The organism is Shewanella goraebulensis (genome assembly GCF_030252245.1).
Classification (GTDB): domain Bacteria; phylum Pseudomonadota; class Gammaproteobacteria; order Enterobacterales; family Shewanellaceae; genus Shewanella; species Shewanella goraebulensis.
Genome location: NZ_CP126972.1, coordinates 1 through 57,671 on the forward strand (window position 1 = coordinate 1; position 57,671 = coordinate 57,671).

47 protein-coding genes, 1 tRNA gene and 3 rRNA genes (1 of these 51 running past the window's edge) are annotated in these 57,671 nt (G+C 42.1%); 32 read left to right on the forward strand and 19 right to left on the reverse strand.

Translation table 11 applies throughout. The features are described 5' to 3' along the window. The 5 genes from dnaA (at nt 1) to QPX86_RS00025 (ending at nt 7,327) form a co-directional block, all read left to right on the forward strand. Nucleotides 1-1,389 carry a chromosomal replication initiator protein DnaA gene (gene dnaA, locus QPX86_RS00005; RefSeq protein ID WP_220754386.1) on the forward strand — a complete coding sequence of 463 codons (1,389 nt, stop codon included), beginning with the start codon at nt 1-3 and terminating at the stop codon, nt 1,387-1,389. A 19-nt stretch (nt 1,390-1,408) separates the two neighbouring features. Next, nucleotides 1,409-2,509 (forward strand): DNA polymerase III subunit beta, encoded by a 1,101-nt coding sequence (gene dnaN, locus QPX86_RS00010; protein ID WP_285163783.1) that lies wholly within the window; start codon nt 1,409-1,411, stop codon nt 2,507-2,509. Nucleotides 2,510-2,621: 112 nt separating this feature from the next. Next, nucleotides 2,622-3,704: a DNA replication/repair protein RecF gene (recF, locus tag QPX86_RS00015; protein ID WP_285163784.1), complete on the forward strand. Its 1,083-nt coding sequence runs from the start codon at nt 2,622-2,624 to the stop codon at nt 3,702-3,704. 15 nt (nt 3,705-3,719) lie between these two features. Continuing rightward, complete coding sequence (gene gyrB, locus QPX86_RS00020) at nt 3,720-6,137, forward strand: DNA topoisomerase (ATP-hydrolyzing) subunit B (protein WP_220754383.1); 2,418 nt, start codon at nt 3,720-3,722, stop codon at nt 6,135-6,137. A gap of 107 nt (nt 6,138-6,244) precedes the next feature. After that, the gene (locus QPX86_RS00025; RefSeq protein WP_285163785.1) at nt 6,245-7,327 is read left to right on the forward strand and encodes an HDOD domain-containing protein; all 1,083 of its coding nucleotides are present in this window, start codon (nt 6,245-6,247) and stop codon (nt 7,325-7,327) included. A gap of 96 nt (nt 7,328-7,423) precedes the next feature. On the opposite strand, the gene glyS is transcribed toward QPX86_RS00025, so the two are convergent. Then, nucleotides 7,424-9,493: a glycine--tRNA ligase subunit beta gene (glyS, locus tag QPX86_RS00030; protein ID WP_285163786.1), complete on the reverse strand. Its 2,070-nt coding sequence runs from the start codon at nt 9,491-9,493 to the stop codon at nt 7,424-7,426. Between the two features lie 9 nt (nt 9,494-9,502). Further along, on the reverse strand, nt 9,503-10,408 hold the full coding sequence (gene glyQ, locus QPX86_RS00035; protein WP_153915680.1) for a glycine--tRNA ligase subunit alpha: 906 nt from the start codon (nt 10,406-10,408) through the stop codon (nt 9,503-9,505). Nucleotides 10,409-10,528: 120 nt separating this feature from the next. Here glyQ and QPX86_RS00040 point away from each other — a divergent pair, with 120 nt between their 5' ends. Further along, nucleotides 10,529-11,089, forward strand: coding sequence for a DNA-3-methyladenine glycosylase I (locus QPX86_RS00040; protein ID WP_285163787.1), 561 nt, complete (start codon nt 10,529-10,531; stop codon nt 11,087-11,089). Nucleotides 11,090-11,171: 82 nt separating this feature from the next. Here QPX86_RS00040 and QPX86_RS00045 read toward each other — a convergent pair whose 3' ends face one another. The 5 genes from QPX86_RS00045 to fadB all read right to left on the reverse strand — a co-directional run bounded on the left by QPX86_RS00045 (nt 11,172) and on the right by fadB (nt 19,034). Beyond that, complete coding sequence (locus QPX86_RS00045; RefSeq protein ID WP_285163788.1) at nt 11,172-14,360, reverse strand: amidohydrolase family protein; 3,189 nt, start codon at nt 14,358-14,360, stop codon at nt 11,172-11,174. Nucleotides 14,361-14,786: 426 nt separating this feature from the next. Beyond that, complete coding sequence (locus QPX86_RS00050) at nt 14,787-15,227, reverse strand: MOSC domain-containing protein (RefSeq protein WP_220754378.1); 441 nt, start codon at nt 15,225-15,227, stop codon at nt 14,787-14,789. 2 nt (nt 15,228-15,229) lie between these two features. Beyond that, entirely contained in the window at nt 15,230-15,475 is a 246-nt protein-coding gene (gene tusA, locus QPX86_RS00055) for a sulfurtransferase TusA (protein ID WP_220754377.1), read from the reverse strand. 216 nt (nt 15,476-15,691) lie between these two features. Continuing rightward, nucleotides 15,692-16,861 (reverse strand): acetyl-CoA C-acyltransferase FadA, encoded by a 1,170-nt coding sequence (gene fadA, locus QPX86_RS00060; RefSeq protein ID WP_285163789.1) that lies wholly within the window; start codon nt 16,859-16,861, stop codon nt 15,692-15,694. A gap of 22 nt (nt 16,862-16,883) precedes the next feature. Continuing rightward, the gene (gene fadB / locus QPX86_RS00065; protein WP_285163790.1) at nt 16,884-19,034 is read right to left on the reverse strand and encodes a fatty acid oxidation complex subunit alpha FadB; all 2,151 of its coding nucleotides are present in this window, start codon (nt 19,032-19,034) and stop codon (nt 16,884-16,886) included. A gap of 260 nt (nt 19,035-19,294) precedes the next feature. On the opposite strand from fadB, the gene pepQ reads away from it, so the two are divergent. The 4 genes from pepQ to hemG (QPX86_RS00085) all read left to right on the forward strand — a co-directional run bounded on the left by pepQ (nt 19,295) and on the right by hemG (QPX86_RS00085) (nt 23,350). After that, the gene (gene pepQ / locus QPX86_RS00070; RefSeq protein ID WP_285163791.1) at nt 19,295-20,617 is read left to right on the forward strand and encodes a Xaa-Pro dipeptidase; all 1,323 of its coding nucleotides are present in this window, start codon (nt 19,295-19,297) and stop codon (nt 20,615-20,617) included. Then, nucleotides 20,610-21,224 (forward strand): YigZ family protein, encoded by a 615-nt coding sequence (locus QPX86_RS00075; protein WP_285163792.1) that lies wholly within the window; start codon nt 20,610-20,612, stop codon nt 21,222-21,224. The genes pepQ and QPX86_RS00075 overlap by 8 nt, the downstream gene beginning before the upstream one ends. A gap of 92 nt (nt 21,225-21,316) precedes the next feature. Then, nucleotides 21,317-22,774 (forward strand): TrkH family potassium uptake protein, encoded by a 1,458-nt coding sequence (locus QPX86_RS00080; RefSeq protein ID WP_285163793.1) that lies wholly within the window; start codon nt 21,317-21,319, stop codon nt 22,772-22,774. 48 nt (nt 22,775-22,822) lie between these two features. After that, nucleotides 22,823-23,350 (forward strand): menaquinone-dependent protoporphyrinogen IX dehydrogenase, encoded by a 528-nt coding sequence (hemG, locus tag QPX86_RS00085; RefSeq protein ID WP_220754370.1) that lies wholly within the window; start codon nt 22,823-22,825, stop codon nt 23,348-23,350. 74 nt (nt 23,351-23,424) lie between these two features. Here hemG (QPX86_RS00085) and QPX86_RS00090 read toward each other — a convergent pair whose 3' ends face one another. Then, nucleotides 23,425-23,733, reverse strand: a complete 309-nt coding sequence (locus tag QPX86_RS00090) for an ArsR/SmtB family transcription factor (protein WP_220754369.1) — start codon at nt 23,731-23,733, stop codon at nt 23,425-23,427. 185 nt (nt 23,734-23,918) lie between these two features. Between QPX86_RS00090 and hemG (QPX86_RS00095) the strand changes: the two genes are divergently transcribed. Then, nucleotides 23,919-24,473 carry a menaquinone-dependent protoporphyrinogen IX dehydrogenase gene (gene hemG / locus QPX86_RS00095; RefSeq protein WP_220754368.1) on the forward strand — a complete coding sequence of 185 codons (555 nt, stop codon included), beginning with the start codon at nt 23,919-23,921 and terminating at the stop codon, nt 24,471-24,473. 201 nt (nt 24,474-24,674) lie between these two features. On the opposite strand, the gene QPX86_RS00100 is transcribed toward hemG (QPX86_RS00095), so the two are convergent. Genes QPX86_RS00100 through def form a run of 5 tightly spaced genes read right to left on the reverse strand, consistent with a single transcriptional unit; the run spans nt 24,675 to nt 30,342 of the window. Then, nucleotides 24,675-26,117, reverse strand: a complete 1,443-nt coding sequence (locus QPX86_RS00100; protein ID WP_285163794.1) for a TrkH family potassium uptake protein — start codon at nt 26,115-26,117, stop codon at nt 24,675-24,677. 6 nt (nt 26,118-26,123) lie between these two features. Next, complete coding sequence (gene trkA / locus QPX86_RS00105) at nt 26,124-27,533, reverse strand: Trk system potassium transporter TrkA (protein WP_285163795.1); 1,410 nt, start codon at nt 27,531-27,533, stop codon at nt 26,124-26,126. A gap of 30 nt (nt 27,534-27,563) precedes the next feature. Continuing rightward, complete coding sequence (gene rsmB / locus QPX86_RS00110) at nt 27,564-28,847, reverse strand: 16S rRNA (cytosine(967)-C(5))-methyltransferase RsmB (RefSeq protein ID WP_285163796.1); 1,284 nt, start codon at nt 28,845-28,847, stop codon at nt 27,564-27,566. Beyond that, entirely contained in the window at nt 28,847-29,821 is a 975-nt protein-coding gene (gene fmt / locus QPX86_RS00115) for a methionyl-tRNA formyltransferase (protein WP_285163797.1), read from the reverse strand. The genes rsmB and fmt overlap by 1 nt, the downstream gene beginning before the upstream one ends. Nucleotides 29,822-29,829: 8 nt before the next feature. Beyond that, complete coding sequence (gene def / locus QPX86_RS00120) at nt 29,830-30,342, reverse strand: peptide deformylase (protein ID WP_220754364.1); 513 nt, start codon at nt 30,340-30,342, stop codon at nt 29,830-29,832. Nucleotides 30,343-30,477: 135 nt separating this feature from the next. Here def and QPX86_RS00125 point away from each other — a divergent pair, with 135 nt between their 5' ends. The 6 genes from QPX86_RS00125 to hemF all read left to right on the forward strand — a co-directional run bounded on the left by QPX86_RS00125 (nt 30,478) and on the right by hemF (nt 35,438). Further along, nucleotides 30,478-31,572, forward strand: a complete 1,095-nt coding sequence (locus tag QPX86_RS00125) for a LysM peptidoglycan-binding domain-containing protein (protein WP_285163798.1) — start codon at nt 30,478-30,480, stop codon at nt 31,570-31,572. Nucleotides 31,573-31,772: 200 nt separating this feature from the next. Continuing rightward, nucleotides 31,773-32,669 carry a DNA-processing protein DprA gene (gene dprA / locus QPX86_RS00130; RefSeq protein ID WP_456115064.1) on the forward strand — a complete coding sequence of 299 codons (897 nt, stop codon included), beginning with the start codon at nt 31,773-31,775 and terminating at the stop codon, nt 32,667-32,669. A 4-nt stretch (nt 32,670-32,673) separates the two neighbouring features. Then, nucleotides 32,674-33,147 carry a DUF494 family protein gene (locus QPX86_RS00135; protein ID WP_220754362.1) on the forward strand — a complete coding sequence of 158 codons (474 nt, stop codon included), beginning with the start codon at nt 32,674-32,676 and terminating at the stop codon, nt 33,145-33,147. A 136-nt stretch (nt 33,148-33,283) separates the two neighbouring features. Beyond that, nucleotides 33,284-33,847 carry a DNA topoisomerase family protein gene (locus QPX86_RS00140; RefSeq protein WP_220754361.1) on the forward strand — a complete coding sequence of 188 codons (564 nt, stop codon included), beginning with the start codon at nt 33,284-33,286 and terminating at the stop codon, nt 33,845-33,847. A gap of 93 nt (nt 33,848-33,940) precedes the next feature. Further along, nucleotides 33,941-34,507 carry an L-threonylcarbamoyladenylate synthase gene (locus QPX86_RS00145; protein WP_220754360.1) on the forward strand — a complete coding sequence of 189 codons (567 nt, stop codon included), beginning with the start codon at nt 33,941-33,943 and terminating at the stop codon, nt 34,505-34,507. Between the two features lie 10 nt (nt 34,508-34,517). Next, nucleotides 34,518-35,438 (forward strand): oxygen-dependent coproporphyrinogen oxidase, encoded by a 921-nt coding sequence (hemF, locus tag QPX86_RS00150; protein WP_285163799.1) that lies wholly within the window; start codon nt 34,518-34,520, stop codon nt 35,436-35,438. Here hemF and QPX86_RS00155 read toward each other — a convergent pair. Further along, a complete protein-coding gene (locus tag QPX86_RS00155) occupies nt 35,435-35,872 on the reverse strand; it encodes a group II truncated hemoglobin (protein ID WP_220754358.1) in 438 nt (145 codons plus the stop codon). The two genes, hemF and QPX86_RS00155, sit on opposite strands and share 4 nt — an antisense overlap. 204 nt (nt 35,873-36,076) lie before the next feature. On the opposite strand from QPX86_RS00155, the gene QPX86_RS00160 reads away from it, so the two are divergent. From QPX86_RS00160 to QPX86_RS00175, 4 genes are read left to right on the forward strand one after another with little or no spacing between them, the layout of a single operon-like run. Continuing rightward, nucleotides 36,077-37,471 carry an amidohydrolase gene (locus QPX86_RS00160; RefSeq protein ID WP_220754357.1) on the forward strand — a complete coding sequence of 465 codons (1,395 nt, stop codon included), beginning with the start codon at nt 36,077-36,079 and terminating at the stop codon, nt 37,469-37,471. A 47-nt stretch (nt 37,472-37,518) separates the two neighbouring features. Next, complete coding sequence (locus tag QPX86_RS00165) at nt 37,519-38,733, forward strand: amidohydrolase family protein (RefSeq protein ID WP_220754428.1); 1,215 nt, start codon at nt 37,519-37,521, stop codon at nt 38,731-38,733. A 40-nt stretch (nt 38,734-38,773) separates the two neighbouring features. Further along, on the forward strand, nt 38,774-39,589 hold the full coding sequence (aroE, locus tag QPX86_RS00170; protein ID WP_220754356.1) for a shikimate dehydrogenase: 816 nt from the start codon (nt 38,774-38,776) through the stop codon (nt 39,587-39,589). A gap of 11 nt (nt 39,590-39,600) precedes the next feature. Further along, nucleotides 39,601-39,861: a DUF1488 family protein gene (locus QPX86_RS00175; RefSeq protein WP_220754355.1), complete on the forward strand. Its 261-nt coding sequence runs from the start codon at nt 39,601-39,603 to the stop codon at nt 39,859-39,861. Nucleotides 39,862-39,875: 14 nt separating this feature from the next. Here the strand turns inward: QPX86_RS00175 and QPX86_RS00180 are convergent, their stop codons facing one another. Further along, nucleotides 39,876-40,427, reverse strand: a complete 552-nt coding sequence (locus QPX86_RS00180; protein ID WP_220754354.1) for a gamma carbonic anhydrase family protein — start codon at nt 40,425-40,427, stop codon at nt 39,876-39,878. Between the two features lie 604 nt (nt 40,428-41,031). On the opposite strand from QPX86_RS00180, the gene QPX86_RS00185 reads away from it, so the two are divergent. The 6 genes from QPX86_RS00185 to QPX86_RS00210 all read left to right on the forward strand — a co-directional run bounded on the left by QPX86_RS00185 (nt 41,032) and on the right by QPX86_RS00210 (nt 47,425). Continuing rightward, a 16S ribosomal RNA gene (locus QPX86_RS00185) occupies nt 41,032-42,576 on the forward strand. Nucleotides 42,577-42,923: 347 nt separating this feature from the next. After that, nucleotides 42,924-45,815 (forward strand): 23S ribosomal RNA (locus tag QPX86_RS00190). 160 nt (nt 45,816-45,975) lie between these two features. Then, nucleotides 45,976-46,091 (forward strand): 5S ribosomal RNA (gene rrf / locus QPX86_RS00195). Together the 16S, 23S and 5S rRNA genes with 1 tRNA gene alongside form the textbook arrangement of a ribosomal RNA operon. Nucleotides 46,092-46,200: 109 nt before the next feature. Then, nucleotides 46,201-46,277: transfer RNA gene (locus QPX86_RS00200), tRNA-Asp, on the forward strand. 365 nt (nt 46,278-46,642) lie between these two features. Then, complete coding sequence (locus QPX86_RS00205) at nt 46,643-46,894, forward strand: YkgJ family cysteine cluster protein (RefSeq protein ID WP_220755275.1); 252 nt, start codon at nt 46,643-46,645, stop codon at nt 46,892-46,894. A gap of 75 nt (nt 46,895-46,969) precedes the next feature. Then, a complete protein-coding gene (locus QPX86_RS00210; RefSeq protein ID WP_220755276.1) occupies nt 46,970-47,425 on the forward strand; it encodes an Rrf2 family transcriptional regulator in 456 nt (151 codons plus the stop codon). Here QPX86_RS00210 and QPX86_RS00215 read toward each other — a convergent pair. The 4 genes from QPX86_RS00215 to gpmM all read right to left on the reverse strand — a co-directional run bounded on the left by QPX86_RS00215 (nt 47,400) and on the right by gpmM (nt 52,119). Continuing rightward, entirely contained in the window at nt 47,400-48,152 is a 753-nt protein-coding gene (locus QPX86_RS00215; protein ID WP_220755277.1) for a divergent polysaccharide deacetylase family protein, read from the reverse strand. The two genes, QPX86_RS00210 and QPX86_RS00215, sit on opposite strands and share 26 nt — an antisense overlap. Before the next feature lie 12 nt (nt 48,153-48,164). Beyond that, the gene (locus tag QPX86_RS00220) at nt 48,165-49,307 is read right to left on the reverse strand and encodes a S41 family peptidase (RefSeq protein ID WP_326521680.1); all 1,143 of its coding nucleotides are present in this window, start codon (nt 49,305-49,307) and stop codon (nt 48,165-48,167) included. Nucleotides 49,308-49,442: 135 nt separating this feature from the next. Beyond that, complete coding sequence (locus QPX86_RS00225) at nt 49,443-50,576, reverse strand: murein hydrolase activator EnvC family protein (RefSeq protein WP_285163801.1); 1,134 nt, start codon at nt 50,574-50,576, stop codon at nt 49,443-49,445. A 10-nt stretch (nt 50,577-50,586) separates the two neighbouring features. After that, complete coding sequence (gene gpmM, locus QPX86_RS00230) at nt 50,587-52,119, reverse strand: 2,3-bisphosphoglycerate-independent phosphoglycerate mutase (protein ID WP_285163802.1); 1,533 nt, start codon at nt 52,117-52,119, stop codon at nt 50,587-50,589. Nucleotides 52,120-52,482: 363 nt separating this feature from the next. On the opposite strand from gpmM, the gene QPX86_RS00235 reads away from it, so the two are divergent. The 5 genes from QPX86_RS00235 to QPX86_RS00255 all read left to right on the forward strand — a co-directional run. Then, entirely contained in the window at nt 52,483-52,917 is a 435-nt protein-coding gene (locus QPX86_RS00235) for a rhodanese-like domain-containing protein (RefSeq protein ID WP_220755281.1), read from the forward strand. A 210-nt stretch (nt 52,918-53,127) separates the two neighbouring features. Beyond that, nucleotides 53,128-53,616 (forward strand): protein-export chaperone SecB, encoded by a 489-nt coding sequence (secB, locus tag QPX86_RS00240; protein ID WP_153916651.1) that lies wholly within the window; start codon nt 53,128-53,130, stop codon nt 53,614-53,616. Between the two features lie 5 nt (nt 53,617-53,621). Next, a complete protein-coding gene (gpsA, locus tag QPX86_RS00245) occupies nt 53,622-54,638 on the forward strand; it encodes an NAD(P)H-dependent glycerol-3-phosphate dehydrogenase (RefSeq protein WP_220755283.1) in 1,017 nt (338 codons plus the stop codon). Nucleotides 54,639-54,782: 144 nt separating this feature from the next. Continuing rightward, nucleotides 54,783-55,967, forward strand: coding sequence for a BaiN/RdsA family NAD(P)/FAD-dependent oxidoreductase (locus QPX86_RS00250; protein WP_285163803.1), 1,185 nt, complete (start codon nt 54,783-54,785; stop codon nt 55,965-55,967). 314 nt (nt 55,968-56,281) lie between these two features. After that, nucleotides 56,282-57,671: the 5' portion of an ABC1 kinase family protein gene (locus QPX86_RS00255; RefSeq protein WP_285163804.1), read on the forward strand. The gene runs 272 nt beyond the window's last position; the window shows 1,390 of its 1,662 coding nt (coding positions 1-1,390); its start codon is at nt 56,282-56,284; the stop codon falls past the right edge of the window.

Consider the following 57,671-nt stretch of genomic DNA (forward strand, 5'->3'; position numbering starts at 1 on the left):
GTGGCGGTTTCACTTTGGCAACAATGTATCGACAGGCTGCAAGACGAACTTTCTGCGCAGCAATTCAGTATGTGGATCCGTCCGCTACAAGCTGAAATGGATGGCGATACTTTGGTACTTTATGCACCTAATCGTTTTGTACTCGATTGGGTTCGAGATAAGTACATCAATATCATCAATCAATTTTTTACTGAACAGTTAGGTGGAAATGCCCCTAAGCTGCGTTTTGATATTGGTAGCCGCCCGTCAGCAGTCAGAACTCCTGCACCAGTAAAAGCAGAAGTTAGACAGCCGCAAAGTACACAAGCTAAGCCGCGTGTCAGTACAGCATTTAATACTCAAGCTGAGCCTGTTGAGCATGCTAATCATCGCAGTAATATTAATCCTACTTATCAGTTTGATAATTTCGTTGAAGGTAAATCAAACCAATTAGGTAAAGCTGCAGCGCTGCAAGTGGCAGAAAACCCAGGTGGTGCATACAACCCATTATTTTTATATGGCGGCACCGGTTTAGGTAAAACCCATTTATTGCATGCAGTAGGCAATGGGATTATTAAAAATAATCCCAATGCTAAAGTGGTTTATATGCACTCTGAGCGTTTTGTTCAGGATATGGTTAAAGCATTACAGAATAATGCGATTGAAGATTTCAAACGTTATTACCGTAGTGTTGATGCACTCTTTATTGATGACATTCAATTCTTTGCCAATAAAGATCGTTCACAAGAAGAATTCTTTCATACCTTCAATGCACTATTAGAAGGTAATCATCAGATCATTTTGACATCTGATAAATACCCTAAAGAAATCGATGGGGTAGAAGATCGTTTAAAATCTCGTTTTGGTTGGGGTCTTACGGTTGCTATTGAGCCGCCTGAACTGGAAACTCGTGTGGCGATCTTGATGCGTAAAGCACAAGAGAGTGGCATTAACCTTCCAGATGAAGTGGCGTTCTTTATTGCCAAACGTTTACGTTCAAATGTGCGTGAATTAGAAGGCGCATTAAACCGTGTTATTGCCAATGCTAACTTTACTGGTCGACCGATTACGATTGATTTTGTTCGTGAAGCATTGCGTGATTTATTAGCGCTACAAGAAAAACTGGTCACGATTGATAATATTCAAAAGACCGTGGCTGAGTACTACAAAATTAAAATGGCTGACATGCTATCTAAGCGTCGTTCTCGTAGTGTTGCGAGACCTCGTCAAGTAGCGATGGCATTATCAAAAGAACTCACAAACCAAAGCTTGCCTGAAATTGGGGATGCCTTTGGAGGTCGTGATCATACTACCGTATTACACGCATGCAGAAAAATTGCCCAATTGCGTGAAGAAAGTCATGACATTAAAGAAGATTATGCTAACTTGATACGTACATTATCTTCTTAATATCAGGAAATTGAGACGAATGAAATTTTCAATTGATAGGGATGCCCTATTAAAACCACTTCAATTAGTGTGTGGCGCAGTAGAAAGACGTCATAACTTGCCGATTTTATCTAATCTACTTGTGGAAGTTAGTGAGTCTTCACTTAAGCTGACAGGTACAGATTTAGAAGTGGAGCTTGTAGGCCAAGCGCCTATTCAAGGTGACATTGAAGTCGGTAGCACGACTGTTCCCGCTAAAAAGCTTTTAGATATCGTCAAGTCTCTTCCTGAACAAGTCGAAATCAAAATTGAACAACAAGAAAACAAATGGTTATTACGCTCAGGCCGTAGCCGTTTTTCTTTAGCCACTTTGCCAGCATCTGATTACCCAAATGTTGAAGCTTTCCAAGCAGAGATTGAATTCAGTTTAAAGCAGGGCACATTAAAGTCGATTATTGATTCGACCCAGTTCTCAATGGCGAACCAAGATGTTCGATACTATTTAAATGGCTTACTTTTTGAAACTGCGGGTAACTCGTTAAAAGCGATTGCGACAGATGGACACCGTTTAGCACTCAGTCATCGTGATATTGGTATCGAATTACCAGAAAAACAAGTGATTGTGCCGCGTAAAGGTGTGGTTGAAATGTCGCGCTTATTAGAGAGCGAAGACAAAGAGATTAATATTGCTATTGGTGATAGTGCTATTCGTGCCACCACCCATAATGCCGTATTTACCAGTAAGCTTGTTGATGGACGTTTTCCTGATTATCGTCGCGTGTTACCTAAAGGCGGTAATAAGATTGTAGTCGCGAGTCGTAATCATTTAAAACAAGCATTAACTCGCGCTTCAATTTTATCGAATGAGAAGTTCCGCGGGGTTCGTATTCAGCTTGAGCCAGGATTATTGCGCATTACAGCAAACAACCCTGAGCAAGAAGAAGCAGAAGAAATTATCGACGTTGAATACAATTCTGAAAACTTAGAAATTGGCTTTAATGTGAGTTATCTACTCGATGTATTAAATAACTTAGCCAGTGACGACGTCAGAATCACTCTGATTGATGGAAACTCGAGTGCGTTGATAGAAAACCACGCCGAAGAAGATTCAATGTATGTCGTGATGCCTATGCGTTTATAATTTTGACATGATCTAAATAGATTACTGCGACGTTTTTATCCCAAAAGGTGCTACATTAAGGCACCTTTTTTAGTTTTACTTCTTTGTTGATAGGTTTGAGAAATTACCACTCATGAGTTTAACCCGTCTTAATATCGCCCAGTTTCGCAATATCCTTTCGGCGTCATTACAACCAGAGTCAGGTTTAAATCTGATTTATGGTGAAAATGGCAGCGGAAAAACCAGTATATTAGAAGCGATATATTTTTTGGGAATGGGGCGTTCTTTTCGCAGTCATTTATCTCAAAGAGTGATTAATATTGAGCAAGATAGTTTAACTTTATTTGCTCAACTAGAAATGGCATCGGGCGAAGCTAAATTAGGTTTAAGACGTTTTCGAAATGGCGATATTGATGTCAAATTAAATGGCGACAAAGTGAAGCGTTTGTCGGTTTTGGCTGAAACATTACCCATTCAAGTTATCACACCGGAAAGTTTTTCTTTGCTATTTGAAGGCCCAAAAGCCCGCCGACAATTTATCGACTGGGGCGCTTTTCATGCGGACGTTAATTTTTATCAAGCATGGGTGAATACAAGAAGAATTTTAAAGCAAAGAAATCAACTTCTTAGAGATGGTTCTTCTTATACCACAATTCAATTTTGGGATAAGGAATTGGTACGGTATGCTGAACAAGTTACTTCGATACGAAATCAATATGTAGACTCGTTAAATGAGCTACTTAAGGGTATAATCGAAGAGTTTTTACCACGAGTTGATATTAAAGTTTCCTTTACTCGCGGCTGGGATAGCAAAACGGATTTTGCAGAGTTACTCGAAACTCAATATCACAGAGATTTATCATCGGGAAATACAGGCAGTGGACCACATAAAGCGGATTTACGATTGCGCGTTGGCAACCTTCCTGTGCAGGATGCATTATCCCGAGGACAGTTAAAATTATTAGTCTGTGCACTGCGTATTGCACAAGGCAAATTGCTTCAAGAACAACAAAACAAGCATAGTATTTACCTTGTGGATGATCTTCCATCTGAGTTGGATGCACAACATAGGCAACTATTGCTAAAACAGTTAACCGAAACCGGTGCACAAATTTTTGTCACAGCGATTGATCCTGTTGCAATAGTCGATTCGCTGGCAAGCCCGCCAAGTAAAATGTTTCATGTGGAACATGGGCAAGTCACGGTAGTTGAATAAAAACGAGAGAGAAATATGTCAGAGAATAGTTATGATTCTTCGAGTATTAAGGTTTTAAAAGGCCTTGATGCTGTTCGTAAGAGACCAGGGATGTACATCGGTGATACAGATGATGGTACGGGTCTTCATCACATGGTATTCGAAGTGGTCGATAACTCTATCGATGAAGCCTTAGCTGGCCACTGTAATGACATTACTATAACCATTCATGCTGACGGCTCAGTGTCTGTAACAGATGATGGCCGTGGTGTCCCAGTTGCTATCCATGAAGAGGAAGGGGTTTCAGCAGCTGAAGTTATTATGACCGTACTTCATGCTGGTGGTAAGTTTGATGATAACTCATACAAAGTATCTGGTGGTTTGCACGGTGTAGGTGTTTCAGTAGTAAACGCGCTGTCTGAAAAGCTGCAAATGACCATTCGTCGTGATGGCCATATTTACGAACAGTTTTACACTATGGGTGTACCTGACGCCCCAATTGCTCCAGTAGGCGACTCTGATAAAACTGGTACTCATATCCGTTTTTGGCCAAGCCCTGAAACCTTCTCTGATACTTTGTTCCACTTTGATATTCTTGCCAAGCGTGTGCGTGAATTATCATTCTTGAACTCAGGTGTGGGTATTCGCTTGGTTGACGAGCGTGATGAGCGTGATGAATTCTTTAAATACGATGGTGGTATTAGCGCATTTGTTGATTACCTAAACCGTAACAAAACACCTATTAACAAAGATGTCTTCCATTTCACCCATGAGCGTGAAGATGGCATTACAGTTGAAGTAGCAATGCAATGGAATGATGGTTACCAGGAAAGTATTTTCTGTTTTACCAACAACATTCCACAGCGTGATGGTGGTACTCACTTAGCGGGTTTCCGTGGTGCATTAACACGTAACTTAAATAACTACATGGAGCGCGAAGGTTTCAATAAGAAAGGTAAAACCAGTGCAACGGGTGATGATGCTCGTGAAGGTTTAACCGCGGTTATTTCAGTAAAAGTACCCGACCCTAAATTTAGCTCACAGACCAAAGATAAATTGGTATCAAGTGAAGTTAAAGGTGCAGTAGAACAAACAATGGGTGAGCAGTTAAATGATTACCTATTAGAAAACCCTGTCGATGCTAAACTGATTGTCGGTAAGATTGTTGATGCAGCGCGCGCTCGTGAAGCGGCACGTAAAGCCCGTGAAATGACTCGTCGTAAAGGCGCATTAGATTTAGGCGGTTTACCTGGTAAACTTGCAGATTGCCAAGAGAAAGACCCTGGCCTTTCTGAAATCTACATAGTGGAAGGGGACTCTGCTGGCGGATCAGCCAAGCAGGGACGTAACCGTAAAAACCAAGCGATTCTTCCGCTTAAAGGTAAAATTCTAAACGTTGAAAAAGCACGTTTTGATAAAATGCTTTCTTCTCAAGAAGTGGCAACACTGATTACTGCATTAGGCTGTGGTATTGGTCGTGAAGACTATGACCCAGAAAAGACTCGTTACCATAACATCATCATCATGACCGATGCCGACGTCGATGGCTCGCACATTCGTACGCTGCTATTGACCTTCTTCTTCCGTCAAATGCCAGAGTTGATTGAGCGCGGTTATATCTATATTGCACAGCCACCTTTATTTAAAGTTAAAAAAGGTAAGCAAGAGCAATATCTAAAAGATGAGCCAGCATTAACTGAGTACTTAACAACGCAAGCGTTAGATGGCACTCATATTTACCCAACTGCTGGTGCACCTGGCATGTCAGGTGAACCACTAGAGCGTTTAGTGGCTCAGTACCGTGAAGTTGAAGCGATTATTGAACGTTTAGCTAAACGCTACCCTGAGTCGATTACTAATCGCATGATCCACCATCCAGGCATTTCAAATGAAATGTTGTCTGATGAGGGGCAAATGAAACAGTGGTGTGATGCATTCGTCGCAGACTTAATTGAACTTGAGTCTGATGGTGTTATCTACAGCATAGAGCCAGTATTAGATCCAGAGCGTAAAGCTTACTTACCTAGCCTAACTATTCGTAAGCACGGTATTGATACTAATTACTTGTTCAGCTACGACTTCTTCCAGTCAAATGACTACACGCTAATTGCTAAGTTAGGTAAAGCGTTAGACGGTATGATTGAAGAAGGTGGTTACATCAAACGTGGCGAGCGCATGAAAGAAGTTGAGAGCTTTATTGAAGCACTTGACTGGACCATGAGCGAAGCGAAACGTGGTTTATACATTCAACGTTATAAAGGGTTGGGTGAAATGAACCCTGAACAATTGTGGGAAACTACAATGGATCCTGAAACACGCCGTATGTTACGAGTGACCATTGAAGATGCTGTTGGTGCTGACCAATTATTCACGACCTTAATGGGCGATCAAGTAGAGCCGCGTCGTGACTTCATTGAAACCAACGCGCTGAACGTTGCTAACTTAGACGTATAATGCATCTCTGTTAAATTAAATGGGTGCCAAGTGGCACCCATTTTTAGTTTTAACCCTTTTAAACCAGCTTTTTCCAATGTTGTTACCTGTCTAAGTGGTATTTTGTCATGTTTAAAAAGCTATTTTATAAGTTGTTTAATGTTCGTCCGACCCAAGAGGTCAATGCTGCTAAATCATTAGACAGCCAACAATCTGTGTTATTAAAACGCCCAGCTAATTCACAAGTTGCGTCTAGGCCAAAGCAAGCTAGTCATCAACAAACTACTGAGCAAGTCTCCGTTGCCGTGCCGACAAGTGTTCTTGATGCTAGTGCACTGTTTTATAGTTTGTTATTTCCATCAAGTAGCCAAGATACAGGTGCAATGGCAAATGACTTAGAGCGCAGTGTGCTGACTAAGATTGAACAGGCTTTTACAGCGCCGCAGGCTATTGCTGAAAAGGTACTTAAACTACCTAGTCGATTATCAGAAGTAGACAGACAAATAGCTCAATCAGATGTCGATACTAAGTCTTTGCTTCTGCTGATAGAGCAAGATCCGGTATTGAGTATTGAAGTATTGAAGTTGTGTAATTCGAGTGCTTTCAAACGCTCTGATAAGCAAATCACCAGCTTGCAACAAGCTGTTGTGCAGATTGGTTTAAGCCAATTACAACTATTTGTACGAACAAGCTTAATGAAGGAAATGATTAACATTAAGCCTATTTATTTCAGACGCTTTGGCGCTGAAATTTGGCGCCACTCTATGCAGGTAGCCTTTTTAGCTAATGAACTTGCAGAATATGATGGTGATACCGCATTCTTTTTAGGCTTACTACATGACGTTGGCAAAATTGCTATTTTTAAAATGATGATTGAAGCGTTTCGACAAGCTGAACCTGGTGAGCAGCCTAATTCGATATTGTTTAAGCAAGTCATGACGACCAAGTCATTAGGACTCAGCGCATTGCTTGTTAAATATTGGCAATTACCCGCTGAATTTGAAGTGCCGTTAACCCAATTGGCTAACTGTCATCACAAACCAACAGATAGCATGGCTTTGATAATATGGCGTGCCAATATCATTAGTGAATGTTCGATGCTTAAACAGGTGGATAAGCTGACAGAGCAGGCGCAGTCGCAGTTGCTTTCTCAAGTCGCTATTAGCCATGATGAGTTTGAGTTACTGCATCAAAAGTTAATCACTCTATAATGTAACTTTAGTTGGATGTTCGTTTAATCTACACTGACGTTAGCCATAAAAAAACGCGCCATAAGGCGCGTTTTTGTTGTGATGACTCAGATATCATTATTGTAATAATGAAATATCAGCGGCATGTAAGAATTGCTCACGTAGACTATTAAGAAGTGCTAAACGGTTATTCTTAAGAGCTGCATCATCTGCCATAACCATTACATCTTCGAAGAAGGTATCAACGCTTTCACGTAAACCAGCAAGAAGATCTAATGCTTGTTGATAGTTTGCTGCAGCAAATAATGGTGCAAGTTGTGGTTGCAGTTCAGCTAACTTTTCAGCTAATGCTTTCTCAGCACTTTCAACGAGAAGTCCAGAATCAATAGTAGACGGGATATCGCCTTCAACTTTAGCCAAGATGTTAGATACACGCTTATTAGCAGCAGCAAGAGCTGATGCTTGCTCTAAGGTTCTAAAGTGAGCCACAGCTTTAATGCGGCTTTCAAAATCAGCTGGTGCAGTTGGTTTACGTGCTAGTACAGCGAGAATAACGTCAACGCCTACACCTTGATCTTGATACCAAGAACGGAAACGGCCCATAAAGAACTCAAGAACCTGTTCAGATACGTTTTCGTTAGTTAGGTTTTCACCGTGTAATTCTTTTGCTTTAGCAATTAAATCAACTAAATCTAGCGGTAAGTTGTTTTCTAAACAAAGACGTAAAATACCGATAGCTGCACGACGAAGTGCGAATGGATCCGCTGCGCCCTTAGGTGCTTGCCCAATACCAAAAATACCCACTAAAGTATCGAGTTTTTCAGCTAACGCGACACAGATAGAAATCGGTGCTGTTGGCACAGTATCGCCAGAGAACTTAGGCTTGTATTGTTCAGCTAAGGCAACTGCAACAGCTTCAGTTTCACCATCTAAGCGTGCGTAATGCATGCCCATAGTGCCTTGAAGATCAGTAAACTCCATTACCATGTTGGTCATTAGGTCAGATTTAGACAGTAAGCCTGCACGAGCGGCTTCTTCGCTATTAGCGTTAATGCTGGTGGCAATGAAACCAGCCATTGCAGAGATACGCTCAACGCGAGCTTTAATCGTGCCTAATTGTTTTTGGAAAACAACAGACTCTAAGCTGGCTAGACGAGTTTCTAATGACTGTTTTTTATCAGTTTCAAAGAAGAATTCAGCATCGGCAAGACGAGGGCGAACCACTTTTTCGTTACCTGAAATAATCTGCTGAGGATCTTTAGACTCAATGTTAGTCACAAAGATAAAATTTGGTAATAGTTGGCCTGCTTTATCAAATACTGGGAAGTATTTTTGATCGCCTTTCATGGTGTAAACCAAAGCTTCAGCAGGAACATCTAAGAACTTTTCTTCAAAGCTTGCTGTTAACACAACAGGCCATTCAACTAATGCGGTTACTTCTTCAAGTAAGTCATCTTCAAGCTCTGCAACGCCGCCAATTTCTTTGGCAGCTATTTCTGCATTTTCTTTAATGATGTCTTTACGACGTTGGTAATCAGCTAATACTTTACCCTGCGTTTCAAGTTCAGTTAAGTAGTTGTCTGCATGATCTAATTCAAAGGTATCAACACCCATGAAACGATGACCACGAATAGTGCGAGCTGATTCGATACCTAACAATTCACCAGCAACTAGTTCATCACCTAACAGCATGGTGACAGTATGAACTGGGCGGATAAATTGTGTTGTATTACTACCCCAACGCATTGGCTTAGGGATAGGTAATTTATCTAAAGACTTTTGTGCCATTGCAGCAATTAAAGACTTGGTTTCAACACCAACCACTTTAGCTTGGTGTAATAACCATTCGCCTTTGTCTGTTTTTAGACGGTCAGCTTGTTCAACAGTAATTCCGTTACCACGAGCCCAGCCCATAGCGGCTTTAGTTGGGTTTCCTTCAGCGTCAAATGCTTGAGCAACTGCAGGTCCGCGTTTCTCAACCACTTTGTCAGCTTGCGCAACAGCAAGTTGTTCAACACTAATTGCTAAACGGCGAGGCGCCGCATACCAAGTTGCATTTTCATAAGCTAACTCAGCTTTAGTTAGCTCTTCAGTAAAGTTAGCAAGAAATGATTCTGCCAGTTTACGTAATGCTTTTGGCGGTAATTCTTCAGTACCCACTTCAATGAGTAAGTTTTCAACGTTCATATTCTACCTCTACTTACACATTGGGAAACCAAGCGCTTCACGTGCTTGGTAATAAGATTCTGCAACACCTTTTGCCATAGTACGAACACGTAAGATATAACGTTGGCGTTCAGTAACTGAAATAGCATGGCGGGCATCGAGTAAGTTAAATGCGTGCGAGGCTTTCATTACTTGCTCGTAAGCTGGTAATGGTAGCGGTTTTTCAAGCGCTAACAGTTTTTGACAGGCTTTTTCACAGTCATCAAATTGCTTAAATAGCACTTCAACATCAGCATGTTCGAAGTTATACGTTGATTGCTCAACTTCATTTTGATGGAAAATGTCACCGTACATGACTTTACCCATAGGGCCGTCAGTCCAGACAAGGTCGTATACGCTGTCGACTTCTTGGATATACATCGCAAGACGCTCTAAACCGTAAGTGATTTCACCAGTTACTGGCTTACATTCTAAGCCACCAACTTGTTGGAAGTAGGTAAATTGCGACACTTCCATGCCATTTAACCAGACTTCCCAACCTAAACCCCAAGCACCAAGTGTTGGCGATTCCCAGTTGTCTTCAACAAAACGAACGTCATGAACGCCCATATCAACACCAAGCGCTTCTAATGAGCCAAGATATAGCTCTTGGATGTTACTTGGAGAAGGCTTAAGCACTACTTGGAATTGGTAGTAATGTTGAAGTCGGTTAGGGTTTTCACCATAGCGACCATCTGTAGGTCGACGACATGGTTGCACGTAAGCACTGCTCATTGGCTCTGGGCCTAATGAACGTAAAAATGTCATCGGGTGGAAAGTACCTGCACCCACTTCCATGTCTAATGGTTGAACGATTGCGCAACCTTGCTGCGCCCAGTATTCCTGCAGGGTCATAATGAAGCCCTGGAATGTCTTTACGTCGTGTTTCGTCGTCATGTCCGCTTATCTACTGGTTGAGGCTAAAAATAGAAAATGGTTTTGATTATACCTTGTAGATTAATACAGATGTAGGTTATTTTTTAACGTAGAGACTAAAAATTGAAATGGGCAATACAAATGGATCAGAAACGTTGTGCTTGGTTAAGTAATGACTCTCTTTATATCGATTATCACGATAATGTTTGGGGAAGGCCAGTTTATGATTCTATCCAGCTATTTGAGAAGTTATGCCTTGATGGACAGCAAGCGGGACTGTCATGGATTACCATTTTAAAAAAGCAGCATAATTACCAAGCTTTGTTCGCCAATTTTGACCCTAAGATTATTGCTACTTTTGACGATGAGAAAGTAGAACAACTACTGTTAAATCCAGGGATTGTTAGAAATCGTTTGAAGGTCAATTCTATAATTAGAAATGCTAAAGCATATTTGGCCTTTGTAGATGCAGGCAATGACTTCTCTACTTTCTTATGGGATTTCGTTGGTGGTAAGCCTAAGGTTAATCATTTCAGTTCAATGTCAGAAGTTCCAGCACAAACTGTTGAATCAGAAGCGATGTCAAAAGCACTTAAAAAGCTCGGCTTTAACTTTGTTGGACCAACGATTTGTTATGCATTTATGCAAGCGGTAGGTATGGTTAACGATCATACAACAGATTGTTTTCGCTATGGAAAGTGATATTTGAAATATGTCACTAGTAATAAAAAAAAGGGATGTTCCACGTGGAACATCCCTTTTAAATTAATAGCTACAGGTTAAGCTATTTAACAGTTTCAAAGAAAAATGGCTTACGTTTTATCTCTTCACCATTTAACTGATCCATAGTTTCAGCGTTATATATTTTACCGTTAGCCATAGTGTAAGTGACTTTATCCGTAGTGCGAATATCTTCTAATGGATTGCCATCAATGACAATTAAGTCAGCCAATTTACCTGCTTTAATTGAACCTATTTGATGGTCCATACCAAAGGTTTTAGCTGGATTAATCGTAGCTGTTTTAAGTACGTCCATATTGCTCATACCACCTTGGGCAAACATCCACATTTCCCAATGTGCGGCTAAGCCTTCACGTTGACCATGAGCACCGATATTTGGATGGATTCCAATGTCATTAAGTTCATTGGCTACACGAGCAACATTAAAATGATTGTAATGCGCATCTGGTGCTTTAGTTCTGCGCATCGAACGAGCATTCAATATATCACTTGGTACATACATGCTTAGGCGAGGGTGAGCCCAAACATCGGTCTTATCATACCAATAGTGTTCACCTGAAATACCACCGTAGGCAACAACTAGAGTAGGTGTATAGGCAACTTCTGTTTGACTCCAGAATTGCTTAATATCACTGTAGATTGAACCCGCTGGAAGTGAATGCTCGATAGTTGTATGACCATCAGCAATCATTGATAAGTTATGTTGTAGTAAGCTTCCGCCTTCAGGCACAACCATCATTTCTAGTTCACGTGCAGCTTGTATTACTTGCTGACGTTGGTTACGACGTGGTTGGTTATAACTCTTCACACTAAAAGCACCGACTTTCTTTAGGCGCTCTAAGTGAAATTTAGCATCATCTAACGAGTCGACATGAGACGTATATCCTGGAGCATTTGCACCATATAAAATGGTACCCGTTGAGAATATACGTGGGCCGACAATATTGCCTGCCTTTTGCTGCTCTGATGCTGCAAAGATTTCAGTCGTATCATTTGATGGATCATGAATTGCTGTAACGCCTAACGATAGACCAGAGTATAACTGCCAGTTTTGTTGAGGTATGATTTCATCGTCAGCTTGACCACCATGAGCGTGAGCATCGAATAAACCAGGCATCAAAGTTTTACCTTTAATATCGATAACCTGTGCACCTTTCGGTATGGTTACGCTAGCATCACCAACACTAACAATCTTATTGTCAGTAACGATGACTACACCATTTTCAATGACTTGATCATTTTCCATGGTAATAACTTTACCGCCAACAAAGGCGATTGTTCCACGTGGAACATCTGCCTTTTCTTTAAAACCAATAGCAGTGACTGTTGGTTTTATTTCATCTTCAGTCTTAGCATATTGAGTATCAACAGCGGCTTGATATAAGTCAGGCCCAAGAGTCCAATAAAGTTCATTGCTCTTATTATTCCAACTTATGCTCTCGCCAGCACGGACACTTAATTGAGTTAAAGGAAGGTTAGTTGCTTTAGGGCTTATACGAACCGTTTCACCGTGCTTAGCAAATGGAGTAACGTAAACACGGAAACGTTCAGAGAAAGCTAAATGTTCACCGTTAGGCGATACACGAAACTCTGTTGCATGTTCACTGGTGTAATGGGTGCGTTTTTCGAAGCCGTCTAAGCTAATTGACGATAGTTCAGGTGTCTCACCATAATCCATAAAGAAAACACGTTTTGAATCTGCACCGAACTGAGGTTGGTAGCCACTAGCTGTAATTTTGATGTTTTTCTTTTTCTTTATATCAACTTTATACAAACCAGGCTCTTGCGACCAAGTTCGAGGTGTCACGTATCCGCCTTTAGCTTTACGGTATACAACAACTTTGCCATCAGGAGAAAAGGTTGGCTCTACATATTTACCCGGCTCGCTGGTCAATTCTTTACTGCGTCCGCCTTTAGCACTAACAATGCTGACAGTTCCTTGGTCTTGATCATTCCAAGTTGTAAATACAATATTTTTCCCATCGCGAGACCATTGTGGGAAAAGCTCATTAATATCGTCATCTAAACGAGTTAAACGTTTTTGTTTACCATCTTCAATGTCACGGATCCAAAGTTTACCTAATGCTTCAAATACTACCTTTTCGCCATTAGGTGATACTTGCGCCATACGCAGCATTTTTACATCAAACTCGTCTTGGTCAAGGTTTTGAGTAAAGCGTACAGAAGGTTGGACATCCAGTTCTGTTTTGACGGAGAAAGGAATATTCTCAACTTCTTGGTCCTCAACGTTTAGTTTGTTTATTTTACCTTTGGCCCAGAAAACAATCTCTTCATTGTCTTGTGTCCATGACATGGTTGGGTAAACGCCGTGAATAGCCCATGTTTCTTGCATGTCGCGGTCAAGGTCACCGTAAAGTTTAGTATGTTTACCTGACTTTAAGTCCAGTAAATACAGTGTTGATTGGAAACCATCGCGCTTGATGTAAGCGAGTTTAGTTCCATCTGGACTTGGCGTTGGGCGAATTGCACCACCAGTGCCTTCAATTAATACTTCAATATCACCGGTTTGAGTATCGTAGCGCTTAATTTTATAAATGCCTTTAACCGAATCTTTTGAGTAGTGGAATGTTTTACCCGGTGTAGCATCTTGGCTGAAGTAGATATATCGGCCATCAGGCGAATAAGCTGGCTCACCTAAATCTTTTTGATCATTAGGGCGTTCAGTTAATTTAACACCTTCACCACCAGCTACGTGATACATCCAAACTTCACCAGCACCTAAGCTTCGGCTTGCAGTAAAGTGTTTACGTGCAACCAAGTATTGTGAGTCAGGGCTCCATGCGGGGCTGTTTAATAAACGGAATGTTTCAGAGGTTACTGCACGTTGATTGCTACCATCAGCATTCATTACCCAAATATTATCGCCGCCGTCTTCATCAGATGTGAACGCTATTTGCTTTCCATCTGGGCTGTAGACAGGTTGCATTTGCCAAGCAATTCCAGAAGCTAGCTTTTTTGCTTCCCCGCCACTGATTGGCATTTGGTATATGTCACCTAGTAAATCAAACACAATGGTTTTCCCGTCAGGAGAAACACTGATATTCATCCACGTGCCTTCGGTAACATCAATCTGTAGTTTTTCTAAAGGTGCGTTTGCAGGAGCGTTAACTTGCCATTTTTCAGTTTCTTCTGTGGCGTTAACAGCAAGCGAAGCACTGGCTAAACTCAGCGCCATCGCGGTATAGAGTGGTTTTATTTTTGAGGTAAACATGCACAGTCCGTTATTATGATTATCGTTATAGGTAGAGTTACACTTTTATCAATTGAGTGTTGTTTGATAGTTAAAAAACTGATGATATTTATCGCACATATTTGGCAATAACTAAACATTTATTCTGTTTCAAATGATGACAGTCATAGGTGGGGTAAATCAAAAAGCCGACTTTAGAAGATTCAGTTACTTGGTTTCGTTTGGGCAAAGTATTGGCTAGTTTATATTTGGCAAGTAACAATAAAACTTGTGAAGTACTGCCAAGATAAGCAGCCTTTTTAGGCGTTGTGTCTATGTTACTTCTGAAGTGTAATTTATAAGAAATATTATTGCTCTAGAGTGGAGTACTTACGATCTATATTTTGTAATAAGTTGCAGCATAAAAATGGGGTAGATTTATATGCCTCTTCAAAGAGGCATCTTAGGCTAGGTAATCGTTACTTTATCATCAACCTGAATTAAGCCTTCACTGACAACTTTACAGGTTACGCCACCACGCCAGTATGGTTGTAGCGCTTTCTCTAATCCAGAATGAGCCATTTCCATCTTGGCGCAAGGATCTGTTTCACCAGTGATAAGTAAGGTCACATCATTACCAATAGAAATGTGTTTACCTACATCTGCAACGCTAAATTGATAGTTATCTATTAAAATATTAGCGCGGCGAGTTAGCCAATCTAAATCAGCTTTAATTTCCTGACAAGCTGTTTGCCATTGTTCTAATGACATCACAGTGACTTGACGCTTACCTGGACGACCAAATACATCATTTTCAACACCTTTGAGCAGGCTTACGTTGGCGCAAAATACTGGATTCATTTGGCCTTTTTTTGCGGTTTTGTAAGCAATAGCTTTGAGTGTCGACATGATTAAAGTCCTTTTTTGATCATATATTTATATGGCGTTTGTTCAGTGTCACTTGCAATCAGTGTGTGATCCATAAATTCACAAAAACTTGGGATATCTCTGGTAGTTGCAGGGTCGTCAGCAGTGATCAACAAGGTTTCACCTTCAGCCATTTTCCGGACTGTTTTACGGATCATCATTACAGGTTCTGGACAACGCAAACCAAGTGCATCTAGGTGATGCTCTGCTGTAGAAAAAATTTCGCTCATACCAACTCTTATATACGACTGACTGACATTAATTGCGCTAATTTTACTCTGCTTAATGAGTGTTGCAAGTGGCTAGCTTAGGCTTTATTAGTATTTCGTGAACTAGTACGTGATGTTTCACGTGGAACATTTATTTATAAACAATAAAAAGCCGCGCTTCATAAGCACGGCTTTTAAATTACTAGCTTTGTTAGCTATAAATATTAGCTAAAAAAACTAACTATCTACACGCTCAAAAATAGTCGCAATACCTTGGCCTAAACCAATACACATAGTTGCAAGACCATATTTCGCATCTTTAGCTTCCATCAAGTTAATCAAGGTCGTTGAAATACGAGTACCTGAACAACCTAATGGGTGACCTAATGCAATTGCGCCGCCATTTAAGTTCACTTTCTCATCAACCACATCGGTTAGACCTAAGTCTTTAACACATGGAAGAGACTGAGCAGCGAACGCTTCGTTCAACTCAATTACGTCCATATCATCAATGTTAAGACCTGCACGAGCCAGAGCTTTCTTCGTTGCAGGAACTGGGCCGTAACCCATGATTGCAGCATCACAACCGGCAACAGCCATTGAACGGATGCGAGCACGAATAGGTAGGCCTAGTGCTTTGGCTTTTTCTTCTTCCATAACTAACATTGCAGAAGCGCCATCAGATAAAGCTGAAGAAGTACCAGCTGTTACTGTACCGTTAGCTGGGTCAAACGCAGGGCGCAATCCAGATAAAGATTCAAGTGACGTTTCTGGGCGGATAACTTCATCGTGAGTCACCTTGATTAGTGCACCATTAGCATCGTGACCTTCAACCGGTACGATCTCACTATCAAAACGACCTTCAACAGTTGCCGCATGGGCACGTTGATGTGAACGCACAGCAAATGCATCTTGTTGCTCACGAGTAATTCCATGCATTTTGCCAAGCATTTCAGCGGTTAAACCCATCATACCTGAGGCTTTAGCAACGTTACTTGCAAGACCAGGATGGAAGTCTACGCCATGGTTCATTGGTACGTGACCCATATGCTCAACACCACCGACGATGAAGGTGTCGCCTTGACCTGTCATGATGGCGCGAGTGGCTTGGTGAAGCGCATCCATTGATGAACCACATAAACGGTTTACGGTTACAGCACCGGCTGATTTTGGAATCCCAGCCAATAACGCAGCATTACGTGCGATATTAAAACCTTGTTCCAAAGTTTGTTGCACACAACCCCAGATAACATCTTCGATGTCATTTGGATCAAGTTTACTGTTGCGGCTTAATAATGATTTCATTAGTTCAGCAGAAAGAGTTTCTGCTCGTACATTTCTAAATACTCCAGCCTTAGAGCGGCCCATCGGAGTACGAATGCAGTCGACGATTACAGCGTTTTTCATGATGTTATTCCTTTACTGCTGATTAGGCTGGGTAGTATGTGCCGTTAGTAGCTGCAAGCTCACGCATTGCGTCAGTCACTTGATATAGGCCACCTAAGTGTGCAAATTTGTCAGCCATTGCGACAAAGTTAGCGACACCCATAGTATCTAAGTAACGGAATACACCGCCTCTAAATGGTGGGAAACCAATACCGTAAACAAGGCCCATATCGCCTTCAGCTGGAGAAGCAATAATGCCTTCTTCTAAACAGCGAACCGTTTCGATAACCATTGGGATCATACAGCGTGCGATAATCTCATCAGTTTCAAAGTCTTTTAGTTCACCAAATTCTTTACCAAGCAACTCGTAGCTTGTTGGATCTAAATCTTTTTTCGGTTTTCCGCGACGGTCAACAGAGTAAGAGTAGAAACCTTTAGTGTTCTTCTGGCCAAAACGTTGGCTTTCAAACATGATATCGATAGCATCTTTACCATTCTTACCCATGCGATCTGGGAAGCCTTCAGCCATGACTGCTTGTGCATGATGTCCTGTATCTAAACCAACAACATCAAGTAAGTAAGCAGGACCCATTGGCCAACCGAACTGCTTCTCCATCACTTTATCGACTTTAGCAAAGTCAGCACCATCGGCTAATAAGCCACTGAAACCTGCAAAGTATGGGAACAATACGCGGTTAACGAAGAAGCCTGGGCAATCGTTAACAACGATGGGTGTTTTACCCATTTTGCTCGCGTAAGCGACAACAGAAGCAATGGTTTCTTCAGATGAATTTTCACCACGAATAACTTCAACCAAAGGCATTTTATGCACAGGGTTAAAGAAGTGCATGCCACAAAAACGCTCAGGTTTTTTCATGCTTTTCGCTAGTAAGTTAATTGAAATGGTCGAGGTGTTTGATGCGATGATGGCATCATCTGCAACGAATTGTTCAACTTCAGCAAGTACAGATGCTTTAACTTTTGGATGCTCAACAACGGCTTCAACGACAACGTCAGCATCTTTAACTGGCGCGTAATCTAAAGCTGGAGTGATGTTATTAAGAACCGCAGCCATTTTAGCTGGAGTAGAGCGGCCACGTTTAACTTGTGCAGTTAACAATTTAGCAGCTTCGCCTAAGCCTAAATCTAACGCAGGCTGTGCGATGTCTTTCATAACAATCGGTGTGCCTTTACTTGCGCTTTGGTAAGCAATACCGCCGCCCATGATGCCAGCACCTAGTACGGCTGCATTGTTTACTTTCTTAGCAAGCTTGCCTGCTTTTTTAGCTTTACCTTTTACAAATTGATCATTTAAGAAAATACCAATCAGTGAGGTTGCTACTTCAGTTTTTGCTAACTTGATGAATGCTTTGTTTTCAACTTTTAGTGCTTCAGCGCGGTCAAGTGTTGCTGCTTGCTCAATGACGCTAACAGCCATCATTGGTGCTGGGTAATGTTTGCCTGCAACTTTGAATACCATGCCTTTAGCTGTGGCGAATGACATCATTGCTTCAAGCTTAGGTAAGGTTAATGCCTTAAGCTTGCGATTACGACGAGACTGCCAATCAAGCTTTTCAGCAATAGCATCTTTAAGCATTTGCAATGCTGCTGCTTCTAAATTCTCTGGAGCCACTACAGCGTCAATTGCGCCAACTTTTAATGCAGCTTCAGGACGTTGGTCTTTACCTGTGGTAATCCACTCAAGAGCGTTATCTGCACCAATTACACGAGGTAAACGAACTGTGCCACCAAAACCAGGAATAAGACCTAACTTGGTTTCTGGTAAGCCGATACGAGCATTGGTATCTGCGATACGTAAGTCAGTAGCAAGAATGGCTTCACAACCACCACCAAGTGCAAACCCGTTAACAGCAGAAGCTGTTGGGAAAGGTAAGTCTTCAAGTTTATCAAATACCGCACTAGCTTGTTCAACCCAAGCTAATAGTGTTGCATCATCTAGTTCGAACAAACCTAGGAATTCAGTAATATCGGCACCAACAATAAAGGTACTTTTACCTGATGTTAGTAATAAACCTTGAATGCTAGTGTTTTGCTTGATGCTTTCAAGAGCAGCATCTAATGAAGAGAGAGTTTCTTTATCGAATTTGTTAACTGAGCCAGGTGCATCGAAACACAACTTGGCAATGTTATCCTCTAATAACTCTACTTGAATTGTAGGACTTTGGTAGATCATTGCTTGCTTCCTTTTTGCTAAAAGCGACTTCCACATCACAATTACTGTGTTGTTATTTAGCTTTGATATCTAGCTTTTTATCACAGCAGCGACGGCCATCATTTGACCAGTTGCCAAACAGTGTGCGACGAAATGAGACAAATTACAACACTCAATTTAAACGGACGTTTAAATTTTTATCTGCTGGAGGCATTTTTGCCCTTTGTGATACACTTCACAGGTTCTTAAACAAGAAAAATAACATCACAGGGATAGCAAAAATGGATCAGCTAGCTAATTTTTATCATGCGCACATTGCAGAATTAAATCGTCGGGTTGCCGAGATTGTCTCTCGAGAACAACTTGCTGGTTTGGTGATACATTCCGGTCAGGCTCATCGACAGTTTTTAGATGATTTAAGCTACCCGTTTAAAGTTAATCCTCAATTTAAAGCTTGGTTGCCTGTATTGGATAACCCTAATTGTTGGATTGTGGCCAACGGCACTGATAAACCACAATTAATATTTTATCGTCCAGTCGATTTTTGGCATAAAGTCAGTGATGAGCCAAACGATTTTTGGGCTGAACATTTTGATATTAAACTACTCACTAAAGCTGACCGTGTTGCTGAGTTATTACCTAATAATATTGCGGACTGGGCTTACTTAGGTGAACATCTTGATGTCGCTGAAGTATTAGGAATGAGCAGACGTAACCCCGATTCAGTTTTAAATTACTTACATTATCACCGTGCAGATAAAACTCAGTATGAATTAGAGTGCCTTCGCCGTGCTAACCAAATTGCAGTAAAAGGGCACCTAGCTGCTAAGAATGCCTTTTATAATGGTGGTAGTGAGTTTGAAATCCAGCAGCAATATTTATCGGCAATTGGCCAAACCGAAAATGAAGTGCCATATGGCAATATTGTTGCCCTTAATCAAAATGCTGCCATTTTGCATTACACCGCACTTGAGCATCAAATTCCGTCTCCACGGTTATCATTTTTGATTGATGCTGGGGCTAACTATAATGGTTATGCATCAGATATCACTCGAACTTATTCGTTTGAGAAAAACCACTTTTATGAACTCATTGTAGAAATGAACAAGATGCAGCTGGCCATTGTCGATCTGATGAAACCAGGGGTTAAATATACCGATCTTCATTTAACTACTCATGCCAAATTAGCTGAATTAATGTTGGAATTTAATTTAGCAACGGGTGATGCTCAGGGATTAGTAGAGCAAGGAATAACCAGTGTGTTCTTCCCTCATGGTTTAGGTCATATGCTTGGTTTACAAGTTCATGATATGGGCGGTTTTTTACGGGATGAACGTGGTACTCACATTCCTACTCCTGAAGGGCATCCATTCTTACGGTGTACTCGTGAAATACAAGCCAACCAAGTATTCACTATCGAGCCGGGTATTTATATTATTGATTCATTATTAGGCGAATTAAAAGCCGATCAGCGTCAATCACAAATAAACTGGGATACGGTTAATGAATTGCGTCCTTACGGCGGTATTCGTATTGAAGATAATGTTATTGTTCACCAAGATCGCAATGAAAATATGACTCGAGAGCTTGGCCTGATTGACTGAACAATACTTAATTCCTAATCAAGCACTGACGATTGAGGAAGATATCAAACACAGCCGCTTCATTACTGTGCTGTTCCACTGCATTAGTGAAGCTCAATTGAAGTGTGTACTTACTAACGTAAAGAGCGAATACCCAGGAGCTAGCCATTACTGCTATGCTTTTGTGGCGTCCGATCCTCAAAATAGTATTGCTATCGGCAGCAGCGATGATGGTGAGCCAGCTGGTAGTGCTGGTAGGCCAATGTTAGCCACATTACAAGGTTCAGGTATTGGTGAAATTGGTGCTATCGTGGTGCGTTTTTTTGGTGGTACTAAACTTGGGGTTGGCGGTTTAGTCCGTGCTTATTCCTCAGGGATCAAATCGGGTTTAACCGAACTGTCGACAGTCACCAAGTACATTCGTTATGCTTCTTCTTTGGTATGCAGTTACCCGCAACTTAATAATGTGGAATACCTGATCAATCAGTTTGACGGCATTATTATCAATAAAAACTTTACTGATGCGATAGAAATCGAATTCGAAATAGCAAAAGCATTTCATGATGATTTTAATCGAGAACTGGCGACCCAAACTCAAGGGCAGCTTAAGGCGAAGTTTAACGTTTGATGGTTGGAAAAAGTATGCCAGAATATAAGGTTATATAACTGTGAAATTTACACGGTCTAAAACCAATGCCATGCAAACTAGTGCAATAATAAATGCAATATAAAACAATTATCAGAATAACCGGCTTGTTGATGGGATTATTTTCTATCACCATGTTGCCGCCAGCATTGGTTGCCATTCTTTATCAAGATGGTGGCGGCACTGCTTTTATTCAGGCATTTTGTGTTAGCTTATTTTTAGGCTTTTTATTGTGGTATCCCAACCGTCGTCAAAAGGGGGATTTGCGAACTCGCGAAGGCTTCCTTATTGTGGTGCTATTCTGGACCGTTCTTGGTTCCATTGGTGCACTGCCATTTATTTTCTCCACAGAGCCCAACCTCAGTTGGACTGACAGCTTTTTTGAATCCTTTTCCGCGTTAACCACTACTGGTGCAACAGTGATTGTTGGCCTCGATGACTTGCCTAAAGCCATTTTATTCTATCGTCATCTACTACAGTGGATGGGCGGCATGGGTATCATTGTGCTGGCGGTGGCTATTTTGCCGCTATTAGGTATTGGTGGGATGCAGCTATATAAAGCGGAAATCCCTGGACCTGTTAAAGACAGCAAGATGAAACCCAGGATTGCTGAAACAGCGAAAGCGCTTTGGTATATCTATCTATTATTAACCGTGGCTTGTGCAACCGCATTTTACTTTGCTGGTATGAGTGGTTTTGACGCTATTTGTCATTCATTTTCGACAATTGCCATTGGTGGTTTTTCGACTCACGATGCCAGTATCGGTTATTTTGATAGCCCACTGATTAACGTGATTTGTGCTGTATTCTTATTGATTGCTGCGGTGAATTTTAGTTTGCACTTTGCTGCTTTTAGTTGGCGCGGAATTAACTTTAAAGTTTACTTTCGTGATGCAGAATTTAAAGCATTAATCGGAATTCAATTAGCGTTAACAGCAACATGTTTTGCCACGCTTTATAGTTCGGGTATTTATGATACTCCAGAACAAACACTTGATTATGCTTTTTTCCAAGTGGTGTCAATTTCAACGACTGCGGGTTTTGGTACTGAAAGCTTTCACTCTTGGCCACTGTTCTTACCTATTTTACTTATTTTTTCAAGCTTTATTGGTGGCTGTGCGGGCTCAACAGGTGGTGGTATGAAAGTGATTCGCTTTGTGCTGTTATTGTTGCAGGGCTCACGTGAGATGAAACGGCTTATTCATCCAAAAGCCATGTATTCGATTCGAATTGGTGGTTCGGCATTGCCTGACCGTGTGATTGATGCGGTTTGGGGATTCTTCTCTGCTTATGCATTAGTGTTTGTGGTTTGTATGGTATTGCTAATGGCAATGGAGATGGATGCCATTACCGCATTTAGTGCCACAGCGGCCAGTATTAATAACTTAGGTCCAGGTTTAGGTGATGTTGCCAGTAACTATGCCAGTGTGACAGATGGTGCTAAATGGGTGCTAGTACTGGCGATGCTATTTGGTCGTCTTGAAGTGTTTACCTTGTTAGTGCTGTTTACGCCGACTTTTTGGAAAAACTAATTTATTTTTTCTTCACTGACAGGGAATGGCCATTTACAAGGAATTAAAATGTCGAACAACCTTATTATTTACTCAACCGTTGACGGTCAAACACTGGCAATATGCGAGAAGATAAAACAGCAATTAGAAATAACAGACGAGCAAGTGACAATAGCTTCCCTTGAGCAAGCTGACTCATTGGTATTAGAAAATTTTGATAAGATTTTAATTGGTGCGAGTATTCGTTATGGTAAGCATCGACCAGCATTATTTGAATTTATTACTCAGCATGCTGCGACTTTAGAGAAGGTTAACAGCGCTTTTTTTACTGTAAATGTTGTGGCAAGAAAGTCTGAAAAAAACACCCCAGAAACTAACCCCTACATGCAAAAGTTCTTAACGCTTTCTACTTGGAAACCTAAACTTCTGGGCGTGTTTGCTGGCAAAATTGATTACCCTAAATATCGAACCATCGACAGAGTCATGATCCGCTTTATTATGTGGATGACTAAAGGGCCCACCGATACCAAAGGTACCTATGAGTTTACTGATTGGCAAAAGGTGGATGAGTTTGCTAACGAGTTTAAGCTGCTCTAAACATTGAGTCTTTAGAAGGGGAAAGCTAGGCTTTGAGCTAGAGTCAAAGCCTGATACAGCAGAGAAAAAGCAAGCTACTTAGCGCAATATAAACGATGTAAAATGGAAATGACTTCGGTCACTTCTTCATTCTTCAATGTATAGTAAACATTTTGCGAGCTTTTACGAGTATTCACTAAATCTTGGGCTCGAATGACTGCAAGGTGTTGTGACAACGCTGATTGGCTTAGTGGCACCTTCTCGTTAAGCTCCGTCACGCTGTGTTCTTTGTCGAGTAATAAACACAAGATCATCAAACGATACGGGTTAGCAATAGCCTTTAGCCATTTGGCTGCCATTTCCGCACTACCTAACATCGAATCTACATCAATATTTTCAGACATCTATATACCTTACCTGACTATATACTTTAATTTATTACTTAATTGGCATCATACTGCTGGCTAACCCAGATCTCAATTTTATCGTTCAAATATATGAGTCATTTCTAATTTGTGATCAAAGAGCACGATTGAAATGGCTTTTTTTGCCACAATGATTGCCTATTAGAGCAACCATCGGTGTAAAAATGGCAAAAACATTAGTGATTTATTACTCAAGAGGCGGTCATACGGCGCAAATTAGTCGTGCGATAGCTGAGCAGATTGTACACAATGGTCATCAGTGTGATGTGGTCAATATTCTTGATAATAATCATGCTGACATTGATTGGGCTAGCTATGATGCAATTGCACTTGGCGCTTGCGTTCTTTATGGCTCTTACCATAAGTCAGTATTTGAATTTGTAACGCGCTATCAAGCTGAGTTAAGCAATAAACCGAATAGCTTCTTCTGTGTCAATGTGGTTGCTCGTAAACCAGAGAAACGTATTCCTGAGAATAATAAATATCTACAAAAGTTCATCGAGCTTTCGCCTTGGACACCACAAGATGTGAAGATTATTCCCGGAAAAGTTAATTACCCGTCTTGGACTTGGTATGACAGTTTAGCCATTCGTTTAATCATGAAAATGACCGATGGCCCGACCGATCCATCTACAGTGATTGATTACACTGATTGGGATGACGTCAAAGTTTATGCTGATCATGTTGTTAGCTTGATTAAGCCTGAAGCGGTGAGCTAAGACATTTTAGTCAAGCTTGTTCAAAAGCCGACTCAAAAGCTTTCTCAAAGATAATAAAGAAAAGTTGATAGGTGATGCTATAAAGGCGTCACCTTTTTATTGCCTGAAATAAATAAAAAAGTAGTTGATAATACCACTGACACTGTTACTTAAAGCGTGAATATCGAAACGTTAGTATTTCCAAAACTAGTACTTCCAAAGCTAGTATTTCCAGAACTTGGGCGCAAATAGCACTGCTACAGTAATTATCTCAAGTCTGCCTAATAACATCCCAAAGGCTAAAGCCCATTTCGCAATATCCGGCAAGCTAGAAAAGTTTCCTGCAGGGCCGATAACAGGCCCCAATCCTGGCCCGACATTCGTTACAGCGGTGATAGCGCCAGTAATACTGGTGATAGCATCTAAACCCGTTAACACTAAGATGGCTGTCAGTAATAAAATCACCAGTAGGAATAACATAATAAATGCCATTATTGAACGAATGATATCGTTATCGATAGTGCGACTGTTATAGCGTTTTTTAATTACGGCTTGTGGGTGAAACTGTTGAGTTAGTTGTTGGTACATGACCTTTATGGATATCTGAAAGCGGAATATTTTTATGCCACCAGATGTCGAGCCTGAGCAACTACCAACAAACATCAGAAATAAAAACGCTAGGCTAGCGAATGCTCCCCATGCTTGGTAATCCGTCAGACCATACCCCGTTGTTGTTACGACTGAAACGACATTGAAGCTAGAAAGCCTCAATGCATCTAGGTAATCCATATCGGACTTTAGCCATAACCAAGTGCCAAGGCCAATAGAGGCAAACGCAATAAACTTAATGAAGCCTTTTACTTGCTCATCGTTCCACACTTTAAATGAGCGCTGTTGAATCGCCTGAACGAACATTAATAAAGGTAATCCACCAGCCGCCATAAATAAAACACCTACCCAGTGCGCAGTAGGGGTAAATGAAGACATTGAACTGTCGGAAGTTGAATAACCGCCCGTTGAAAGGGTGGTCATTGCATGATTAATCGCTTCAAAACAATGCATTCCCGACATGTGATAAGCCAAAGCACAAATGATAGTAAGTAACACATAGACTTTGAATAGGTGTTTAGCCATATGTTGGGTACGAGGGGTAGTTTTATCTCCCCAGTCGGAAGATTCTGTGCGAAATAAGCGCATACCACCGACATTGAGAAAGGGCAAAATAGCCACTGCCATGACGATAAAACCAATACCGCCGAGCCATTGTAATAATGAGCGCCAAATTAATATGCTGTGGTCCATGTCATCAAGCCCCGACAACACGGTTGAACCAGTAGTCGTAATGCCAGACATAGTTTCAAAAAAGGCGTCGGTATAGTTGATACCGTGATAAAGCGTAAAGGGTAATGCTGCAAATAAACTGACAATTAACCAGGTGATGGTGGTGAGAAAAAACATATCACGAATGTTGAGGCTAACGTGTTTCGTTCGCCCAGTTTGAATACAAAGAATGGCGACTAACCCGGTAAACAACCCGGACATCATAAAGTCACCGATGGTTTCTTCGTGGTAAAAAAGCGCAAAAGCCATTGGCACCAGCATGAAACCGGTGAGAATTGATAAAAATATACCAACGACAAATAGCAGCGGCTTTAAATTTAGCATGGGTCGCTAGAAGAAAAACGCACTCGGTTGGAATAGCTTTTCTACATCGCCAATAAATTTCTTGTTTACTAAGAATAAAATCACATGATCTCCTTCTTCGATAATGGTTTTATCGTGGCCCATGATCACTTCATCATTTCGCACAATTGCACCGATGGTCGTCCCTGGTGGTAGTTTGATATCACTGATTTGCTTACCGACAACTTTAGACGTCGATGAGTTACCGTGAGCAATGGCTTCAATCGCTTCAGCAGCGCCACGTCGTAATGAATATACGTTACAGATATCGCCTTGGCGAATATGAGTTAGTAAAGCAGAGATTGTGGTTTGCTGAGGAGAAATGGCGATATCAATATTGGCTTCTTGGACAATATCCACATAGGCCTCTCGTTGAATAAGCACCATGACCTTTTTGGCGCCCATACGTTTTGCTAGCAGTGCAGACATAATATTGGCTTCGTCATCATTGGTGACGGCAATAAATACATCGGTTTGATCTATGTGCTCTTCAAGTAACAGTTCCTGATCAGAAGCGTCACCATTAAACACGGTGCAGTTTTCGAGTTTTTCAGACAGGCTTTCAGCCCGCTCGAGGCTGTGCTCAATTAACTTGACTGAATGATTCTTTTGCAAACGTTTGGCTAAACCAAAACCAATGTTACCACCACCTGCAATCATGATATTTCGGTAAGAATTATCAAGCTTTTGCATCTCACTCATTACCGCGCGAACGTGGCGAGTATCAGCAACAAAGAAGACTTCATCATCTGCTTCAATAATGGTGGTGCCGCGAGGCATAATTGCTTTACCTTTACGGAAAATAGCCGCAACGCGGGTATCAATGTTAGGCATGTGTTCACGAAGTGCAGCCAGAGCGTTACCCACTAATGGGCCACCATAATAGGCTTTTACAGCAACTAAACTAAGTTTTCCACGGGCAAACTGAAGCACCTGTAACGCGCCTGGGTACTGCACTAAGCGTTCAATGTAGGATGTGACCAGCTGTTCAGGTGCGATGAGTTCATCAATAACAAAACCACCACGGGTTTTAACATCACTGCTTTTTACTTCGGTATTGATGAAGAGCTTTTCTTGAAGGTCTAAATAGGCTTCCGAGCGGATACGAGCAATTTTGGTTGGTGTGCCAAATAAACTATAAGCAATATGGCATGCCGCCATATTACATTCGTCGCTATTGGTCACAGCAATGAGCATGTCTGCATCTTCTGCGCCGGCTTTTTTCAAGGTACTTGGATGCGCACCGTGGCCAATAACTGTCTGCAAGTCGAACTTATCTTGTAAATATTTAACCCGAGTTCGGTCATTATCAACAAGGGTAATATCGTTGTTCTCGCCAACAAGGTTTTCAGCGAGTGTACCGCCAACTTGTCCTGCGCCTAAAATAATAATCTTCATTACTGTGCTGGTATCCCTGCTATAACACGCTTAATCCGCTTTAACTAAGCGGGCGTAATAAAAGCCATCCATATTGTTTTGACCGGGTAGGATTTGCCATCCAATGTCGTCAGCTGACGATTGCTGAGCAATCGGTACTAATGTCGCATCGGGTGTGCGCTGTAAAAACTGTTCTATTTGCTGACTATTCTCTTGGGGCAGAATCGAGCAGGTCGCATATAGCATGGTGCCGCCTGGTTTTAGCCATTTCCAGCAATGATCAATGATTTGCTGTTGTAGTAGAGCTAGTTCTTCAATATCGCTGTTTTTACGTAACCATTTAATATCGGGGTGGCGACGGATAACGCCAGTTGCTGAGCAAGGTGCATCTAATAGAATGCGGTCAAACTTATCACCTTGCCACCAACTATCAATATCGGCTGCATCACCATGAATAACTTGCGCTTTTAAATTTAATCTGTCCAGATTTTGTTGCACTCGCTCTAAACGTTTAGCATCAAAATCAACGGCTACCATTGAAATACTAGCCTCACACTCGATGGTGTGACAGGTTTTACCGCCAGGTGCTGCGCAAGCATCAAGAACTTGCTCATTTGCCTGAGGGGCTAATAAGGTTGCGGCCCATTGAGCTGCTCCATCTTGAACTGATGCAGAACCTTCAGCAAAGCCGGGTAATTGCATGACATCTTTTGGCGCAGCTAATAAAATAGCATCATCACTATCACCAGCCGTTGCTTCAATGTCTTGTTCAGCAAGTTGGCTTAAGTAACTATCGCGGGTTTGCGATAATTGATTGTTACGCAACCACATCGGAGGACGTTGATGGCTTTGCTCAATGATTTCAGCCCAGTTTGCTGGGTAAGCACTTTTAAGGCGCTTTATAAACCAAGCTGGTGTGTTGTATTTTAACGTGTCATTGTCTGTATTTAATGGTGCATCTTTGCGCTGAATGTTGCGCAAAACACCATTGATGACTTTGACAAGACCATCAAATTTCATTTGTCGACAGGCTTCGGCCGTTTCTGAAATCGCGGCATGAGCAGGAATACGAGTGAAGTAGAGTTGGTAGCAACCGACTAAAAGTAATTGGTGCAATACTCGTTGTTTGCCTTTAAATGGCTTACTTAAACAGTCACTAACGCACTTGTCTAATTGCGGTAATTGGCGCATTACGCCATAACAAAGCTCAGCTAATAGCGCTTTATCCTTACCGTTTTCTAAGTGCTGTTGTTGATCAGGCAGGGCAACTGATAGCGAGATACCTTTTTCTAACACATTGAAAATGGCTCTTGCAGCAAGGGCTCTAACATTCATTAAGCTTGTGCCTCTTTGTGTTCATCAGCGCTAATAAAGCAGGTGCCTTTAGCAAACCATTCTGCGCGAGAATTTAAAATATCTGCCACAGGCATTTGCTTCTTGCCTGGTAGTTGCATAACTTGCAGCTGCAGCGTGCCGTTACCTGTCGCAACAGTGACGCCTTGCTTATTACTTTCAATAATCGTTCCCGGGGCTGCATTAGTTTGCTCGGCAGAGTAATTCGCTTGCCAAACCTTGATAGTATTTCCTTGCAGTGAAAAGTGACTTGCTGGCCAAGGATTGAACGCGCGAATTTCTTGCCAGAGCAGTTTAGCGTCCTTGCTCCAATCGATTTGCGCTTCTTCTTTTGACAATTTTTCAGCGTAATTAGCTAACGCTTCATCTTGTACTTCTGGGATGATTGAGCCATCACTAATACCCACTAATGCTTCTATGAGCGCAGCAGGACCTTGCTCAGCAAGTTTGCTGTATAAAGTGGCTGAAGTATCAGTATCTTCAATTTTTAATGAGGTTTTTAACAGCATGTCACCGGTATCTAGACCGATGTCCATTTGCATAATCGTCACACCAGTTTCACTATCACCGGCCCATAAAGCACGTTGAATAGGTGCGGCGCCTCGCCATCTAGGCAAAATAGAACCATGGACGTTAATGCAACCTAAGCGAGGAGTGTCTAATACTATCTTTGGCAGGATTAACCCATAAGCCACAACCACCATAATATCGGCATTTAAAGAGGCAAGCTCAGTTTGAGCTTCCTCTTTGCGAAGCGAAGGTGGCTGATAAACAGGAATGTCATTAGCAACAGCCAACTGCTTAACTGGGCTTGCTTGGAGCTTTTTGCCTCGACCTGCAGGTCTATCTGGTTGCGAGTATACCGCAACCACATTATGTTCGGAGTCGATAAGGGCTTGCAGGTGTAAAGCTGCAAAGTCAGGGGTACCAGCAAAGATAATATTTAACGGTTTCAAATGGAGTCCTATGCTTCTTTAGCTTCTAAACGTGCTTCTTTCTCAAGCTTTTTCTTAATGCGGTCACGTTTCATCTTTGATAAGTAATCAACGAAAAGCTTACCTTGTAGATGATCCATTTCATGCTGAAGACAGATAGCAAATAACTCGTCCGCTTCAACTGTGAATTCTTCACCGTTACGGTCTAACGCTTTCAAAGTGACAAATTCAGAGCGATCAACTTTGGCATAAATACCAGGAACCGATAAACAACCTTCTTCATTTGTGAAATCGCCGCTTTTAGCAATAATTTCAGGATTAATGAAAATTGTTGGACGATCTACCTCGTCTTGTAAGTCCATCACTATCAATTGTTGATGGAAATCCACTTGGGTTGCCGCTAAACCAATGCCTTTTTCTTCATACATTGTTTCTAACATGTTATCTATTTGGGTTTGTAGTCCTTCGCCGAAATCGGTTACTGGCTTGGCTACAGTACGTAATCTTTCGTCTGGAAAGCGTAAAACTTTTAATAATGGCATATATAAACTCTTAACAAGTCTGTCAAATTTCAGCCAGTTAGCTATACTGACTAAGTTAATGGGTTAATTTTAATCCTTACTGACCATCAATAACAGCAAAAGCTCTAATAAAGAGCTAAACACATGGAATGAACCATGAAACGGATATTTTTACTCGCGTTTTTGACACTTAGTACACTGTTAGTTAATGCAGATACATTAACATTAAAGTCAGGTCACCCTGACTCATATATCGTTAAGAAAGGTGATACCCTCTGGGATATCTCAGCTTTCTTTTTAGATGATCCTTGGCGTTGGCCTAAATTATGGGGCGCAAATCCACAGATTGCGAATCCACATCTTATTTATCCTGGCGATAGATTAACTCTCGTATTTATCGATGGTGAACCTCGCTTGGTATTAAAACAGCATATCAAAAAAGGACCAGAAGGGCGTATTAGTGCCAAAGGTGGCCCAATTCCAGCTATTGATCTTGCTTTAATTCAACCGTATTTAGTCCAGAACCGCGTTGTGGATCCTGAGTGGTTTGAGGGTTTACCAATGATTTTGGATGGTGAGAGAAATTCTCGTCACCATGTGATGAATGATATTGTATATATCAATGCGAATTTACCCGTAGGGCAAAAGTTAGCAGTGTATCAAGAGGGGCGTGAATTTCTTGATAAGGAAACCAGTGATACTTTAGGCCAAGAAATTATTTTAACTGCAAGTGGCCGTGTGACTGAGTCTGGCGACATTTCTAAGGTTCAACTGTTAAGTAATTTACGTGAATCAAAAGCTGGCTTTAAAGTTGCACCTGTAGAAGATGAAGCGTTGATGTCTGCCTATTTCATCCCCAAGGCTGCGCCAGAAGGTGTACCAGCAAATGTCATTGCTATAGAAAAGGACATTCGTGAAGTTGGTAAGTTGGATATTGTTTACTTAGATAAAGGTGAGCAAGACAATATTGAGACTGGACATGTTTTTTCAATCTATCGTAATGGTGAGCAAATAGTTATTAATGGTGATGGTATGCCTGTATCAACACTTGAACGTAGTGCTTATGACCGTATGAAAGCTAAAGTGTCAGATGATGATGTTTACATGATGCCTGATGTTTATCACGGTAAATTAATGGTATTCAAAGTCTTTGAAAAAACCAGTATGGCTATTATTGTTGCAAATGAACGTCCTGTGCGTGTTGATGACAAATTGGTCACGCCCAAAAGTACTGACTTAAGAGGCGAATAAATATCTGATAAACTGGTCGACTGGCTAGTTGTTTGTGCAGTATCCGGGCTAGGACCCGCTCGGATTCAACAATTGCTGACTCAAATGGATGTTGAGGAATTAAGGCAACGTTTAGAGTTCGAAAAGCAGTCTTTGCCGCTATCGGCAAAGCTGCTTTCACAATGTCAGATAGACTTTGACAAAGTTGATGCCGCGCTTGAATGGCAACAACAATCCTCCAACCACCATATCCTGTGCCTTTCCGATCCCAATATCCTGCATTATTGAAGCAAATCTCAGATCCTCCCTCAGTACTTTTCGTGAAAGGTCAGTTAGAAAGCTTACTGTTGCCTTCTGTTGGTATGGTGGGAAGTCGAAATGCATCCGTAGGCGGTTTGAATACGGCCAATGCATTGGCTGCGGAGCTGGTACAATTAGGTTTTTCGATAACCAGTGGTATGGCAACGGGTATAGATGGTGCTGCTCATAAAGCGGCATTAGGCAATAACGGCACGACGGTTGCCGTATTGGGTACTGGAGTTGATTGTATCTATCCCAAAAGACACAGTAATTTATATCAGCAGATTCAACAGTCAGGCTGTGTTGTCAGTGAATACTGGCCTAAAATAGGCCCTTTTGCTGGTAACTTCCCCAAGCGCAATCGAATCATAAGTGGTTTATCTCTTGGCAGTATTGTAGTCGAAGCAACACGCAAGAGTGGGTCATTAATCACTGCAAGGTTAGCCATGGAGCAAAACCGTGAAGTGTTCGCTGTGCCGGGTTCTGTTGCTGGTGGATACAGTCAGGGTTGCCATGATTTGTTAAAAAATGGGGCGAAATTAGTAGAGTGTGCTGCAGATGTTGTTGAAGAATTGTCCACATTGACAAGCTTTCACCTTGAAGATGTCGCTAATCGTCACCATATAGAAGATAATACAACAAATTTGCCATTTTCTGCGCTGTTAGCTAGTGTAGGTTATGAGACTACTAGTATAGACACGGTAGTCGAGCATAGCGGGAAGTCGATAGATCTGGTGTTAGTAGAAATGCTTGAACTTGAATTACAGGGCTGGGTTACGCAAGTGCCTGGTGGTTACGTCAGACTAGAGAGGAGATAACCATATGTTTGATATCCTCATGTATCTTTTTGAGAACTATGTTCATAGTGAAGTTGAACTATTAGTTGATGAAGATGAACTTACTAAAGAGCTAACCCGTGCGGGTTTTCATCAAGCTGACATTTTAAAAGCCTTATCGTGGCTAGAGCGTTTAGCTGATTTACAAGAAAGCGATAAGCCTTACTTGTGTAATCATGCTCAGCATTCATTTCGTATTTATACCAAAGACGAAATGGCTAAGTTGGATGTAGAAAGCCGCGGCTTTATTTTGTTTTTAGAGCAAATCCAAGTGTTGACTGTTGAAACGCGTGAAATGGTCATCGAGCGTGTAATGGCGTTAGACGAAACCTCCTTAATCTTGGAAGATTTAAAATGGGTGGTGTTGATGGTGCTGTTTAATGTACCAGGTAACGAATCAGCTTATGAACAAATGGAAGATCTTATTTTTGAACAGCCTGATGGCCGTTTACATTCTTAAGGTTTCACTATTTATGACAAAGTGATTAAAAAGGAGGCTAGGCCTCCTTTTTTGATCTTCATTTTTGCTACTATATTCTATACAACAAATGAAAGGCAGAACTCAGCTTCGGTCTTACATCTTAATTGAGAGTCACATGTCTAAAATTGATCAGCAGTTATTTAGCGCTCACGAGCATGCTTTAGAAAAAGAGTTTGAGCTCTGCCCTAAGTGTGGCTGCGAATTGTCGGTTAAAAATAGCAAACATGGTGGCTTTGTTGGTTGTAATAATTATCCGACTTGTGATTTTACCCGACCGCTAGTGCAACACGAGTCAATAGAGACACAAGTTATTGAAGGTTCTGAATGCCCGGAATGTGGTAATGAGCTCGCTGTAAAGTCTGGTCGATTTGGGATTTTTATTGGCTGCACTAATTATCCAGCTTGCTCTCATATCGAAAAACATGATCATGATGCAGAAGCGGAAGAGATAACCTGCCCACATTGTAAAAAGGGCCACCTTGAGTCGCGTACTAGCCGTTATGGTAAAACTTTTTTTGCTTGCAGCAGTTACCCTAAGTGCAAATATTTAGTGAACTACCCGCCACATAACGAGATCTGTCCTGAATGTGACTTCGGCATTTTGGTTGAACGAAAAGGTGCTGCTGGTAGCCGTTTAGAATGTCCTCAAAAATCTTGTAAATATAAGCGTCCGCTTTAATATTTTCATTTAGCTGAATGTATATCAGTATTTGTTCATATCTGTATTGTCTGTATAATTTGCCATTAATTTAAAAAGGTTAAAGGGTATTTCATGCAGCGGTTGCAGCCATCTGAAATTAACAAGGTGTTTGTTGAAGGAGGCGTTATAGCCTACCCCACAGAGGCGGTTTATGGCCTTGGGTGTGATCCTGATAATCTTGCTGCTATTCAAAAATTGCTGGATATAAAGCAGCGACCTTGGCAAAAAGGCTTAATTTTAGTTGCCAGTGACTATCAGCAACTTAAGCCTTATATCGACGAGTCCCAATTATCTGAAGCCCAACTCGCTTTTGCATTCAGCAAATGGCCGGGCCCTTTTACCTTTGTTATGCCAATTAAAGCGGGTGTAAGTAAACTTCTATGTGGCGAGTTTGACTCAATTGCCGTGCGTGTTTCTTCGCACCCTGTAGTCAGAGCTTTATGCGATACCGTTAACAAGCCTTTTGTATCAAGCAGTGCCAATATTGCGGGTCATGATCCCGCGATGTCTGCTGCTGAAATTGAGCATACTTTCTCTAACGATATTACAGCGCTGGTCGTGGGTGAATTAGGTTCACAACGCCAGCCTTCGACAATTATTGATGCCCGTAGTGGTAAAATATTACGTAATGGACAATAAGGATTTTGATATGGCACTACCTGATGCCTCAGTAGTAAAACAATATTTGTTATCACTTCAAGCAAGCATTTGTGCAGGCCTTGAAGCCTTGGATGGTAAAGCAACTTTTCAAGCCGAGTCATGGGAGCGTGCTGAAGGCGGAGGTGGAACCAGTAGAGTATTAACCAAAGGTAAAGTGTTCGAACAAGCTGGGGTTAATTTTTCTCATGTGATGGGCGCTGCCATGCCTGCTTCGGCTACAGCGCATCGACCTGAATTAGCTGGCCGTAGTTTTGAAGCTATGGGCGTTTCATTAGTTATTCATCCTAATAATCCATTTATTCCGACGACACATGCGAATGTGCGATTTTTTATTGCCCATAAAGATGGTGCCGATCCTGTTTGGTGGTTTGGCGGAGGGTTTGACTTAACTCCTTATTATCCTTTCGAGGAAGATGTTGTTTCTTGGCATCAAACTGCTGCAGACATTTGTGCACCATTTGGTGAAGATGTTTATCCTAAATATAAGAAATGGTGTGATGAATACTTTTTCTTACCACATCGTAATGAAACTCGTGGTGTTGGTGGCTTATTCTTTGATGATCTCAATGAGCATGGTTTTGAAAAAAGCTTTGAATTTATGCAAGCAGTGGGAAGCGGATTCTTAAATGCTTATGCGCCAATTGTAGAGCGTAACAAAGAGCTTGAATATAACGATGATGAACGCCAGTTTCAGTTATACCGCCGCGGACGCTATGTTGAATTTAACTTGGTTTATGACCGAGGCACATTGTTTGGCCTACAAACAGGAGGGCGCACCGAGTCAATATTGATGTCGATGCCACCGCTAGTACGTTGGGAGTATGGCTTTACGCCAGAGGAAGACTCTCAAGAAGCTGAATTATACGAGCGTTACCTTAAGCCACAAGACTGGTTAAAACTCGAGAGTTAATCTTTATTTCGCATATTATTGGCGAGAGTTGAAATGGCCTGAAATATCACTTGTCGATGTTCAGGCTTTTTTATTGCCTGAATAATAGCTTGTTCCATACAGGTTAACCATTGATCCACCATCGTTTGATCAATAGCGAATGGCATATGCCTTGCTCTTAAAGCGGGATGGCCGTATTTCTGATGGTACAACTGCGGCCCACCTAACCAACCACTTAAAAATTCAAATAGTTTCTGTTCGGAGTCAGCAATCGGTGCTCGATGAATGGCCAGTAAACTTTGGGTGTCAGTGCGTTGTTGCATTTGCTGATAAAAACAATGAGCAATCAAGCGAATTGTTTTCTCACCACCAATTAAATCATAGGCATTGGACTGAGAGGGATCTCTATCATCTTGCTGTTGCTTAGTTGCAAAAATCTTTTTAAACCAATTCATTATTAAATGCTGCTAATTAGAGTTCATTGCTATTTTGATGATTATAGCGACATTTTATAGCTTGGTGCACACAAAGATAAAACCATAAAATCCAATTTGTTAATGTTTTGCTACAAATCTATTCACACATTGACTGTATTTCCTTTCATAACCCCGTTAAATTATTAGAGTTAGATTAAAAACAATAATAACAGGGAGTAAGACATGTCCAAATTCGCACCGTCTCTTACGGTCATTGCGATATCAGTTGCTTTGCTGGGGTGTAATCAAACACAACAGCAAGATCCACAAGTCACTATCAACAAAAATCCTTATCCGAGCACTTATCAGGCTCTGCCACGTAACTCAACTTTATTAACGAATGCAACCGTGCTCACTGGTACAGGCGAAAAGCTTGAGCAAGCTGATGTATTAATGATTGATGGAAAAATCAAAGCGCTAGGCGCTCAGCTTGCTGGTGAGTTAATTGCTGGTGCTACAGTTGTTGATGCAACAGATATGTGGATTACTCCTGGTATTATTGATGTGCACTCACATTTAGGTGTTTACCCAAGCCCTGGCGCTGATGCCCATAATGACGGCAATGAAGTGACCAACCCAAATACAGCAGAAGTCTGGGCTGAACATAGTGTTTGGCCACAAGATCCTGCATTTAACCGCGCTCGTGAAGGCGGGGTGACTACACTACAAATTCTTCCTGGCTCAGCCAACTTAATTGGTGGCCGTGGTGTTACGTTAAAAAATACCCCTGCGACGACCATGCAGGCAATGAAATTTCCTGATGCGCCATATGGTCTAAAAATGGCCTGTGGTGAGAACCCTAAAGGGGCTTATGGTAGGGGGCAAAAAGTTGCTCCTATGACGAGAATGGGCAATATGGCTGGTTATCGCCAAGCTTTTATCGAAGCTACAGAATACAAGCGTGCATGGGATAAATATGAGTCAGACTATGCTGCTGGTTTAAATCCACAAGCGCCAGAGCGGGATTTAACCAAAGACACACTGAAAAGTGTATTAGAAGGGGAGATCTTAATTCATAACCATTGTTATAAAGCCGAAGAAATGGCGATGATGGTGGACTTAGGCAAAGAATTTAACTACCACTCTGGTACGTTCCATCATGCCATTGAAGGCTATAAAATTGCTGATCTACTTGCCGAAAATGGTAATTGTGCAGCCATGTGGCCAGATTGGTGGGGCTTTAAAATGGAAGCCAACGATATGATCGTTGAAAATGTAGCAATGGTTGATGCGGTTAAAAACTCTTGTGCTGTGGTGCATTCAGACTCAAGCAGCACAATTCAACGTTTAAACCAAGAAACAGCCAAAATCATGTATAGCGCCAATCAACATGGGTTTGAGTTAACTGAAGAGCATGTTATCAGCTGGATCACCTCTAATGCTGCCAAGTCTCTAGGTATTGCTGATAAAACCGGTTCCCTTGAAGTGGGTAAAAATGCTGATGTAGTTATCTGGAATAGCAATCCATTTAGCGTTTATGCTCAGGTAAATAAAGTATTCATCGACGGGGCTAAAGTGTTCGATAGACAAGATGATGCTTATCGAGCAAAAAGTGACTTTATGCTAGGCCAACAATAAGGAGCAAGACATTGAAACATTTTAATTATTCACTCGTTGCTATCTCAATGCTTGCAGGTTTATTGCCAGCAATAGTTCAAGCAGACACCTTGGCGGTAACTAACGCTAAAATTTATACCTCGACAGATCAAGGCGTGCTGACCAATGCATCAGTCATTATTGAAGATGGTAAAATTATTCAGGTAAATCCTGAGGTTGTGACTGCCGACACGATTATTGACGCTAAAGGCGGCATTTTAACCCCAGGTTTTATTGGTGCGATGAACTCACTAGGCCTGGTTGAAGTGAGCCAAGAGAAAATGACGCGCGACACTAACGATAAAGCCGCTGATATGACCTTTGATCCAAGCTTAGCTTTTAATCCAAAAAGCGTAGCGATACCTTTTGCGAGGAAAGGTGGGATAACCCGTAATATTGTGGCACCAGGTGGTGGTGAAACTATCTTTTCGGGACAAACAATTGAAGTCACACTAACTGGCGATTGGGACAGTGTGATTGCAACCGAGCAAGCATTGTTTGTGTCATTAGGCGCTAAGCATGACGGTTCGCGTATTATTGGTATGCAAAATCTAATTAATAAATTGGATGAGCGTCAAAAAGCACTTACTAAGGCAAAAAGCAAAAAGTCCGATAAAGACGCAGCTAAAGATCCAACTAAAGAAGAGTTAATCATTAATGCTGTACTCAGTGGTGATAAGCCATTAATCGCATATGCTGATCGCGGCAGTGATATTCTGCAGCTGATTAAACTTAAGCAGCGATTTAACATTGATTTGGTATTACTTGAAGCTGCTGATGCGATCACACTGGCTGATGAAATTGCTAAAGCGGGTATTCCTGTTGTGATGGACGCACTGAGAAACTTACCTGAAAGTTTTGACTCTTTGCATAATTCGCTGGATAACGCAGGCAAATTAAGTAAAGCTGGCGTCAAAGTGGTGCTCGCAACACCTGGTGATGCTCATGGTAATTATGCTTTACGCTACAGTGCGGGTAATGCCGTTGCAAATGGTATGGATTATCAAGAAGCTATGGCGTCGATAACCAGTAATGTTGCAGATACCTTTCACCTTGATGCTGGGCGTATAGCTGTTGGAATGCCAGCAGATATCGTACTGTGGAGTGGCGATCCGTTTGAGTACAGTAGCCATATTGAGAAAATGTGGATTGGCGGTGAAGAGCAAAGCACTGAAAGCCGTCAAGATGTATTGCGTGACCGCTATATGACCAAATCCTCAATGCCGCAGGCTTACACAAAGTAAGGCATGAGCTAACAAACTATAGATGAAAGAGAGAATATTGATGACCGATAAGTATGCTGTATTTGGCAATCCAATCGCACAAAGTAAATCGCCATATATTCATACAGAGTTTGCTAAACAAACTCAGCAAACGATGAGCTATCAAGCAATTCTTGCGCCGGTGGATCAATTCTCTCAATCATTAATGGCTTTTTTTACTGCTGGTGGCAAAGGCGCTAATGTAACTGCGCCTTTTAAAGAGCAAGCCTTTACAGCTTGTGATGAGCTAAGTGATTTAGCTAAGCTTGCTGGTGCAGTAAATACCCTTATCTATTTACCTGATGGCCGTATTCGTGGCGACAATACTGATGGCGTAGGTTTAGTAACCGATGTAATACAGCACTTTGGCGAAATTGCTGGTAAACGGCTATTACTTGTAGGTGCCGGTGGTGCAGCGAGAGGTTGTATTAAACCGTTACTGCAAGCGGGTGTAAAGCTGACTATTTGTAATCGTACTTATAGTAAAGCGCAAAACCTTGCTGAATTATTTATAGAGTTTGGTGATGTTACTGCGAAATCAATTGATGAGTTAGATTCGCCTTTCGATCTTATTATAAATTCAACTTCAGCTGGCCTAGCTGGAGAACTCATTGCCTTACCTCCAAGTATTATTAATTCAGCCACTCAATGTTACGACATGTCTTACGGCGCCGAAGTGACCTTGTTTAATCAATGGGCCTTATCTCAAGGTGCGAATCAAGTTGCTGATGGTCTAGGAATGTTAGTTGGGCAAGCTGCACAGAGCTTTAGTATCTGGCGTGGAGTCATGCCAAAGACTCAAGTGGTGCATGACACTCTACGTGGTCAATTGTCTTAAAGGTTAGCAGTATGAATCAAAGTATTATCTTTACAGATATAGTTGAATGGGATCAAGCAAGCAAACAGCTGTCCTTAATTGTTCAGGTACAAGGTATGAGTGTGACGTGTATAATTAGCCTTGCTACTCTAGAAAAGATGGCATCGATGAACATTCAAAATGAACAACAAGCAATTGCAGCGTTTGAACTTGTTCGATTTGATATAGAGGATTTAGCTGAAATACTCATCGAATCAGAATCATTCGATGAGCAAGGCTTAATTCATGTCTAATGATTGAGTGTAAATTAGCTCGACTGCTGCAAGTCAACGAGGTACTCGTTTTTTAATCGTACATAGTTGTCAGCAGATTGGGGCAAGAAAGCGAGTTCTTTTTCTGTTAATGGGCGTACTTGTTTACAAGGACTGCCAACATATAAATAGCCGCTTTGTAATATCTTACCTGGTGGAACCAATGAGCCAGCACCTAAAATCACATCATCTTCAATTACCGCGCCATCAAGAATGATTGCACCCATACCAACGAGAACGCGATTACCCACACTGCATCCATGAAGCATAGCTTTATGACCAATCGTAACATCATCACCAATTAGTAATGGATTTCCTTCTGGGTTAGAAGGTGATTTACGAGTTACATGTAATACCGAACCATCCTGAACATTGCTGCGTTTACCAATCTTTATGACATTGACATCACCACGAGCTGCAACCATTGGCCAAATACTCGCATCATGATCTAATGTGATATCACCAACGATTACTGCTGCACTATCTACATAGACATTATCAGCTAAAGTAGGATGAATTCCCTGATAAGAACGAATTGAGCTAAACATATAAAAATCCCTGATTAATGTAATTAGGTTAAGTATAAGGCCTAAAAGGGCTGCTTTGCTGCTAAAAAAGCATAAAAAATAGCTGATTAGTTTAAAATCTCAGCAAGCGAACCTTAAAAGTGAATAATCTTCAAAAAAGCCCTTGCGGTGTTTCAGAATCTCCCTATAATGCGCATCCACTGACACGGCGGCAGGCCAATAGGCTCAACGCATCAGTGTTAATTAAGAAGCTTTTAAACTTCATAATTAACGGGCAGAAAAGAGTTTTTAAATTAGTTTAAAAAAACGCTTGACGCCAACAACGGGAAGTGTAAAATACGCCTCCTCAAGCCAACGACCTAGCGTCTAACGGCGATATCTGAAAAATTGATATCACGCTCTTTAACAATCAAACAAGTAAATCTGTGTGGACACTCACAGGTGTTGAGTTAATCGAAATTGTCACTTAGGTGGCAATCAAAATTATTATCAATGTAACGATGAGTGTTCATAGCAATATGTAACAAACAGGATGTAGATTCTTCCGAGTCTGCATAATGTAATCAGAATTCATTGAGCCGAAACTTCTCTTTTATTTATAAGAGTGAATGTTTCAAAAAAACTTTAATTGAAGAGTTTGATCATGGCTCAGATTGAACGCTGGCGGCAGGCCTAACACATGCAAGTCGAGCGGTAACAGGAAGAAAGCTTGCTTTCTTTGCTGACGAGCGGCGGACGGGTGAGTAATGCCTAGGGATCTGCCCAGTCGAGGGGGATAACAGTTGGAAACGACTGCTAATACCGCATACGCCCTACGGGGGAAAGGAGGGGACCTTCGGGCCTTTCGCGATTGGATGAACCTAGGTGGGATTAGCTAGTTGGTAAGGTAATGGCTTACCAAGGCGACGATCCCTAGCTGTTCTGAGAGGATGATCAGCCACACTGGGACTGAGACACGGCCCAGACTCCTACGGGAGGCAGCAGTGGGGAATATTGCACAATGGGGGAAACCCTGATGCAGCCATGCCGCGTGTGTGAAGAAGGCCCTAGGGTTGTAAAGCACTTTCAGTAGGGAGGAAAGGCAGTTGTTTAATAAACAACTGCTGTGACGTTACCTACAGAAGAAGGACCGGCTAACTTCGTGCCAGCAGCCGCGGTAATACGAGGGGTCCAAGCGTTAATCGGAATTACTGGGCGTAAAGCGTACGCAGGCGGTTCATTAAGCCAGATGTGAAATCCCCGGGCTCAACCTGGGAATTGCATTTGGAACTGGTGAACTAGAGTCTTGTAGAGGGGGGTAGAATTTCAGGTGTAGCGGTGAAATGCGTAGAGATCTGAAGGAATACCGGTGGCGAAGGCGGCCCCCTGGACAAAGACTGACGCTCATGTACGAAAGCGTGGGGAGCAAACAGGATTAGATACCCTGGTAGTCCACGCCGTAAACGATGTCTACTCGGAGTTTGGTGCCTTGAGCACTGGGCTCCCAAGCTAACGCATTAAGTAGACCGCCTGGGGAGTACGGCCGCAAGGTTAAAACTCAAATGAATTGACGGGGGCCCGCACAAGCGGTGGAGCATGTGGTTTAATTCGATGCAACGCGAAGAACCTTACCTACTCTTGACATCCAGAGAACTTTCCAGAGATGGATTGGTGCCTTCGGGAACTCTGAGACAGGTGCTGCATGGCTGTCGTCAGCTCGTGTTGTGAAATGTTGGGTTAAGTCCCGCAACGAGCGCAACCCCTATCCTTATTTGCCAGCACGTTATGGTGGGAACTCTAGGGAGACTGCCGGTGATAAACCGGAGGAAGGTGGGGACGACGTCAAGTCATCATGGCCCTTACGAGTAGGGCTACACACGTGCTACAATGGCGTATACAGAGGGTTGCAAAGCCGCAAGGTCTAGCTAATCTCACAAAGTACGTCGTAGTCCGGATTGGAGTCTGCAACTCGACTCCATGAAGTCGGAATCGCTAGTAATCGTAGATCAGAATGCTACGGTGAATACGTTCCCGGGCCTTGTACACACCGCCCGTCACACCATGGGAGTGGGCTGCACCAGAAGTAGATAGTCTAACCTTCGGGGGGACGTTTACCACGGTGTGGTTCATGACTGGGGTGAAGTCGTAACAAGGTAGCCCTAGGGGAACCTGGGGCTGGATCACCTCCTTACCTATACGACTAACTTGATGTTTGTTGAGTGTTCACACAGATTGCTTGTTACTCCTTTATGGAGTTGAGCGAAATGCGCCGCAAGCCGGTTAGCATTGTTCTTTAACAATTTGGAAAGCTGATAGTATTTAATTGCATGAGTCTGTCATGTTAATTAATACAAATCGTATTATTGAGAAGTTAATCCCTTTTCAGTAATACATTGAGTTCTCAAAACACTTTATTAAGTGTCTTGAATATTCTAAAAACTAAGGCGAATTTGTGTACTCGTAAGAGATGCAAATTAGTAATAAACCAGCTAGTTACGGTACAACTTGAGTTTCTTTTGAAACTTATTTGGGTTGTATGGTTAAGTGACTAAGCGTATACGGTGGATGCCTTGGCAGTCAGAGGCGATGAAGGACGTAGTAACTTGCGAAAAGCGTTGGCGAGCTAGTAACAAGCATTTGAGCTAACGATGTCCGAATGGGGAAACCCGGCCACATAAGTGGTCATCATAACGTGAATACATAGCGTTATGAGGCGAACCTGGGGAACTGAAACATCTAAGTACCCAGAGGAAAAGAAATCAACCGAGATTCCCCTAGTAGCGGCGAGCGAACGGGGATTAGCCCTTAAGTCTATGGGGTGTTAGTGGAATGTGTTGGAAAGCACAGCGGCACAGGGTGATAGCCCCGTACATGAAAACTAACCATAGATGAAATCGAGTAAGGCGGGACACGTGACATCCTGTTTGAATATGGGGGGACCATCCTCCAAGGCTAAATACTCCTGACTGACCGATAGTGAACCAGTACCGTGAGGGAAAGGCGAAAAGAACCCCTGTGAGGGGAGTGAAATAGAACCTGAAACCGTGTACGTACAAGCAGTGGGAGCGGTTCTTGAGACCGTGACTGCGTACCTTTTGTATAATGGGTCAGCGACTTACATTTTGTAGCGAGGTTAAGCGAATAGCGGAGCCGTAGGGAAACCGAGTGTTAACTGCGCGTTTAGTTGCAAGGTGTAGACCCGAAACCGAGTGATCTAGCCATGGGCAGGTTGAAGGTTGAGTAACATCAACTGGAGGACCGAACCGACTAATGTTGAAAAATTAGCGGATGACTTGTGGCTGGGGGTGAAAGGCCAATCAAACTCGGAGATATCTGGTTCTCCTCGAAAGCTATTTAGGTAGCGCCTCGAGCGAATACCACTGGGGGTAGAGCACTGTTAAGGCTAGGGGGTCATCCCGACTTACCAACCCTTTGCAAACTCCGAATACCAGTGAGTACTACTCGGGAGACAGACGGCGGGTGCTAACGTCCGTCGTCAAAAGGGAAACAACCCAGACCATCAGCTAAGGTCCCAAAGTTATTGCTAAGTGGGAAACGATGTGGGAAGGCTTAGACAGCTAGGATGTTGGCTTAGAAGCAGCCATCATTTAAAGAAAGCGTAATAGCTCACTAGTCGAGTCGGCCTGCGCGGAAGATTTAACGGGGCTAAGCAATACACCGAAGCTATGGGTTTGCTCTTAGGAGCAAGCGGTAGAGGAGCGTTCTGTAAGCGGTTGAAGGTGAAGGGGTAACCCACACTGGACGTATCAGAAGTGCGAATGCTGACATGAGTAACGATAATGGGGGTGAAAAACCCCCACGCCGAAAGACCAAGGGTTCCTGTCCAACGTTAATCGGGGCAGGGTGAGTCGACCCCTAAGGCGAGGCCGAAAGGCGTAGTCGATGGGAAACAGGTCAATATTCCTGTACTTTTGCTAACTGCGATGGAGAGACGGAGAAGGCTAGGCTAGCGCGGCGTTGGTTGTCCGCGTTTAAGACTGTAGGCTGTTCACTTAGGCAAATCCGGGTGAACACTAGGCTGAGAGTTGATGACGAGTCCCCAAGGGGATGAAGTAGTTGATGCCATGCTTCCAGGAAAATCTTCTAAGCTTCAGGTTAGTAGGAATCGTACCCCAAACCGACACAGGTGGTCGGGTAGAGAATACCAAGGCGCTTGAGAGAACTCGGCTGAAGGAACTAGGCAAAATGGTACCGTAACTTCGGGAGAAGGTACGCTCCTGGCGGTGATGAGACTTGCTCTCTAAGCTGCTGGGAGTCGCAGATACCAGGTGGCTGCAACTGTTTATCAAAAACACAGTACTGTGCAAAATCGCAAGATGACGTATACGGTATGACGCCTGCCCGGTGCTTGAAGGTTAATTGATTGGGTTATCTTCGGAGAAGCTCATGATCGAAGCCCAAGTAAACGGCGGCCGTAACTATAACGGTCCTAAGGTAGCGAAATTCCTTGTCGGGTAAGTTCCGACCTGCACGAATGGCGTAATGATGGCCACGCTGTCTCCAGCCGAGACTCAGTGAAGTTGAAATTGCGGTGAAGATGCCGTATACCCGCGGCTAGACGGAAAGACCCCGTGAACCTTTACTATAGCTTGGCACTGAACATTGAACCTACATGTGTAGGATAGGTGGGAGACTTTGAAGCTTCGTCGCTAGATGGAGTGGAGTCAATCTTGAAATACCACCCTTGTAGTTTTGATGTTCTAACCGCGGCCCCTTATCGGGGTTCGGGACAGTGCCTGGTGGGTAGTTTGACTGGGGCGGTCTCCTCCCAAAGAGTAACGGAGGAGCACGAAGGTTGGCTAAGTACGGTCGGACATCGTACGGTTAGTGCAATGGCATAAGCCAGCTTAACTGCGAGACATACACGTCGAGCAGGTACGAAAGTAGGTCATAGTGATCCGGTGGTTCTGTATGGAAGGGCCATCGCTCAACGGATAAAAGGTACTCCGGGGATAACAGGCTGATACCGCCCAAGAGTTCATATCGACGGCGGTGTTTGGCACCTCGATGTCGGCTCATCACATCCTGGGGCTGAAGTCGGTCCCAAGGGTATGGCTGTTCGCCATTTAAAGTGGTACGCGAGCTGGGTTCAGAACGTCGTGAGACAGTTCGGTCCCTATCTGCCGTGGGCGTTGGATGATTGAAGGAAGCTGCTCCTAGTACGAGAGGACCGGAGTGGACGAACCGCTGGTGTTCGGGTTGTTATGCCAATAGCATTGCCCGGTAGCTACGTTCGGAATCGATAACCGCTGAAAGCATCTAAGCGGGAAGCGAGTCCTAAGATGAGTCATCCCTAGGAATTTAATTCCTCTAAAGAGCCGTTCGAGACTAGGACGTTGATAGGCAGGGTGTGTAAGCGTTGTGAGGCGTTGAGCTAACCTGTACTAATGACTCGTGAGGCTTAACCATACAACCCAGATGAGTTTTTATCTGAGTTGATGGTAACTAGATTTATTACTTACTGTTAAAGGTAAGACTTAGTGAAGAATTTAAAGCGCTTAATAAAGTAAAACACTCAAACAGCTTTCCGAATTTAGTTAATTGCGATAAGCGATTAACACCGAATTTGCTTGGTGACAATAGCATTGTGGTACCACCTGATCCCATCCCGAACTCAGTAGTGAAACGCAATAGCGCCGATGATAGTGTGGGGTCTCCCCATGTGAAAGTAGGTCATTGCCAAGCGCCTAATTTACTCGAAAGAGTAGCTTTATTACGATAAAGCAAGTCTCCTAACCTTGACAAGTTAGCGACTTAAAAAGCATTTAGCATTACGCGCAAGCATTTTGCTAAAGGAGCGGTAGTTCAGTTGGTTAGAATACCGGCCTGTCACGCCGGGGGTCGCGGGTTCGAGTCCCGTCCGCTCCGCCAACACAAAGACGAAAGCCTCATCGAAAGATGAGGCTTTTTTCGTTTCAGCTTTTGGATAAGTCCTATTACTTCTTGTTTCTACAGAGTGATAGGGCTTTTTGCTATCTAAGGCTTTCTTTAAGCGTAATTGATGACCTAGATTAATGCGTTTTGATATGGGTTACTGTTAAGATCGACTTTAGCTATCAGTTTTAGGTGAGTTAAATTGGTATAAGTGAAAATTACACGCCAAGTATATTAGCTAAAAATTTTACATAACTCTCACTTTAAACTTAAAGATGTATTTTATGTGCTTTTTATAGCAAAGATGTTTTTATATTAGGCATTAGTAAGATATATTGCTGCTTTAACGCTTAGGTAAAATTATGAATTGTCGTCTTGGTTGCGGTGCATGCTGCATTGCACCTTCTATTACTAGCCCTATACCTGGAATGCCCAATGGTAAACCTGCAGGTGAGCGCTGTATTCAGTTAAATGATGATAATCTATGTAAGATATTTGGTGATCCTTCAAGACCGAAGGTATGCACTGATTTTACAGCAACTATTGATGTATGTAGCACGAGCAATGAGCAAGCTTTATGGTTGATCACCGACTTAGAGTCTTCAACCTCCTAAGCTGCTAACGACAACGTTAGTATATACACAAAGCAATATTATTTAAGAAGTACAATTTAACGCTGGAACAAACTTATGCAACTAACACGATATACAGACTATGGCATTCGTATTTTAATGTACCTTGCTGCACAACCGAAAAGAGAAACGTTATTTCGCATTGCTGAAGTGACGACTGTTTTTGAGCTGTCATCAAATCATGTTGCTAAGATCATTCATCATTTAGGTAAGCTTGGATATATTCAAACTATCCGAGGTAAAAGTGGTGGATTTAAATTAGCGGTGAAGCCTGCTGAGATTAATCTAGGGAAATTAGTGGGTGAACTCGAACCTTCATTAGCCCCTGTCAACTGTACTGAGCCTTACTGCCGTTTTACGCCAGCATGTAGCCTTAAAGGTATTCTAGCGAAGGCCGTTGCTGCGTATATGGAAGTGCTAAATGAATGTACTTTGGCTGATATCGTCAAGAATGCTGATGAGTTAATGGAGACATTACCTGATCTTTCTATTTCAGTACTTGAGCTGAGCTAGTCCCTTCATTTTTTGCCATTGCGACAGGTAATAACTTCGAGGTATGAACTAAGTTAATACCTTTAGCTTCTAGTCGGTGAAGGTTCTGATTTAAAAAGCGCACTGTTTCTGGGTAAGGGTGCGCAATGACTACTATATTGCCATCTGTTTTTGCCTTTCTAATAATTTGGCTAAATTGTTTTTCTAAAGCATGTTCACTGACATCATTATCTAGAAATATTTCTCTTCTCAATAATGGCACGCCATATTGCTGCGCCTTGTCACTTGCCTTGCTAAAGCGAGTGGTCACGCTATCGACAAAATACAGGTCTTTTTTCTTCAAGCTTTCCATTAACCAGTTCATTGGGTTATCTAATTGAGTTAGTAAACTGCCCATATGGTTATTAGCACCTTTAGCATATGGGATGTTATCAATCGATGCTTTCAGTTGGTTCTTAAGCTGATGTTCATCCATGTCATTGGTTAAACCACCATCCCCAAGCTTTTTGCCATTGAGTGCCTGCATTGGAATATGCAACATAATTTCATTGCCTTGTTGGTGACCTTGTTGAGCCAATGTTTGACCTAAAGGGGTGTGAGGTAATACTGATAAGGTGACGGTATTTGGTAACGACAACACAGCTTCATCAGATTGACGATATCCAATATCGTCAATGATGATAGCGATGTTTGTTGCTTGAACGGAACCACATACGAGTATAGCTATTAATAAAAATATATTGCGCACAGAGTCTGCTTTTTAGTTATGAGTAGTTATCCATGCAATAGCTGAAGAAATCTGACCATCCTGTGGTTCATCATATTGCGCAGTTGATTGCTCAATTATATCCAGATAATCAGAATTTAGAATAGCTTCGTTTGAAATTTTAATATCAGGTTCAATACCTTTGCTGTGAATATCGTTGCCATGGGGGGTACTGTACTTTGCTATTGTCAGTTTAATTGCATTACCCATCTCTAACATTGGGATAAGACTTTGCACTGTACCTTTACCAAAACTGGTTTCACCGACTAAGGTTGCTCGGTTATTTTCTTGTAGGGCTGCTGCGAGTACTTCTGATGCAGAAGCTGAACCTTTATTAATTAATACCACCATTGGAATGTCTTTAAAAATGGTAGGCTGTGATGCGTAATACACTTCATTGGCATCAAAAAAACGACCTTCTGTAGAGACGATTAACCCCTTCTCCAAAAATAAATCTGCAATGCTAATCGCTTGACCCAGTAACCCACCTGGATTGTTACGCACATCTAAAATCAGGCCGTTCAACTGCTGGTTTTCCCAAAGTTTAGCTTGTTTGATGATGGCGCTAGTTGCGTCGTGTTGAAATGAGTTTAACTGTATATAACCAATGCCATCTTTGATGATTTTAGCGTTTATTGATTCGATATGAATCAGCTCAGGGTTTAAGGCAAGTTTAAATGGCTTATTTGTATCACGCTCAATAGTTAGATTGATGGTTTGCTTGTTATTACTGTTTTGCTTGATATCCATGAGCACGTCAGTCAAATTGCTGCTATCAATCACAGTATCGTTAAGTTGAAGTACTTTATCACCGGGTTGCAGATTTGCTCTTGCAGCAGGTGAATTTGGGTAAGGGGTAATGATGGTGATTTGGTCATCGTCGGTGGCGACTTCAAATCCGTAGCCATAGTACTGACCGCTATTACTGTCATTAATGCTTTGGTAGTCGTCCGAGTCTAAAAAGCCTGAATAAGGATCGAGGTTTGTAAAAATGCCGTCTATAGCGAATTCGATTAAATCTTCTCGGTCAACATCATTGAAGTAATAGGTGTGGATGGTGTCGATAACATCTAAAAGCAGAGTGTAGCTGTATTCTGATTCGTATTTATAGTGCTGCTCAGAGCTGGATAGGCTCATTGAAAGCGCCACCGAAATACCTAACAAAAAACATAATAAATAACGTGCGAATTGCATCATAACCGCCCTAAATACCATTAAGGTATAGTTAGGGCGTCGGTTAAGTCAGCGAATTCGGTATTCCTAGCCTATTGTTTATCGACAATATTTCGCTGGGTTAACGGCTTGCCCTTTGTGTCGTATCTCAAAGTATAGGCCAGATTCTGTTTGTCCGCCTGAACTCCCGACTAGTGCAATTGATTCGCCTTTTTGAACCGTCTCACCTGGTTGAATTAATAGTGCCTGAGCATGGCCATATAGACTCATGTAGCCTTCGCCATGGTCTACTACCATTACCATACCAAAACCACGAAGCCAGTCGGCATAAATGACAGTACCAGGGGCGACTGCAGTAATACTACGTCCTTCTGGAGCCGCAATGACGACCCCTTTCCAACGTATTTGTCCAGAACGTCGACTGCCAAATTTAGAGGCTAAATGGCCTTTAGTTGGCCATTTTAATTGACCACGTTTTTTGGCTAATCCATCCATTTGCGGGTTATCTTTAGCGGCTAACAAGGCTTGTTCGATAAGGCGCTTTAAGCTGGCTTCTTCAATTTGCATTTGCTCTAACTCAGCGCCTTTACTGGTTAAGGTTCGCTGAATTTGCGCTAGAGTTTGTTGGCGTTGGCTTTGCTCTTTATTAAGTTGCTGCGCTTGTTGTTTTTGTTCGATGATTAGAGCATTGAGTTTTTGTTGCTCGCTAACTTGTTGATCTTTAATTGCCTCTAATTGTTCAATGGTGGTTTTGAGGTTAGTAATAGCCGCAATGCGAGCATTATTGAGATATTGGTAATAAGCCAGCATACGTTCAACTGTCGCTGGATTTTGCTGGTTTAGCATCATTTTTGAATAGTCATGATTACCAGCTAAATAGGCACTAGATAATTGCTTCGACAAGGTTTTTTGCTGAGTAATACGGCGTTTATCTAATTCAACTTGCTCAACTTCTAGCTCACCTAACTTGGTGTTTACTTGAGTCAGTGAAGCTTGAGTGAGGTTGACTTTTTGCGCGGCGCTTGAAATAGCTTGCTCATCTCGTTTAAGTAACGAAATGAGCTTTTCACGTTGACGACTGCTGTCTTTCAAAGAGTTTTGCTGTTGGTTAATCTGCGCTTGAATGGCTTTAAGCTCAGATTGACGCTTATCCAGATCGGCACTTTGAACTGATGATGAAAGTATCAGAAAGCCAGCAAGTATGCTGGCTTTAAACAATAGTCGTTTTTTCACGAGTGGCTATTTACTCTTTGAGTTTAATGATTGAGTGGCCTGTCATTTCTGATGGCACTTCTTGTTCCATCAAGGTTAACATAGTTGGCGCTATATCGCTCAATCGGCCACCGTCTTCGATAGTGGCATCACGTCCAACATAAATGAACGGCACTAACTCGCTGGTGTGGGCTGTATGTGCTTGACCTGTTTCTTCATTCGTCATTTGCTCTGCGTTACCGTGATCCGCAGTAATTAAACATTCGCCACCTACTTTTTGCAGTGCATCAACGACTCGACCTATACAGGCATCAACGGCTTCACAGGCTTTAACTGCGGCGTCAAAGTTACCAGTGTGGCCAACCATGTCGCCATTAGGATAATTACAGATGATCACGTCATACTCAGTAGATTCAATTGCAGCAACCAGTTTGTCGGTTAACTCGGTTGAATTCATTTCTGGTTGAAGATCGTAAGTTGCTACGTCTGGTGACTTAATTAACTCACGGCTTTCACCTTCAAATGGCTGCTCTTTACCGCCATTAAAGAAGAAAGTCACATGTGCATATTTCTCAGTTTCTGAAATACGTAACTGGGTCTTACCTTGATTTTGTAAGGTTTCGCCTAAGGTGTTAACCAAATCTGTCGATGGAAATGCCACTGGCACTTTGATGTCATCAGCATAGTTGGTGAGCATGACGAAGTTAACTGCTGGAGTAACAGCACGATCAAAACCATCAAAGTCAGCGTTAACAAAACTACGAGTAATTTGACGAGCACGATCGGCGCGGAAATTCATGAAAATCAGCGCATCGCCGTCAGATAACGTTGCCGCTTCACCAATAGTTGATGCTGCAACAAATTCATCGTTTTCATCTCGGGAGTAAGCCGCTTCTAAAGCTTCAACCGCACTAGGGTAATTAAATTCAGCTTTTCCTTGGGTGATAAGGTTGTAAGTTTTTTCAACACGATCCCAGCGGTTATCACGGTCCATGGCGTAGTAACGACCAATGAGTGAAGCAACTTTACCATGGCCTAATTTTTCAAATAACGCTTCGAAATGAGCCAGTGAGTTTTTGGCACTACGAGGAGGTGTATCACGACCATCTAGGAAAGCGTGCAAGTAAACTTTAGTTGCGCCACGTTCAACTGCCATACGACACATGGCTTCAATGTGGTCTTCATGGCTGTGAACACCACCTGGAGACATAAGTCCCATGATATGCACAGCGCTATTATCACTAATCGCTTTGTCGATAGACTCACACAAGGCTTGGTTTTGAGAAAATTCGTTATCAGCAATAGACTTACTAATACGTGTTAACTCTTGATACACAATTCGGCCAGAACCGATATTGATGTGACCCACTTCTGAGTTACCCATTTGGCCATCAGGTAAGCCAACATCTAAACCAGAACCGGAAATCAAACTGTGTGGATATGTAGCATTCAATTTATCTAGAACCGGAGTGTTAGCGTGAAAAATTGCATTTTGATGCGTATTTTCGCGATAGCCCCAACCATCTAAGATAAGGAGTGCCAATGGACGCTTTTGAGTCGCCATGGAAATACCTCTATATGAAAGTTTAAAGTTTATGAGAAGGTTAAAATTTTAATTGTATGAATATTACTACTTATGCAGGCGCTGAAAAAGTAATTTACTTTCATCTATGGGTTTCAGACAAAGATTATTGCAATAAGGGTATAGCCCTAGCGTCTAAGGGACTTGATGAATTATTTGCAATAAAAGCGCTAATACAGTGGTTTTAAGCAAAGCTTGTTAATTAAATGCAATCTTTCATCGTTAAAGTGGCATTAATAAATCATCAGAGTCGAGGAATAGGTGCGAACTTGCTGCATTATAAAGACGCAATCGGTATACTCTGTGGCTTATTAATTTTAGCCATTTTTAAAGTAGGCAGAGAAGATGCAAGAATATATTGAATTTTTTCAAGCGAACCCAGTTTTAAGTATCGCATGGGTTGGTTTGTTCATTGCTGTTGTAGTCACTACGATTAAAGCGGCAACCTCGAAAGTTGTTAATATCAATACCCAAGAATTGACTATGTTAATGAACAAACAAGACGGCAAAGTCATTGATGTTCGTTCTCAAGAAGAGTTTCGTAAAGGCCACATCGTGGATGCGATAAATGTACCTTTGTCTGAAATTAAAAATAATAAAGCGACTGCCCTTGAAAAGTTTAAAAGCAGACCCATTATTACTGTATGTAGTGCTGGCATGACGTCTTCGCAAGCTGCTCAACTTCTTGTAACCCAAGGTTTTGAGAATGTGAGTAACCTAAAAGGCGGCATGGGTGACTGGACAGCAGCTAACTTACCGACTGTTAAAGGTAAGAAGTAAAGATAACCAGCTACTCGCTGATGCTAAATGTTAGCGAGTACAACAAGATCCTACTTTTATAAAGGGCTTACAGGCGTTTTGTTAACGAGTTAGATCAACTTTAATCGGGATGAACTAAAATAAGGCGATTTGCCTCGTTTTAGGAATAAAAGCCCAAATCTAAAATTAGCTTCATAGAAAAGCTAAAACACAATTTGAAGGTAGAAAATCATGGCTGAAGTAGCTAACAACGAAGAACAAGCACCACAATTCAACATTCAACGCGTATTCACTAAAGACGTTTCATTTGAAACGCCAAACAGCCCTGCTGTTTTCCAAAAAGAATGGAACCCAGAAGTTAAGCTTGATCTAGACACTCGTAGCAACAAACTTTCTGATGACGTGTATGAAGTGATTCTTTCTTTAACTGTTACTGCTCAAAACGGTGAAGAAACTGCTTTCTTATGTGAAGTTCAACAAGCTGGTATTTTCTCAATCACTGGTTTAACTGAACAGCAACTTGCTCATTCATTAGGTGCTTACTGCCCTAACGTATTATTCCCATACGCACGTGAAACAGTAGGTAACTTAGTATCTCGCGGTACTTTCCCACAGCTTAACCTTGCTCCTGTGAACTTTGACGCATTATTCGCGCAATATGTTCAACAACGTCAGCAAGACGCAGCTGCAGCACCAGCTGCTGAAGAAGCTAACGCTTAATCAATATGAATAATACGACCGAAATTACGGTACTAGGAGCGGGGTCTTACGGCACTGCTCTTGCTATTTCTCTCGCCAGCAGTGGTCACAAGACCTTGCTTTGGGGTCATGAGCCTGAGCACATGGAAACCCTTGCCAAAGAACGCGCTAATAATGCATTTCTGCCAGGAATTACTTTTCCTGACACACTTGAATTAGAAACCGACTTAGGTAAAGCACTTGCAGCGAGTAAAAATGTTTTGGTTGTGGTACCAAGCCATGTATTTGGTTTAGTACTCAAGCAGGCCAAACCTTTATTACGAGATGATGCTCGCATTGTCTGGGCCACTAAAGGATTAGAGCCTGAAACAGGTCGATTACTGCAAGATGTTGCTCGTGAGCAACTTGGGGACGCTTTCCCGCTAGCAGTATTATCTGGACCGACGTTTGCCAAAGAACTGGCTGCCGGTATGCCGACAGCCATTTCAGTTGCGGGTACATGTGCTGACTTTACTAATGATTTAGTAGAGCTATTACATAGCCCGAAACGTTTACGTGTTTATGCCAACGATGACTTTACTGGCTTGCAATTAGGTGGCGCGGTTAAAAACGTTATCGCAATTGGTGCAGGTATGTCTGATGGTATTGGCTTTGGTGCTAATGCTCGCACAGCGCTTATCACTCGTGGATTAGTTGAATTAACTCGTCTTGGTGTGGCATTAAATGCTGATGCTAATACCTTTATGGGTATGGCGGGTCTTGGTGATCTAGTGCTGACTTGCACGGATAATCAATCACGTAACCGCCGATTTGGTTTGGCGCTAGGTAAAGGCAGCGATGTCGATACCGCCCAAGAAGAAATTGGCCAAGTGGTTGAGGGTTATCGTAATACTAAAGAGGTTTACACTTTAGCTAAACGTCTTGGTGTTGAAATGCCAATTACCGAGCAAATTTATCAAGTACTTTATCAAGGTAAAGCACCTGTAGATGCGGCTAAAGAACTATTAGGGCGTGAGCAAAAGTCTGAAACTATCTCAGAATAACGTCAGTGTGAATACGACTAAAAGGGTGCTAATATAGCGCCCTTTTTTGTGGCTGATGAAAAATCCGCCAATAATGCAGTTTGTATATTATTTGTTTGAAAATTTGCTGCCGTAAACGCAGCTGCTGAATAAGAGAGTAATCTAGTGACACATCACGATGTAATTATTATTGGCGCAGGCGCAGCAGGATTAATGTGTGCTTCTACCGCAGGCTATCGAGGTCGTGATGTATTGGTATTAGATAATGCCAAACAAGCTGGGAAAAAAATTCTGATCAGTGGTGGTGGTCGTTGTAATTTTACCAATCAAAAAGTTGAGCCGCATAACTTCTTATGTGGCAACAGTCACTTTGTTAAATCAGCATTAGCTCGTTATCGCTCAAGTGATTTTATTGAACTGGTTGAACGTCATGGTATTGAATATCACGAGCGCGATCATGGTCAGTTATTTTGTAATGATTCAGCTAAAGAAATCGTCACCATGTTGATGACTGAGTGTGAGTGGGCAGGCGCTAAAGTCCAACTGCGTACAGAAATGACTAAGGTGAGCAAAAATGACCAAGGTCAGTTTGAATTGCAAACTTCAAATGGCGATTATTCTTGTGACTCATTAGTGATTGCTACTGGTGGCTTATCAATGCCGAAGTTAGGTGCATCACCTTATGGATATAAACTCGCTGAACAATTTGGCTTATCAGTCTTGCCAACCCAAGCAGGTTTAGTGCCTTTTACTTGGCACACTGAGCAAAAAGAACGTTTTGAGCCACTTTCTGGTATTGCTGTACCATCCACTATAACCGCAGAGGATGGCACTCAATTTAGTGAAGCACTGCTATTCACTCATCGTGGCTTATCAGGCCCTGCAGTATTACAAATATCCAATTACTGGCAAGCAGGTCAGGCAATTAAGATTGATTTATTACCTAATGAAAGTGCTAAAGATAAGATTGAAACAGCCTTAACGAATAACCCTAAGCAAAGCTTACGTAACACCATAAGTCAGTGGTTACCTAAGCGTTTAGTTGAAACATTATTTGAAACAGCACTACTTGATAAAGCACTAAACCAACTTGGTCATGGTGAGCGAGATCAAATCGCTAAAGACCTCAACGAATGGTCGATTGTGATGAATGGTACAGAAGGTTACCGCACCGCCGAAGTGACCTTGGGCGGCGTCGACACCAATGAGTTGTCATCGAAAACCATGGAAGCTAAAAACGTTGCTGGTTTATATTTCATTGGTGAAGTCATGGACGTCAGCGGTTGGCTAGGTGGCTTTAACTTCCAATGGGCTTGGTCATCTGGTGTAGCTGCAGGTATGGCGGTTTAGCTGTTGTGTAGAGACGGTAAACTCTCAAACTCGATAATCTTTTCTTTATAAAATTGTGTTTGGCTGTAATTGCAGCCAAGCCTATGTCTCTACTTAATTCTTTCCTTAGTTCTTTCATCGTCCTTCTTGATGAACTCAGCTTGCAACCTGATCAATAGCTTCTTTTTGGGATTAGTCTTTTACCTTATATCTCTAAGTTTTTGTATTTGTTTGTGGTTATATCTATTACAGTATTTACTACGATATTTATGCAACATTCCACCAATACCTACATGTGCTTCCTCTACAAAATGCGAAGGCACCAAGGAGATTTGATGAAGTTATCCGATATCAAACAACTGATGAATCACTCCGAGCGCTCTCGGCAAATAATTACAGTATTGGTTAAGTACGGTTTGGCTAACTGGATTAAAGAGCACAATCCAGAGTTTATTAAGAGTGTTTTTGTTGGCGACTCAGGTCAACGTTTGGTGTCATTATCATTTGCTGTTAGGTTGCGGCTGGCATTTAGCGAACTGGGTACCACCTTTATTAAGCTTGGGCAGATCCTCAGTACTCGCGCTGATTTAGTGGGCCAAGAAGTCGCTGATGAGCTCACTCGCTTACAAGCTGATACCCCTGCAGACAGCCAAGACTTAGTTATCCAAACTATTGAATCTGAATTCGAACATTCCTTTGATGGCATCTTTAGTGAGTTTAGCTTTACGCCTCTAGCATCAGCCTCTGTGGGGCAAGTGCATCAAGCAACAACGGTTGATGGGCAAGAGGTGGTGGTGAAAGTTCAGCATGCGGGAATTGAAGATAAAATTCTTGCTGATTTAGAGATTTTAAAGCGCTTAATGCCGCTAGCTGAGGTGTATCAAAAGGAACTGAAATTTTATCAGCCTTCCCGTTTGATTGCTGAATTCACCAAAACGCTACTCAACGAACTTGATTATGTTAAAGAAGCGCGCAGTATGCAGCGGGCAAGTAGCTTCTTTAGCAATAATCCTGATGTGCATATTCCTGAAGTTTATCGCCAGTATTCAAGTAAGCGAGTGTTGGTGATGGAATGTTTAAAGGGCGAGAGCATCGCTAAACTCCAAACACATCAAGCTGAATGCGACGCCAATAAAATTGCCACAACGGGCGTTAAAGTCTATTTAGACATGATTTTCGAGCTAGGCTTTTTTCATGCAGATCCTCATCCTGGCAATATATGGCTACTTGAAAATAATCAATTAGGGATCCTTGATTGGGGAATGACCGCACGTCTGAGTCAGGGCATTCAACAACGCTTACAACACTTGTTGATTGCATTAGCGGAGAAAGATGCAGCAGAACTGACCTACCAAGTGATTCAAATCTGCCAGGCTCAACCACAGCTAGACAAGGTTATCCTTGAGAAGGATATAGGTGAGTTTGTTTATGAATACTTAGAAGTTGAAATGAATGAAGTTGCCTTAGTCGAAGTGCTCACTGAGTTTATCCGCATTATTAAGCACCATAAACTTGTCATCCCAACCGAAATATCCATGCTAATTCGAGTATTAATTATGCTCGAAGGTATGTCGAAACAAATCGACAGCAGTATCAGTCTTGCTGATGCCATTAGTCCTTATGCATTGAAGATGAAAGCGGCGCAATTCGCCCCTAAAAATGTACTTAAGCAAACCATAGCTTCATCGACCCGTTGGCAACGAATTATCAATAAATTGCCTGAAG

What these genes read in the sequence shown, in the direction of transcription:
- hemG (WP_220754368.1), top strand. Translation starts at nt 23,919, where the DNA reads ATGGCAAAAACATTAGTGATTTATTACTCAAGAGGCGGTCATACGGCG.
- QPX86_RS00080 (WP_285163793.1), top strand. Translation starts at nt 21,317, where the DNA reads ATGCAATATAAAACAATTATCAGAATAACCGGCTTGTTGATGGGATTA.
- gyrB (WP_220754383.1), top strand. Translation starts at nt 3,720, where the DNA reads ATGTCAGAGAATAGTTATGATTCTTCGAGTATTAAGGTTTTAAAAGGC.
- fadA (WP_285163789.1), bottom strand. Translation starts at nt 16,861, where the DNA reads ATGAAAAACGCTGTAATCGTCGACTGCATTCGTACTCCGATGGGCCGC.
- aroE (WP_220754356.1), top strand. Translation starts at nt 38,774, where the DNA reads ATGACCGATAAGTATGCTGTATTTGGCAATCCAATCGCACAAAGTAAA.
- QPX86_RS00140 (WP_220754361.1), top strand. Translation starts at nt 33,284, where the DNA reads ATGTCTAAAATTGATCAGCAGTTATTTAGCGCTCACGAGCATGCTTTA.
- QPX86_RS00100 (WP_285163794.1), bottom strand. Translation starts at nt 26,117, where the DNA reads ATGCTAAATTTAAAGCCGCTGCTATTTGTCGTTGGTATATTTTTATCA.
- QPX86_RS00235 (WP_220755281.1), top strand. Translation starts at nt 52,483, where the DNA reads ATGCAAGAATATATTGAATTTTTTCAAGCGAACCCAGTTTTAAGTATC.
- QPX86_RS00165 (WP_220754428.1), top strand. Translation starts at nt 37,519, where the DNA reads ATGCTTGCAGGTTTATTGCCAGCAATAGTTCAAGCAGACACCTTGGCG.
- fadB (WP_285163790.1), bottom strand. Translation starts at nt 19,034, where the DNA reads ATGATCTACCAAAGTCCTACAATTCAAGTAGAGTTATTAGAGGATAAC.
- secB (WP_153916651.1), top strand. Translation starts at nt 53,128, where the DNA reads ATGGCTGAAGTAGCTAACAACGAAGAACAAGCACCACAATTCAACATT.
- QPX86_RS00220 (WP_326521680.1), bottom strand. Translation starts at nt 49,307, where the DNA reads ATGAGCCTATCCAGCTCTGAGCAGCACTATAAATACGAATCAGAATAC.
- QPX86_RS00025 (WP_285163785.1), top strand. Translation starts at nt 6,245, where the DNA reads ATGTTTAAAAAGCTATTTTATAAGTTGTTTAATGTTCGTCCGACCCAA.
- glyQ (WP_153915680.1), bottom strand. Translation starts at nt 10,408, where the DNA reads ATGACGACGAAACACGACGTAAAGACATTCCAGGGCTTCATTATGACC.
- recF (WP_285163784.1), top strand. Translation starts at nt 2,622, where the DNA reads ATGAGTTTAACCCGTCTTAATATCGCCCAGTTTCGCAATATCCTTTCG.
- QPX86_RS00210 (WP_220755276.1), top strand. Translation starts at nt 46,970, where the DNA reads ATGCAACTAACACGATATACAGACTATGGCATTCGTATTTTAATGTAC.
- gpmM (WP_285163802.1), bottom strand. Translation starts at nt 52,119, where the DNA reads ATGGCGACTCAAAAGCGTCCATTGGCACTCCTTATCTTAGATGGTTGG.
- def (WP_220754364.1), bottom strand. Translation starts at nt 30,342, where the DNA reads ATGCCATTATTAAAAGTTTTACGCTTTCCAGACGAAAGATTACGTACT.
- QPX86_RS00205 (WP_220755275.1), top strand. Translation starts at nt 46,643, where the DNA reads ATGAATTGTCGTCTTGGTTGCGGTGCATGCTGCATTGCACCTTCTATT.
- QPX86_RS00040 (WP_285163787.1), top strand. Translation starts at nt 10,529, where the DNA reads ATGGATCAGAAACGTTGTGCTTGGTTAAGTAATGACTCTCTTTATATC.
- dnaN (WP_285163783.1), top strand. Translation starts at nt 1,409, where the DNA reads ATGAAATTTTCAATTGATAGGGATGCCCTATTAAAACCACTTCAATTA.
- QPX86_RS00180 (WP_220754354.1), bottom strand. Translation starts at nt 40,427, where the DNA reads ATGTTTAGCTCAATTCGTTCTTATCAGGGAATTCATCCTACTTTAGCT.
- QPX86_RS00160 (WP_220754357.1), top strand. Translation starts at nt 36,077, where the DNA reads ATGTCCAAATTCGCACCGTCTCTTACGGTCATTGCGATATCAGTTGCT.
- QPX86_RS00045 (WP_285163788.1), bottom strand. Translation starts at nt 14,360, where the DNA reads ATGTTTACCTCAAAAATAAAACCACTCTATACCGCGATGGCGCTGAGT.
- gpsA (WP_220755283.1), top strand. Translation starts at nt 53,622, where the DNA reads ATGAATAATACGACCGAAATTACGGTACTAGGAGCGGGGTCTTACGGC.
- rsmB (WP_285163796.1), bottom strand. Translation starts at nt 28,847, where the DNA reads ATGAATGTTAGAGCCCTTGCTGCAAGAGCCATTTTCAATGTGTTAGAA.
- tusA (WP_220754377.1), bottom strand. Translation starts at nt 15,475, where the DNA reads ATGAGCGAAATTTTTTCTACAGCAGAGCATCACCTAGATGCACTTGGT.
- QPX86_RS00125 (WP_285163798.1), top strand. Translation starts at nt 30,478, where the DNA reads ATGAAACGGATATTTTTACTCGCGTTTTTGACACTTAGTACACTGTTA.
- QPX86_RS00135 (WP_220754362.1), top strand. Translation starts at nt 32,674, where the DNA reads ATGTTTGATATCCTCATGTATCTTTTTGAGAACTATGTTCATAGTGAA.
- QPX86_RS00050 (WP_220754378.1), bottom strand. Translation starts at nt 15,227, where the DNA reads ATGTCGACACTCAAAGCTATTGCTTACAAAACCGCAAAAAAAGGCCAA.
- dprA (WP_456115064.1), top strand. Translation starts at nt 31,773, where the DNA reads ATGGCAACAACAATCCTCCAACCACCATATCCTGTGCCTTTCCGATCC.
- QPX86_RS00155 (WP_220754358.1), bottom strand. Translation starts at nt 35,872, where the DNA reads ATGAATTGGTTTAAAAAGATTTTTGCAACTAAGCAACAGCAAGATGAT.
- hemG (WP_220754370.1), top strand. Translation starts at nt 22,823, where the DNA reads ATGTCGAACAACCTTATTATTTACTCAACCGTTGACGGTCAAACACTG.
- pepQ (WP_285163791.1), top strand. Translation starts at nt 19,295, where the DNA reads ATGGATCAGCTAGCTAATTTTTATCATGCGCACATTGCAGAATTAAAT.
- QPX86_RS00145 (WP_220754360.1), top strand. Translation starts at nt 33,941, where the DNA reads ATGCAGCGGTTGCAGCCATCTGAAATTAACAAGGTGTTTGTTGAAGGA.
- QPX86_RS00090 (WP_220754369.1), bottom strand. Translation starts at nt 23,733, where the DNA reads ATGTCTGAAAATATTGATGTAGATTCGATGTTAGGTAGTGCGGAAATG.
- trkA (WP_285163795.1), bottom strand. Translation starts at nt 27,533, where the DNA reads ATGAAGATTATTATTTTAGGCGCAGGACAAGTTGGCGGTACACTCGCT.
- QPX86_RS00175 (WP_220754355.1), top strand. Translation starts at nt 39,601, where the DNA reads ATGAATCAAAGTATTATCTTTACAGATATAGTTGAATGGGATCAAGCA.
- hemF (WP_285163799.1), top strand. Translation starts at nt 34,518, where the DNA reads ATGGCACTACCTGATGCCTCAGTAGTAAAACAATATTTGTTATCACTT.
- glyS (WP_285163786.1), bottom strand. Translation starts at nt 9,493, where the DNA reads ATGAACGTTGAAAACTTACTCATTGAAGTGGGTACTGAAGAATTACCG.